This is a genomic window from Agathobaculum hominis (genome assembly GCF_014288055.1).
GTDB lineage: Bacteria > Bacillota > Clostridia > Oscillospirales > Butyricicoccaceae > Agathobaculum > Agathobaculum hominis.
Genome location: NZ_JACOPK010000004.1, coordinates 57,225 through 114,895 on the forward strand (window position 1 = coordinate 57,225; position 57,671 = coordinate 114,895).

Sequence of the window (57,671 nt, forward strand, 5' to 3'; positions counted from 1 at the left end):
ACAGGAGTCCTTTCCGTTCTTGATCTTGCCCGAACAGACCCATTTGCTGTTGACACTGCCTTTCCGGTCTTTGGCATCGCGTCGGTAGTAGGCCGCGCCGCAGTGCGTGCAGTACAGCTTGCCTGTCAGCAGATTGTCGTGATTGCAAAGGTTCTGCCGCCGCTTGACATCCCTGCTGCGGCGGGTGAGGACAGCGTTTGCTGCGTCCCACAGCTCCTCAGATACGATGGCAGGTACGATTTCCCCGCTCTCATCCTTGAACATCACCCACTCCTCAGGAGGGAGAAACTTCTGCTTTTTTGTGAACATATCCACGATGCGGACCTTGTTGCCGACATAATAGCCCTTGTACTTCGGGTTGGAAATCATGCCGGACATGGTCGTGTGGGCGATTTTTCTGCCGTTATGGTTGCGGTAGCCTTTTTCCCAGAACATGTTTTCGATCTGCTTCATGCTGTAATGGTCAGTAGCGTACAGCTCGAACAGCTCGCGCACCATGGGAGCCTCGTTTTCGTCAATGACAAGGCGCCTGCTGTCCTTTCGATAGCCAAAAATGCGGCTGTTGCCGAGGACAACATTGTTTTTTATCGCCTGCTGGTGGCCGAACCTGACGCGGCTCGACAGCTTGCGCAGCTCGTCCTGCGCGATGCCGGACATGATGGTGAGGCGCAGCTCGGAGTCCTCGTCGAACGTGTTGATGTTGTCGTTCTGGAAGAAAACGCCGACGCCTGCGGAAAGCAGCTCGCGCGTGTAGCGGATGCTGTCGAGTGTATTGCGGGCGAAACGGGTGATCTCCTTGGTGAGGATGAGGTCAAATTTGTCGTCCTTCGCGTCCTGCACCATGCGCTGAAAGTTGTCGCGCTTGCGCGTGGTCATGCCGGAAAGACCCTCGTCAATGTAGCCGTCGATGAACGTCCATGCCGGGTTGCGGGTGATATAGTCGCGATAGTAGCCAATCTGGTTGTCGAGCGAGTTGAGCTGCTCGTCGCTGTCGGTCGAAACGCGCGCGTAAAACGTTACGCGCAAGGGAATATCGCTGAGCCGCGTTGAGCGCAGCTTTTGCCGTATCGTAAAGATGTCCATAAGCTACACCTCAAAAGTTCATTGTATCATGATCAGTATATCATGACAAATACGCAAATACAAGAGAAATGGATCGAGAAAGCACAGATCTTCATATCACCAAAAGAGCTTGACGATGAATTGCTCCGGGAATACAATGAAATTGAGACTGTCGGGAAACTTCGTTTTTCCGACAATCTGTGTTCTGCGCGGCAGCGTCGTGAAAATGGACTTTCTCGACAGGCTGGAAATTATATTATCAGGACTGGGTTTATGAAATAACGATGAAATGGGGCAGTGCTATGGAATATTATGCAAAATCCCCCAATGCGCAGGGAAATCAGCCAACGGTCAAAGAGCATTTGCAGAGAGTTGCAGAATTTGCCCAAATGTATGGAGAGCCGCTGAAATTAGGCGAGGTTACAAAAATGATAGGGCAGCTGCATGATTTCGGAAAATACACGCAGGCATTTCAGGATGTGCTGAAAGGAATCCGAACGGGCGTTGACCATGCTATGGGAGGTGCGTGTTTCGCAGAAGCCTGCTACAAGGGAAGACCCAGCAGCCATCCGATAGCGGAGGCAATCAATGGCCATCACGATGGCCTGGTCGCGTATGATGAAATAAAGGGAGAACTTTATGCTGTTGCAGATCCGAAGAAGACAGTCCACGGAAATGCGGGGAAAGCCCCGGCGATTGCTGCTAAAGAGCAACTGCTGACAGCGAATACAGCTTTCAGGAAAGACTTCCCTGATTTCAAGCCGCCAAAGTTGCCGAAACCGCCTGAAGGCGAACTGGAGTCTATGCTGTATACCCGCATGCTTTTCTCCTGCCTGGTGGATGCAGATTATACGGCGTCGCATTGGACAATGACAGCGCATATCTTTCGCATGCGGAGAATAACTGTTTTGACCCGCGGACTTTACTGAAAAGGCTGAATGACTATCGTGATGGTATTAAGCGGTATTCTAATGCCGATAAGACGTTAAACATATATCGAGACCGGGTTTTCGAGAAATGCGGGGAAATGGGCGACGGGCCGGAAGGACTCTATACTTTGACAGCGCCCACAGGTACGGGAAAAACGCTGGCATTGCTGCATTTTGCGCTCCGTCATTGTTTGAGGAATGGAAAACAGCGCATCATCATTGTACTGCCGTTTTTAACGCTGGCCGAGCAGAATGCTGAAATCTATGAAAACATTGTATCTGACGTTTTGATTGATCACAGCCAGAGCGATTTGCCGGATGAGGCTCGCGAACTGGCCGCCAGATGGAGTGCGCCGGTTATCATTACCACATCGGTTCGATTTTTCGAAGCGCTGTTTTCTGATCGTCCTGCTGACTGCCGTAAACTTCATCATATCGCAGACAGCGTCGTTGTATTCGATGAAGCGCAGAGCCTTCCGGTTAATCTGACTACATCCACGCTCCGCGCGGTAAACGAGCTGTGCAGTCGGTATCATACGACAATGGTGTTTTCTACAGCAACACAGCCGGATTTTGCTGCACGAAAAGATTTGGACTGGACACCGCGTGAGATTATACCGGAGAACAAGAAAATGTTCGCTGCACTGCGGCGGACGGAGATCGAATGGAGGCTTGACAGAAAAACACCGCTGGAGACAGTCGCGGAGGAAATGTCTCCGCTGGACAGCGTATGTACTATTGTCAACCTGCGTCGTCATGCGAGACAGATTGCAGATGCACTATATCAATCCTGCCCGGAGAATACAGTGTTCTTTCTGACTACGGATTTATGTCCGGCGCATCGAAGCAGACAGATTGAAATCATACGTCAACGGCTGCATGAAGGCAAACCCTGTCGTGTGGTAGCGACGCAGTGCATTGAAGCGGGAGTGGATCTGGACTTCAAAACGGTATATCGCGCTCTGGCGCCTTTGGATGCCATCATTCAGGCGGCCGGACGGTGCAACCGCAACGGACGTGACCAGATGGGACGAGTCATCGTATTTTGTCCTGAGGATAGCCGCAGGCTATACCCAGATGACTGGTATAACAATGCTGCCATTACCGTGCAGGAAATGTCGCCGCCTTTTTCTATTCATGATCCGGATAATATTCGGGAGTATTATCAGCGGCTGTTCGATGGGAGTTCAGACAAGAAAACATTGACAGAGGCGATTGATGCCCGGTCTTTTGCGCAAACAGCGGCACAGTATAAGCTGATTGACAATGCCGGTGTGCAGATTATTGTCCCCTATGCGGAGAAACGCGAATTGTATAAGAGTATATCGAAGCAGCTGCGCGAACAGGGAGCAGATGCCGGAATTCTGAAGGAAGCAGCATCTATTACTTTGACCTGCTTTGACAAAAATCTGGATATCTATGCGGAAGAAATTCCGGTTGCCCGCAGAAACAGAGTTCGGTTCGATGGGCAGACGGCGGGCAGCCGCGTGTACCTGTTCCGTCCGCAATATGAAGAATATTATTCTGCGGAGATGGGACTTCATTTGCCGCAGGGAGAAGAATTTGACGGCATATGGTAAGGATAGCACGTTGAGTGTACGTTTTATTGTACACTTAACGTGCTATTATTTTTACAGATAGAATAGATGGGAGAGCCTGAAAAATATAGATGACATAATTTGACTGCTCTGCCCGTCAAACGATGCGGAGTACGCAAATCATGGAGGTGAATTGTGCTTGAAAGAAATTGTTATCGAGGTGTGGGGAGACTTTGCATGTTTTACCATGCCATATGCAAAAGTTGAAAGATTAACCTATCCATTTCCGACTCCGTCTGCCGCAAGAGGAATTCTTTCAGCGATTTATTCAAAGCCGAAAGAGTTTTGCTGGCAGATCAATCGTATTGAAGTGCTGAACCCCATCCGTTATATCAGTTTTAAGCGTAATGAAGTGAAATGTACCGTCAGCACAAAGCCGATTTTCACCGAGGAGGAGCGGACGCAGCGGCAAACTACTGCGCTGCAGGATGTGCGCTATCGAATTGCGGCATCTATCATTCCTCGGCCGGCCTTTGCAGGGTGTGAAAAACAACTGTATGCGCAGGCTCTGCGCCGTATTCGCGGCGGAAAATGCTTTTTTCAGCCCTCGCTGGGACTGAGAGAGTTTACCTGCTATTTCGAGGAGAGTGATGGAATCCGGCCTCCCGTCCAGCAGTCTATCGATGTGGGCTTGATGGTTTACGATCTTTTCACACCGGAAGACATAGAAGTCACAAAAAAGACCAAAATCCCAATGTCGTTGTTTCATGCAGTTATGGAGAACGGCGTTATTTCCGTTCCGCCGTATGACAGTCCGGCGGTTTTGAAGGGGGATGCAGCCCATGCTGAAAGCACTGTATGACTATGGTGTGCGTCAAAATCTGACGCAGCCGCCAGGCTTTTCGGGCAAGACGGTTAAGGCTTATATTTCACTTTCTGAAGACGATGATCATGTCAGCATCTATCTGGGAGATAAGGAATCGGTACTGTGTCCGGATATTGGAAGCCTTGCGCAGGGCAGAGATAAATGTAATATTCTTGTTGAGAAACGTTCGATTGTTGTGCCTGATGCAGCAACAGAGGATGGCAAACTGCCAGCCAAGAGTCGGTTTTTTCTGGAAACACTCCGCAGTGCATCGGAGGCAGAGCCGCGGCTGAAGGTCTGTGTACGTGCGCTGGAAACGCCTGAAACGATGGAAAAAATCCGCGAAGAACTCGACAGAATGAAAATCAAGCCGGGAGATACGGTATCCTTTCGGGTCAACGGTCAGTCGGTATTGCAGTCCGAAAAGGTTCGAGATTGGTGGAAATCCTTTCGGAAACAGTTTTCTAAGGAATGTGAAAAACCTTCTGCACTGTGCCTGATTACCGGTGAGCGTGCACAGGCAATGACTACGACGACACCGGTTCAAGGACTTTTCGTCGTTGGCGGACATCCAAGGGGAGATTCGCTGATCTGCTTCGATAAGCCGGCGTTCTGCTCGTATAATCAGAAACAGGCGGCCAACGCTCCTGTCTCTGAGGAGGCTTTCAGCGTAGTGAAAGCTGCGCTGGATGAACTGTTGAAAGATGCTCCTGTTCTTGCGGGTATGAAATTCGTTCACTGGTTTGACCGTGAAATCCCAAAGGATAAGGATTTATTCAACCTCCTCGACGATTTAGGGGATGATACAGCAGAAGACGATCCCGAAGATGAGCCGGAAGAAGAGACGAAAGTCAACGAGCGGGCAGAACGCAAAAGGGCTGATCAGGCGCCTGAAAGTGTTAGATCCGGCGATGCTGTTCCTGATCTGGATGATGTATCGTACCATATTCTCATGCTGTCGGGCGTCAATAGTCGTATTATGATCCGCAGATATGACCGGGGCAATTACGCCGATCTTCGCCGAAACATCAATCAGTGGTATGCGGATCTGTCGTTGACCAATTACAGCGGCACTGGGAATATCAAGCAGGTAAAGCTGGCAGCCCGGCTGATTCATCTGCTCAAATTTCTAAAGTCTGACAGCCGACCCTTAGAGCGAATGCCGAAGGAACTGTCAGGAATTACACCAACGATTATTCAAGCCATTCTAACGGGTGGCGTTCTTCCGGATGCTGTTGCGTCGAAAGCACTGACCTACATTCGGTCAAAGCTGCTGGCAGGTGATGATGAGAGCGCGCAGACAACCCGCAATATACAAAGTACCATGCCTGACAGCCTTGCCTGTCAATGGCTGAAGGTCTGGCTGCTTCGAAAAAATCGAATGAATCATCAGGAGGTATCAATCGTGGAAGAATACAATCTGAATCTTTCCAACCCGGCTTATCACTGCGGCGGATTGATGGCTGTTTATGCGGCAATACAGAGAACAGCGATGCCTGACGTCAATACTGGTATTGTGGAGCGCTACTATGCCTCGGCAATCCAGATGCCGGCACTGGCCATCGGTCAGCTCAGCAGGCATTCCAATTACCATCTGGAGAAAATGGAGAATAAGTGGCTGGCTGACAGGTACAGGGAGAATCTGCAGGAAGTATCTGTCGCGCTGGGCAGGCATATACCTGCAACGCTGAATCTGGAACAGCAGTCTTATTTTGCGCTGGGTTATTACCAGATGGGAGCAAAGCTCAATAAAGAGAGAAAGGAAGCAGTTGCCGCATCGAAGGAAAGAACAGCAGTGGCGGAACAGTAAAAGGAGGATGTATCATGGCAATTCAGAACAGATATGAGTTTATGTACTATGTAGCGTGCACAAATTCCAACCCGAACGGTGATCCGGACATGGGCAATATGCCTCGCATCGATCCGCAGACTATGCAGGGCTTTATCACAGACGGCGCGACTAAGCGTCGTATTCGCAATTACGTTGAACTGGCGCACAAAGACGAGCCGGGGATGAATATCATCATTCAGCAGGCAACCAACATTAACCGCCATATTGCAGAGGCAAAACGAGCTGCCGGCGTAGATGACTGCGCAAAGGCAAAAGACGCGGTTTATGCCGGACGGAAAAAAGCATGCGAACTTTTCTATGATGTCCGCACGTTCGGTGCAGTAATGTCCACAGGCCCTAATGCAGGGCAGGTCCGCGGTCCTGTACAGATTACCTATGGAAAAAGCCTGGATGCTGTGCTGCCGCTGGATATTTCGATTACTCGTATGGCAGTTGCAGACAAGGTGAAAGATGGGGCGACCGTAGAGGAATATATTGCGTGGGAAGAGGCACAGCCTGAGGATAAGCTTCGCACCATGGGACGCAGACAGATGATTCCCTTTGGCCTGTATGAAGTTCGCGGATTTATCAGCGCCAACCTTGCTGAAGAAACTGGATTTGACGAGGAGGACTTGAACGTCCTTTTTGAGGCGATCATGAATATGTATGAGCACGACCGTTCCGCCAGCAAGGGCGAAATGGAAGTTGTCTCTCCGCTGATTATTTTCAAGCACGTCGGTACGGATTCTGACCCGGTTCAGAGAGTTCGTCAGGCTAAGCTGGGCTGCGCACCTGCACACAGGCTGTTTGATCTGGTCAAGGTTTCGAAAAAGGATACCGTTGCTTATCCGCGCAGCTATCGGGATTATGATGCTGCAGTCCGACTGGACAAAGTGCCGCAGGGGGTACAGATCGGATTCAAGTCGGATGCTTTTTCTCCTGTAATCTGGGATGAGCTGCCTGAAGATGAGGACTGGTTCTGCCATGGATGATGACTGGGGGCCGATTCCTCTTTCACGGCTTTCACATGCCGGATTTTGCCTGAGGCGAGCGGCGCTGCTGACAAATGAGCAGATCTGGAAAGAAAGTGCAGATACGGCAAAAGGGCGTGCTGAGCATGAACGGGTGCATGCGCAACGGATAGAGCGCCGGGGAGAGACTGCAAAACTGTATGAGTTTCCTGTATTTTCGCATACATTAGGCGTTGCAGGAAAATGCGATTGCATCGAGGCGCAGACAGATGCTCGGGGCTGCCGCATTCCTGCACTGGATTTCCCTGCGCGTCTATATCCTGTTGAATATAAACATGGAGAGATTCGGGCAGAACGGGAGTATGAGATACAGCTTTGCGCACAGGCAATGTGTCTGGAAGAAATGTTTCAGACCAGTATTCCGGAGGGGGCGATTTACTATATCACATCTCACCGGCGCTATTCAGTTCCATTTACCGAAGAATTACGAAATCTTGTAAAAGAGACAATTCATAAAATTGAATTATTCCGCCGCAGCTTTTCAATTCCACCGGCGGAGAAAGAAGCAAAGTGCAGGGCATGCTCTCTTCGAGAGCATTGCCGGCCCGGTATGCAGCGGTCAGCTTCAAATTACTGTCACGAGCTTCGCAGAGAGGCAATGGAGAGAGATGTGAAATGAAAAAACTGCTTGAAACACTGTATATCACGACCCCGGAAAGCTATCTGTTTGAACGGAACGGAAATATCTGCGTGGCAATAGGCGGCACTGAAAAGGCATCAGTTCCAATTTCACAGGTGGATTCCGTGGTTCTCTTCGGGAAGAACACAATGTCGACTGCACTGCTGTCGTTTTGTGCGCAGCATGATGTGACAATCAGCTTTCTCAGTGAAAACGGTTTCTTTCAGGGGCGTATGTGCGGCCCAGTCAGCGGTAATGTATTACTGCGAAAACGTCAATACGAAAGTTTGGCAGATACAGATTTTGCGAGAACTTTTGCTGCCGATTTGCTGTTTTGTAAGATTCGAAACAGTAAGTCTGTGCTGATGCGATATGCTCGCGCGGCCTCCGATGAAACGGTTAAACAAGGTATTTTAGCTTCGGCATCTGATCTGACTGAAATAGCGAAAAAGCTGGATTGCTGTACGGATATTGATTCGATGCGAGGAATAGAGGGCGCAGCTGCATCAATCTATTTTTCTCATTTTGATGATTTACTATCAAGTCCGAAGGGATATCGGTTTGAGGTAAGAAGCCGGCGGCCTCCGCTGAATGAGGTCAATGCGGTGTTGTCATTTGTTTACACGCTGCTGTCACATGATATTCGTTCTTCGATGGAAACCATAGGGCTTGATCCGGCTGCGGGATATCTGCATACGCTGCGTCCGGGACGCTCCTCATTTGCGCTGGATATTATGGAGGAACTGCGCGCTCCTTTATGCGATCGAATGGTTATTTCGATGTTTAATAAAGATCAGTTCCGCACACAGGATTTTATTACTGATTTTGGCGCTGTGTATCTTAGCGAGAAAGGGCGGAGAAAGGTCATCGAGCAGTGGCGCGCCAGAAAGCGTGAGACGATCCAGCACCCGTTTCTGAAGGAAAAGATTTCAATCGGTTTGATACCTTATACACAGTCGATGCTGTTTGCTCGTGTGCTGCGCGGAGACCTGGATCGATATCCGCCTTTTATGTGGAGGTAGCAGAATATGATGCTGGTCGTGACCTACGATGTAGATACAACGAATGCTTCCGGACAAAAACGACTGAGAAAGGTTGCTAAAATCTGTGAACGCTATGGAATGCGAGTTCAAAATTCTGTATTTGAAGTGCTTTTCGACGCAGCTCAACTGGTAGTTTTGAAGCATGAGCTGGAAAAAATTATAGATACAGAACAGGATTCGGTTAGATTTTACCGACTGGGCAACTCCTACGAACGAAGGATTGAGACAATGGGGAAAAGGCCGCGTGTAGAGGCAGGAGGAGCACTTATTTTCTAACGCCAACCCTTCCCGTACACATTTTTCCGGGAGGTTCGTGCAGACCCAACAAAGTAATCTTTAAAGTTTTCAAATGAATGCTGGAGTATACAGAAAGTGTTAATTTGAAAAATGTGAATTTTCAGCAATTTATCATATAAATCAACTTATGGTTTTGTGAAAAATTGCTGTCGCCCCTCGTGTAGGGGCGCGAGTAGAAATTGGGGGGGCAAGCAGAGCGCAGCCCCTCCCCGAGTCGCCCCTCGTGTAGGGGCGCGAGTAGAAATAAAAGATTGACCATCGAGCGGCCGCAAATAATTCCGGTCGCCCCTCGTGTAGGGGCGCGAGTAGAAATGTTTTCTGCCGCTTGCGCATCGGCAAAGAAAAGGCCGTCGCCCCTCGTGTAGGGGCGCGAGTAGAAATTATGGCGGAACGGGTGGGCAAGGCTTAAAAGGCGGAGTCGCCCCTCGCGTAGGGGCGCGAGTAGAAATTCGTTGGCGGACTCTACGAGGCCCTCGATCGGCAGGTCGCCCCTCGTGTAGGGGCGCGAGTAGAAATAGAAAGACCAAGCCGAAACTGGAAACGCCGTTTAGTCGCCCCTCGTGTAGGGGCGTGAGTAGAAATTATATAGTAAAAGGGGGCGAGAGTATGGAAAAGCGTCGCCCCTCGTGTAGGGGCGCGAGTAGAAATAGGCCGAGGTGATCCCGGATCCGCCGGACGGGCATGTCGCCCCTCGTGTAGGGGCGCGAGTAGAAATAAGCCTCGTCTCGGCACGGAGACCGAACAGCGCCGTCGCCCCTCGTGTAGGGGCGCGAGTAGAAATCGGTATCGTAGAAGATATCGCCAGTGTCCGTACAGAGTCGCCCCTCGCGTAGGGGCGGGAGTAGAAATACATAAAGGGCGGCCTTGGCGGCCGCCCTTGTTGCGCCCTTCTCACACAGAGAATGCGGCTGATATAATCGCAGTATAATGGGCGTAAAGACTTGAGAAAGATCACATCCATACAAAACAGCGATTTCAAGCATCAAAAAATGGAAGACCGGGCGGCGTGAACATATTTTCTACAATCTCGGCAGCCTGCTCATGGAGTTTGAGGCGGGCGAGTCCATCATTGCCCCGGAAATGTACGAGGCGTATGGCTATGGTGCGGACAGCCGTCCATCCGATCTGCATTCCAATCGTGCTAAGGACAAAAACGGCAACTTCATCGGTTTTAGCGCAGAGCGCCGCTTTTCGGAGAACTGCCTGCTCCAGATCGACAGGAATGAGGATGGCAGCGTAGCGTATGGTCTTATTCCGATCGATTTGACCATCGAAGTGGCTGAGCAGATTGCAGAGCATATGACGGCCTACAGCGCGCCGTATGGCACGAAGCTGACTTACGATAAGGAAAGCGGTCTCATCCGCATCGCTTAACAGCACGATGCTGTATAAGAACAAAAATGCTGAACAGATAAAGCAAAAGAGGGTATCCAAATGGATACCCTCTGATTTTTGTGCAAATTCGAAATGCGGGCTTGTCTGCTGCGCGCCTTGCGACACTGTTTTCATGCCTTTAGGCTGGGAATCACGCGCAATACACAAGATAAAGAAAATAGATGATCAATGCAAGTCCGCCGCCGATCACGAATACCCCGCCGATAATAGTGAACAGCGTATCCCAGGAGTCTCCTGACGTATATGAATGCCGAGGGTTTATTCTGTGGGACGAATGGCTTGCGGGGGATTTGTGCATTTCATCAAAGGCCTGCTTGTAGTGCACATATCCGTCGATGCCTTTACCGTAAAATCCGTAATCATCCTTTTTCATTGCCGTCGCCTCCCGCGTAAAATGTGTCGTTCGGGAATCTGCTCTGTCATTATTTTATCAGATTTTGACTGACGATACAATGCCGATTTGGTGGAAAAATGAATTTCAACCGTGGAGATACAGCTTTTTAGAACGCAAAGGGAGGGTTGCCGGAAAAATCAGAAATCGCGCCGTGCGCATCCTCCAGATAGAACACCTCCAAGATCGGGTTGGAGGCCTCGCCGTACTGACCCCTGACGATGGGATTCTGAATGCACATTTCCTTGGCAGCCATGTTGTTCTCGAACACTGCCTTGCCGTGCAGACGGATCCATGCGTACTCCGGGCTGGAAACCGAAATTTCGATCTCCGGATTTTCCTGCATATCCTTGTAAACGTCCTTCTGGTTATTGGTGCAGAACCACAGCCTGCCGTCCAGCTCGCCAGCGAACATAAACGGGCGGCACTTTGCCTTGCCGTCACGGCCGACGGTTGCCAGATACTGTACCGGGTTTGCATTCAGAAATTCTACGACTTTGTTCATGATAAGTTTCTCCTTGATAATCTGACTTGCGTTTGCTTGTCTTTGGCATTATAATAGCGCTGTAGAGAGAATTAGTAAAGTAAGCACAATAATGTGCGGTAGTTACTAAAAAGAAACTAATAGGAGACTGTCATGGAAGATAGAGAAATCAAAATGCTGCCGGCCTGCCCGGTGGAGACTACGCTGACGCTCATCAGCGATAAGTGGAAGGTACTCATTCTGCGAGACCTGATGACGGGAACGAAGCGGTTCGGAGAACTAAAAAAGTCGATTGGCCACGTTTCACAGAAGGTACTGACAACGCAGCTCCGTCAGATGGAGGCGAGCGGATTGCTCAGTCGAAAGGTCTACGCAGAGGTTCCACCGCGCGTGGAATATACGCTGACAGAACTGGGATGCAGTCTGAAGCCTGTCATGGATGCCATGTGGGAGTGGGGAGCAGGGTATCAGAAACGAAAGAAGGCGGAAGGTCTGGTGCTGACAGACTACTGAACATCGCATCGCTAAATAAGAACATCACATCAGAGGCAATATCGGGATAGCTGAGGAGACTTCTGCCGCGTGAGAAGAACCGGTTACCATGGATATAAGACCCGCTCGTTTCGGATTGAGACGAGCGGGTCTTGTGCATAAAAATTCACCTGCGTGGAAAACTGAAATGAAAGCACCTGGGAATATATATTATATCAGAAAGCCCAGAAAGGAGAGTTTTCATGCAGGGTACAGAGCGAACGAAAAAACGGACGGCAGAAATGATCTGGCTTCAGTACTTCAACGAGAAGCTGTTTGAGCAGAAGAAGATCGATGAGACTGCCAGAAACAAACTCCGGCTGGCGATCATGGCCGACGGACGAAAGACATAGCAGAGTGCTTCGGCACTCAGTTTTTTTGTGCGCTGACAGGGGGCCTTGCAAATAAAGCAAGCATGTCGAGAAGCTGCGGAAAACGGTATCTTCCGGCATTCCGGACACCCGAGCTACCCGTGCTGTGATGGTGGACTCGTTATTTACGCTGCCTTTACCTGCAATCATCCTTTGTTCGATGGGTATATATTATTCGACGCTCTTTTTCTTTCTCCCCCTCTGGATGTGTTCGTCAAAATCCACAAGTATTCGTTCCGCTTCTATTGTTTTCTACAAAGTTAATTCTCCAGGGCAGATTTCTCTTGTCTTTCGTTAAGTTAGGATATATTATCAGGATATAGTCATATTTCTATTCGTTTCCTGCACAAATGGTTCTAAAATCATAAATATAAGAAAGAGGAGGCCTTCCTTATGAGAAAACTCCGGCATTTTATTGCACTCGTCTTGACCGCGTCTTTACTATGTCCTGTTCTCATTCCGATAAAGGTCTCCGCTTATCATGATACACAGGGGCACTGGGCCTCGAACGCGATTGAACGCTGGACGAAATACGGCGTTGTACAGGGCGATGGAACCTCTTTTCGTCCGGATGCATGGATTTCCAGTGGAGAAATTGCAGCCATTCTTTCCAGAGCCCTGGATTTTAATACATTCAGCACAGAAAACGATGCATTCTGGTACGATCCGTACATCAGGAAATGTCTATCCGAGCGCATTTCAATTCCTCAAGATCGAACTTGTATTTCACGGCAGGATGCAATGATTGCGCTGTCGCAGGCTCTGAGTGTTACTGAATCCGATCGGTCGGCGCTTTCTTTATATTCAGATGCCGATCGAGTAAGCGATGACGCTGTTGCATATGTTGCCGGACTGATCTCCGCTGGTATCGTGAACGGAATTACCCCCACTCTTATTGCGCCGGAGAAATCCGTCACCCGTGCCGAACTGCTTACGATGCTCGACCGGGCCATTATCCAGGTCATCTCATCACCCGGAACTTATGAGCTTGCCGATCAAGACGGGATCATACTGATTTCGTCCGGAGATGTGATCGTATCAGGCAAAACGCAGGCAGCGATCCTCGTTACAAGCGGCGCAGACGGCGGAGTGATTACTTTTCAAGATGCGTCCGTCACCGGACGCTTTACCGTGCGTGCTAATAACGCCCTGATTGTTAACGATAACTCCGAGCTTCCGGAAATTGGATTTTTCGGATGGGGCAGCCAGTTGGAAGTGCTGCCGGTTGAAATCCCGCCCGTCCTGCCTGCTGTTTCCGGGAAATCAAAATACGAACCCGTATATAAGGCATTGAATGTCTCAGAGACGCGAGACATAGACGGCGGTGTTTACAGCTATGTTACGATCGAAAGCGGCCTCGGCGACGGAGAGGTCACGCTCAGAAATATTACCATCAATGATGATCTTCTTATTCAGGGAGGCGGATCAAATTCGATCCATCTCGTAAACTGTACAGTGAAGGGCAAGGTGCGGATGGAGAAAAGCGGCGGCGAGCCGCCCCGCCTCTGCTTATCCAACACGCCGATTTCCATGATTACAACCGCAAATCCTGCTATTATCGAAGCCGCAGATGCTGATTCCGTAATACAGAAGGTACAATCGCGCAGCGATCTCACGATACAGGGGGCAGCAACCGTGATCGGAAGTCTGACGATTGCCGACACAGATCAGGAAGCCTCCCTTCATCTCAGCGCCGGCCATGTCAAGCAGCTGCAAACGCATTCGTCAGTGCAGATCATCAACGAAAATACGGTAATAGACAGCCTTTATGCCGGCGGCAGATTGACGCTCGAAAAGGGTGATTTTCCGAGCGTCTGTGTACCCGCAGGGACTCAGGCAGAGGTGATTCTGGACGAAGGCCGGATCGGTCGTATTGAAATAAACGGAAATGCGAAGCTGCACGGAGAGTATGACACAGTTACTGCACGCGGCAGCCTTTATTTGCAGGAGGGGAGCGTCAAGAAGCTCTATACGCCTGCTGGCAGCGGAAATGCTGTCGCAGTAACGGTTGCACCGAATACATGGATCTCCGAAGCAGAAATCAATCGGCTGACTGCATTCGATGTGAGCGGCTCGGTTGCACATGTTTCGGCATATTCTGATGTAACCTTAATGCGTGGCCGACTGCCGAAGGTGGAAATTTTCTCTAAAACATCTGATGATATTCACCTGACGATTGTCGACGATACAGAAATCGAGCAGACAGTTCTCAATACTTCCAATAAAATCATTCTTCATGGGGAGGGGAACACGGTCTTTGTTGCGGCAGATCAGACAGTTCTCCCCCGGATTGAGCAGAAAGACGTTTTGCCCGCAAAGCATATCCATATTTACTCCAATCAAATAACGACACAGCCCGCAACCTGTACGCAGGCCGGTGCGCTGAGCGTAAAGTGCATCCAATGCGGTTACGTTTTATTAAGTGAAATCGCAGCTACGGGTCATCGCTGGGATAACGGCTGTATCATTGATCCTCCAGCAGTTAAGCATGAAGGCGTAAAGCAGTTTACCTGTCTGAACTGCGCGCAGACCCGAACGGAATCGATTCCGGAGCTTTCTCCCGATGAAAGCGAGGAGAAACCCGTTTTTTCGATCAGCAACATTCATTTTTCAAACGAAAACGGCGCTTTGTTTCTCGCCTGGGATGCAGCCTATGGCGGCTCCGGCTCTGCCGGCGCTTATTTCTCCGTGGAGATGAAACAGGAAGACGGAAGCTGGAAAACGATCAACTCCTTGCTGTACTCCCGCCGATGTTCACTTCTCTGGACCAGCGCGGATCGCGCACATTATACCGCTGCTCGAATTAAAATGTACGTTAATCGTCAGCTGATCACCGAAGCAGAACAGGAGATTTCGTTTGATATCAATACAGCTCCGATGAATGATATCGGCGTTTGCTTCAGGCAATATCAAGGTACCGTCCGAGCAACCGTTCGGAATGCGGTGAGCGGACGAACCTGTCGTCTGGATATCATGACCAATCCAATAGAACAGCACACCTTTGTACCCGATGCTGATGGCAACGCCTATGTCGACCTGAACTGCGATCTCGATGCACTCAGGGAGGCGCAGTATCAGCTGTTGAGCTTTGTTTCGTCTGCAAGCACGAACAGAGCTGCTCTGACCATTGAGAGAACGGCATGGAGCAACTGTACGGATGCTTTTCCAGAAAATCATGAGTTTTCGTATGTTGTTGATGAAAACCATATGCTGATACTTCAGACCGATATCGATAATATCGATGAATGTGTTCTGATGCTCAACAGCGCAGAAGCCGCAGACGATCTCAGAATCGAACTGAAAGACGGCTTAGCCTTGACGGAACGGCTGCTCTCTCAGCCAAATGCGTATTACACATCCGCTGCGCTGCTGCGACCAGCAGACGATAAGGAAACTGTTCTTGCGCACAGCAATCAGATTTTGAATGTGTCCAGTTCTTTGCCGCCAATCGAGATAACAGGTGCGGAACACTTGGAATCCGGAAGGCTGTCTATCCACATCAGCAGTAATCCTGATGCAGAATCCTGTTACTTTTTGCTCACGAATGATCAATATCTGCCTCTCGAGGCCGAACAGGATCAGCTGACGTGCAGGACTGACCTCGACCTTGACGGTCAGAGAATTGAAGTAATCCGTACACAGGTTTTGAAATCTGGTGATATGTTCACGCTCTACTGTTCGGCGCGCGATGATGGATTTAACTTCCCGGAAAAGGAGACAGAACCAGACATCAAGGATCCGGAAAAAGAACCGGGCAAGGATAACCCTCGTCCGACAGATGAATCCGCCGATATTTTCATCGAGCAGATTCAAAGAGGCGGCGAAGTCCGTTTGACCGCTCCGGTTACAATAACAGACAATAGCAATAATATCGAACTCGAAAAGGATGTAACCCTTGATTTGAACGGACAGACACTCGATTTGTCAGCAATCTCCCTGTGTGTCCCGGAGGGCGTTTCGTTGACGGTAAAGGACAGCGAGGGGAGCGGCGAAATTCAAAGCTCCGTCTCTATTATTTATAATCAAGGCGGCACCATACGCATCGAAGGCGGTGCTCTGTCCATATCTGACAGTGCTAGCAGCAGTTGCGCATTGTACCAGCAAAGCGGAGAGATGACCATAACCGGCGGCACATTTACCGGCACTGCTGAGTCAGCTGCACTTGCCGCAATGGGCGGAACGATCTGTATCGAAGACGGTATATTTGAAGGTCCCGTCGCAATACGCGCTTTTTCAAAGGCAAAGATCACCATGACCGGCGGAGAACTTCGCGGATCGGTTGTTCAGAAAGGATCTTCCGAGATTATCATCGGTGAAAATGTGCGCCAGACTGCATAGCTGCGAAAAAATACAAGCCACGGGTATTCACCTGTGGCTTGTATTTTTCGCACTGTCATATGCTGACGCCGTTGATAATTTTGAAAGCATGTGCACGATTTCCGGTCAGGCAATCGGTAAGATTATGGCAGCTCATGCGCTGTAATGCCTCGATCGACCGCAAGCACGCGCATCCCGAATCCCCGCGCTCTCCGGGCAACTGCGCGGCCGATTTTACCGAATCCGAACAATCCAAGCGTACTGCCATTTAACCCCATCGGTTTGGAGGCCATATAATACTTCCAGCAGTGCTCACTGTCAACGGTACGGATGTAGGGTTTAAGCCTGCGGTCCAGCGCAAGCATGAGCGCCATAGTATGGTCAGCGACCTCCTGTGTGCAGTATTCTCCGATTGCGCATACCGGGATGTCGCGTCGGCGGGTCTCCTCCAGATCGACGAAGTTATAGCCGGTTGCGTTAATGGAAATCGCCTTGAGGGCGGGCATGTGATCGAGCGCTGTCTTGTCCAGAGGAATAAATGCAGTGAGCAGGCCATCCGCATCCTGCATTTCACGGTAAAATGCCTCAGGATCGGTATAGGGATGTGTAACAATGGCTGCATCCGGAATAACCTCGCGCAGAAAGGTGTATTCCTTTTCCAGTTCCCGACCCAATACATCCGGATAATCTGCGATAACGATTTTCATTTTATGCCTCGTCTGCAATCTGATCAAATACCTTGCCGAGAACCGAAAGGGCCGTGTCGATTTCCTCCTTCGAAACAGTCAGCGGCGCAATGAAGCGAACAACGTTTTTGTCGCAGCCGCAGGAGAGAAGATACAGGTCATGTTCAAGCGCAAGCGAGACAATTCGTGCAGTCATTTCGCGGTTCGGAGAGCCGTCCGGATAAACCATTTCCATGCCGATCATCAGGCCAAGACCGCGCACATCACCGATCACAGGGTACTTTGCCTGCAGCTTTTTCAGTTCGCCGATGAAATACTCGCCCATGCGGCGGCCATTTTCGATCGCGCCGCCCTCGAGCACGTCAATCGTAGCAAGCGCAGCGGCACAGGAAACCGGGTTTGCGCCAAACGTGCCGCCGTGCGCGCCGGCAGTCCATTTGTCCATGATCTCCGCCTTTCCGACGACCGCCGACAGCGGCAGACCATTAGCAATGCCCTTGGCGCAGGACATAATATCCGGCTTGACGCCGTGCGTCTGCCATGCGAACATATTGCCGGTACGCCCGAATCCGGTCTGGACCTCGTCAAAAATCAACATGATGCCGTATTTGTCACAGATTTCACGCACGTACTGTACCCATTCGCGCGGCGGTACAACGTAGCCGCCCTCGCCCTGTACCGGCTCCATCAAAATCGCCGCAACCGAATACGGGTCGACCAGACGCTTGAAAATATCATCAAACTGAGTGAAGTACTGCTTCGGGCATTTGCCGTCTTCCATCTTGTACGGAGTGCCGAACAGCTTGGGGTATTCGGCAAAATAAATGGAGGGGACAAGACCTTCGTAATGCTTGCGGTACGCAGAATTGGAGGCTGTGAGAGAGGTGCACATCATCGTGCGCCCATGGAAGGAACCCTTGAATGCAATGATTGCCGGACGCTCGGTTGCATACTTGGCCAGCTTGACCGCGCCCTCGACGGCTTCTGCACCGGAGTTGGAGAAGTAAACCTTGTAGCCGCCGCCCATCAGACCGACAATGCGCTCCGCAAGAGCAGTCTCCTTCTCATAGTGGAACAGATTGTGGCAGCAGTGCACCATCTTATCAAGCTGCTCGTGCGCCGCCTTGACAACAGTCGGATAATTATGGCCGAGGTTGTTTACTGCGATGCCGCTGCCAAAATCCAGAATTTTGCGGCCGTCATCCGTATACAGGTAGCTGCCGGAGGCATGATCGATACCGAACGGCATCTTGTGCAGCGCAAAGGGCGGCATAACAGCAGCAGAACGTTCATATAGATCAGACATGATAATTTCCTCCTCAATCAAAGTAGTAATGTATGGTTTTCACAATAAAATCCGGAAGTTTGCCAAAGGAATACGGCATATAAATACGCTCGGTCCACTTATGGCAGTCCTTGCCCCACACGCCGTAGTTTACAGCAGGAATATTGAGCGCCTTCGCCGTTTCGAGCGGCACCGGGTAGAGCTTTTCGTAGCCTGGGAAGCAGTTCTTCAGCATGGCGACCGAGTCATCATCATCGTCAATCTTCAGATAGCTCGAGTCGGTAAGGCTCGGGAAAAACTGCTGAAGTTTCATAACCTCGCCGCTCTCCGCAGAGAATGCAGATGCGATTTTTTCCAGATCGCTGATTACCCGGGCCTCGTCGGCATTTTCCTTCTTCAGCGTGTTATGCGGGCAGAACGGCGTTGCAAAGAACACAACGACTGTCGGCGTTTTAATTCCGCACAGATCAGAAAGTGCCTGTACGATACGAAGCGAGGTGATGCGCATATCGTCGCCGGCAGAAATGGAAGCATCGGTAACGCTGTCGATATAAGCATCCAGATCACCGTCACAGGTTTCCTTTGCGCGCAGGTACAGTTCACGATAGTCAATGACCTGCGTTTTCTCGATCAGAGAGGAGTAGCGATTGCCGGAGATTTCACAGTAGGTGCGGTAACGTTCATCCGCCGCCTGCATCACGTTGTTCAGTGCGGTACGCGCTGTATCCTTGAGCTGAGCCATAATCTCGGTCAGCTGACGATTGTGAACAAAGTAGTTAAAATAAACAGCAGCTGTGTGCGGTGTCTGTACATTATATCGCGGCTTGAGATCCTGCATTTTAAGCACGGTAGGCGGCAGAGTATATTCTCCGTTATAGCCGTCGCAGAAATCCGGATTGCGATCGATGATGCGTGTCAGTTCAGCAGCGGTCAGGTCAGGGGAGAAGCCCTCAAAGCACTGAGCGACATGTGTCTCGCGCCCAATAATGTAAAACATCGGGAGTAGCTTGCCGACTGCGCCGGTATAGACATAACGAGTTGTATCGCCTGCGTACATCGGGCAGATGAAGTCATTATTGATCGCCAGCCTGAATGTCAGATTGTGCTGTTCCTGCAATTTACGCAGCAGGGGAAGTTCCTCGATGATGCCTCGGTGCAGCGTCTCTTCGACCGGATTAAACGACAGCAGCAGATTGCCGTGTAATTTCTCCGCCTGTTCCGCGAGATGCTTCGCCAGCACGAGAAATACAGCATCGCCGCCCTTCATGTCACAGGCACCGCGTCCAAACAGATAATCGCCGCTCTCCAGATCACGCCGCGCATCCTCGGGCAGCTCCGCATCACGAAACACCTCTGCAAGCTTGTCACAATCGAACGCATACGGCTTGTACCTGCCGAAATCATCCACATCCACTGTGTCAATGTGACCGTGCAGCATGATCGTGTCCCGCTCAGTCCCGTCGCCGCCCTTGAGCAGCGCCATAACGTTGCGGCGGTGCATCGGGTCCTCCTTCAAATCCTGTGTGATAACCAGCTCTGGATGTGCCTTGAAATAAGGAATGTCGCGCAGATATGCTTCAATCGCATCTGCAATATCTCGTTCACCGGATGTCGCATTCATGCTGGGAATGGATACCAGCTTTTTGGTCAGCGTTTTGATCTCATCAAACAGATCCATTGATTTCATCATCCTTCCAATGTGTACGGTATACAATACTGCTTTGAAGAAAGGCTTCCCGCGAGGGGAAGCCCTCCTTCAAGCATGTCATCAGCCTGCATTCTGATCCGCTGCAATAGAGCTGTATTCATCAATCCACTGATCGATCAGGCCGGCATCCTGGCACTCCTTGATGGTTTCGTTGATGAGCTCAAGGAAGTCCTCGTTGCCCTTCGGGACTGCAATAGCGGTATCCTTGTAGCGAACGTCCTCAGGAAACTCCGCGTCACACAGAACCAGATCCGGATTTGCGATAAGGTACGGCTGTGCAACAGTAGACTCGATAACAACGCCGTCTGCCTTATTGGTGGTCAGCTCGAGAACGGCGAGCGGGATTTTTTCCATCGAAGTTACGCTGACACCCGGCATGGACCCTTGCGCAATCTTTTCCTGCGTAGTGTTCTTCTGTACGGCAATGGTCTTGCCGTTGAAGGAGTCAATGTCCTTATAGCTGTCGGCATCCGCCTTGCGAACCATGATGCGCTGCTCGGCCTTCAGATAAACATCGGAGAAGTCCATATTCTGCTTGCGTTCCTCAGTGGGGGACATGCCTGCGAGCATAATATCAACCTGATCGGCAGCAACCGCTGCAAGGTTTGCGGTAAAGGTGGTATCCTCGACCTTCTTCTTCACCTCGACACCGAGCTTGTCGCTTAGCTTCTCGATGATCTTGTCGCCGAGCGCCATATCAACGCCGATTACATCCTGATTTGCGCTCGAAATATCAACGAACTCATACGGCATATAGCCGGAAGCCGTCGCAATTACCATTTCGCCGGACTCCTTGATATGGGTCAGTACCGGGCCAAGATCGGAAGCATCAGCCGATGCAGAGGCTGCCTGCGTATCTGCGGAAGTATCGGCTGCGGCGCTATCCTTGCTGCCGCAGGCCGTCAGGACAGAGGCCATGCTTGCAGCAGCCAGCAGCAGGGAAAGCGTGCGTTTTACGGTGGTTTTCATATGAGTGTCCTCCTTTTGAATGTGAAACGGCTGAGAGTACGTTTCTATCATTAAATATAATGATAACAAATTGAATTGATTTACCGATCCGCTTTTTTGAAGTGTTTTTCCATTGCATGTACGCCGCGTCCAACGGTAAACGTCATCACAAAGTACAGGAATGCAATTACAATAAGCGGAGTGAATACACGGCCGGTCGAACTGATGGTATTAAAGGTAAACATCAGCTCTGCAACACCAATGACCATGGCCTGCGAGGATGCTTTGATAAGGTTTGCAAATTCGTTGCCGAAGTTCGGGAGAATGTTCTTTACTGCCTGCGGCACAACGATCATCATCATCGAACGAACCGGGCTGAAACCAATCGAGCGCGCGGCCTCCATCTGTCCGGGATCGACCGACTCAATGCCGGAACGGATGATCTCGCAGATATAACCGCCGGAATTGATCGTCAGTGCAATAATGCCGTACATAACACGATTGCCTGCGCTGCCGAGAAAGGCCGGAACCGGAGGCTCAATGCCGATCATCGGCAGGCCGTAATACACGAGCATGATCTGTACCAGAACCGGCGTACCTCGCACAAATTCGATCCATATATTTGCGATCCAGCGAAGCGGTGCGATCCTGCTCATGCGAAGGAAGCACAGGCCGCCGCCAACCAGAATACTCAGCACGCCTGCAATCGCCGAGAGAATCAGCGTATTGCGCAGACCGCCGATAAACAATGCGGAGTATCTCGACAGGAAACCGGTCATATCCGCAAGCCAAGCGTTAAAATCCATATTTATTTCCCCTCCTCACAGCGCCTGTTTTTTTGAGTACCGGACACTGTATACAACAGAAACTGCGAAATTACTTTAATACCTTGCCAAGAAAATTCACCAGGCGCTCGCTCTGCGGATGCTCGAACAGCATTTCCGGCGTTCCGGATTCCTGAATAACACCGTCTGCCATGAATACGACCTTGCTCGCGACCTCGCGTGCAAAGCCCATCTCATGCGTAACGATAATCATCGTCATGCCATCCTTTGCAAGATCCTTCATGACCTCAAGCACCTCGCCGACCATTTCAGGATCGAGCGCCGAAGTCGGCTCGTCGAAAAGAATGACATCCGGCTCCATTGCAAGCGTGCGTGCAATCGCGATGCGCTGCTTCTGACCGCCGGAAAGCTGACTGGGGTAGGCATCGCGTTTATCGGACAGGCCCACCTGCTTGAGGAGTTTTTCCGCAAGTGCATTCGCCTCAGCGGTCGGCATCTTGCGCAGTTTGCGCGGTCCGAGCGTGATGTTTTCGAGCACGGTCAGATGGGGAAACAGATTGAAATGCTGAAAGACCATGCCGATACGCTGCCGTACCTTATTGATGTCAACCGGACCGCGAGCAATGCTGTGACCTTCGAACTGAATATCGCCGCCCTGGATGGTTTCAAGCTGATTGATGCAGCGCAGGAGCGTGCTCTTGCCCGAGCCGGAAGGCCCGATCAGCACGGTAACCGAACCTTGCTTGATATAAAGATCGATGCCCTTTAAGACCTCAAGCGACTTAAAACGCTTGCGAAGATCAATCACCGCAATCAGCGGATCGATCTCAGCATTAAAAGCCCGTCCGGTGATGCCGTAACTCGATTCTCGCTTATTCGAAGAACGGTTTGCCGTTTTCATGTTTGTCCCTCCTCTGGAATGCCCGGTAAAAAGAAAACGACAAGAACGTTTTCCATCCGGACGTCCTTGTCGTTGTTTGATGGGCTTATTATAGCGCTCACTCCGTCATCTGTCAACAGGGCAAATGCAATTTCGGCTTTATTACCGTTCTGCTCGAAGGATACATGGCATCCTCTTGTGATATGTGAACAAAATCGGCGCGTAACGCTTAAAAAAGCATCGGAGAGGGCGAAAATATTTCAATAAATGGGGGAAAACATCATTCAAAAGAAAAGGTTGACAATTCCATGGCGTACGAGTTACGCTGTATACAGTATACTAATTCTTGTGAAAGAGGGAACTTATATGATGTATCGCACGGAGGCGGCAGGCTGTCTTATATCTGCCGAAAACTGCTGATGGAGGCCGCGGTATTAACGCTGCATCAGGTCATACTGATGATGCTCCTGATCGCTGTCGGAATAGCTTGTGCGCGTCTCAAATGGTTTTCAGATGAAGTTGCGCAGGCGCTCAGCAGATTTCTTTTGTGGTTCGTAACACCGGCGCTTCTGATCGATGCATTCAGCCGGGACTATAATGCGGCCGAAGCGCACAATCTTCTGCTGTCCGGTCTGCTCGGCATTGTATTCCATCTGCTGGCGGCAGGTATTGCGAAGCTCGCCATTCGCTGCGGCGACAAGGGGAAATGTGCCGTTGCGCGCATGAGTGCGATGTACTCGAACTGCGGCTTCATGGCGTTTCCGCTCATTTCTGCGGTGTTTGGAGAAATCGGCGTTTTTTACGGCAGTGCATTTGTCGGTATGTTCAATCTATCCCTCTGGACACAGGGGCGTGCTCTTCTGCTTGGTCGAAAGGGAATAACCATGCGGGGCGCACTGTGCAATGCCGGCGTTCTCGGCACGATCGCAGGCTGCGTGCTGTATTTCTGCCGCTTTCCGCTATGCTATTTCGCGGTCCTCTACATACTGCATGTCTCGCGATGGGGGAGCGCGGGTGGCTCCATTGGGACTGTTGTCATGCTCTGTGCATCCTGCCCGTCCGCTGCGAGCAGCGTGCTCATGACCGCATCTCTGGGTATGGACTCGGTCTACGGCTCACGTATTATTTTCATGACAAGCATTTTATCTGTTTTTACGATCCCAATGCTTGCGCTTCTAACCAGTTTAATCTTACTGTAATTGACAAAATGCTTGCAGAAATGTATACTGTGTGCATAGACAAACTACGGCAGGTGAAACAGCATGGCACTGAAAAACTTAAAAAAGGATCCATCTCTGACGGATAAGGCGTACAGCGCAATTAAAAGCGCGATTATGAGTAATGAATTAACTCCCGGCACCGTTCTGGCGGAGGAAAACCTCGCCTCACAGCTCGGCATCAGCCGCACACCGCTCCGTGCAGCGCTGCAGCGTCTGCAGCATGAGGAGATCGTGATGCAGAACGGAAAAAACATGGTCGTAGCCGAGGTAACGGAACGGGATGTACGCGATATCTCTGTCGTGCGCATACAGCTGGAGCCGCTTGCCATCCACCTGCTGGCGCAGAACGGCGGCATTACAGCCAAACACCTCGACCGCCTGTATCTTTGCGGCGAAAAGCAGCTGAATGCCTTGCGGAGCGGAGACAGTGAGGCTTTTCTCGATCAGGATGCGCTGTTTCACGTCTCTCTCGCACAGCTGACCGGAAACAGCTTTCTCACAGATCTGGTAATCAAAAGCAACGAAACCATCCGGCGCTTTCATACGCTTTCCGGTTCGCTGTCGTTCCATGCAGAGGAAGCTGTGCAGGAGCATACCGTCGTGCTCGATTATCTGCGCGACGGTCGCTTTGACCTCGCAGAGCAGGCGCTTCGTTCGCATCTTGAGCAGGTGCAGCAGCGCATGTTTGCGAAATAACGTAATTGATCAGGCAATTTGATTTTTTCAGTTGCAGTCTGCGCAAAAATGCGGTATACTGTAATCATTAGAAAACAATAAAAATGATAGGAATACGGTAAGCGCCGTACTTCCATATCTCTCAAACAACAGGAGGTTTATCTCATGGCTATTACGAAAAAGACCACGATCGGCGAGGTTCTCAACCTCAACATCGAGACCGCAAAGTTCTTCATGGAAATCGGCATGCACTGTCTGGGCTGCCCGGCATCTCAGGGCGAAAGCATTGAAGAGGCTTGCATGGTACACGGTACGAATGCAGACGAGCTGGTTGCCAAACTCAACGCCTTCATTGGTGAGTAAGAGGAAAGACACGAGTCGGCGGTGTATTCTGCCGGCTCTCTTTTTTTAGGTTATGGAAAGTATGATTTTAACACCGCGCCTTGCCTGTATTGCAGCACTCGTGCCGCAGGGCGCGCAGCTTGCCGATGTTGGAACTGATCACGGCAAGCTCCCGATCACCCTGCTGATAGAAGGGCGTATCGCGCATGCGATCGGTTCAGATCTGCGCGAAGGCCCTCTCGATCATGCGGCGCGAAACGCCGAGGAGCATGGCGTCATCCTGCCGCTGCGGCTCGCTGCCGGTCTGGATGGTATTTCTCCCGAAGAATGTGACACGGTAACGATCGCGGGCATGGGTGGTCAGACGATTGCTGAGATATTGCAGAATGCTCCATGGACGGCCGACGGAGATCACCTGCTGCTGCTTCAGCCAATGACCATGATATATGAGCTTCGCCAATGGCTGTGGGCGCATGGCTATGCAATCGAGCGGGAAACACTGTGCAGAGAGGATCGGCGGCATTATGTCATCCTGTCTGTACGCGGCGGCGCGAAAGAATGCCTGTATCCGCGTGAAAAATGCGCAGTTTCTCCCGCGCTGCTCGCCGCGCCGGATGCCGGAGCTTATCTGCGCCATCTGATCGAGCGGGAAACTCGCGCATTAAACGGAATGGAGCGGAGCGAAAACACAGATATCGCGAAGCTTCGCAGTCAGCAGGCGCTTGTCCGCGAGCTGACCGCTGCACTGGAGGGATTGAAATGATAACTGTATCTGATGTACTTGATTTTCTGGAGGGCTTTGCACCTCCGGAGCTTGCTGAAAGCTGGGATAATGTAGGTCTGCTGTGCGGCGACCGGAGATCCGAAGTCACGAGTGTGCTCTGCGCACTCGACGCAACCGAGACTGTCGTACAGGAGGCGATCGACCGCGGTGCACAGCTTGTCGTTGCGCATCATCCGGCGATCTTCACATCGGTCAGTCGTGTTACGAGCGATGACGCGACCGGCCGAATCCTGCGCCTCGCCATCCGCCATGATATTTCGATCATCTGCATGCATACGAACGCGGACTGCGCGTTCGGCGGCGTGAACGACGCCTTGGCCTCCGCACTTTTCCTGACAAATGTCGTGAACATGGAAGCAGGGGAGAACGGTATGCTCGGCCGAACAGGCGATCTGCCGCGTGAAATGCAGCCGCATGAATTTGCGCTCTACGTTAAGGAATGCCTGCGCGCCGGCGGTGTCCGCTTCTGTGACGCGGGAAAACCGATTCACCGCGTAGCAGTCGGCGGCGGCGCCTGCGGCAAGATGATGGACAGTGCGATCGCAAAGGGGGCCGACGCTTTTGTAATTGGTGACTGCTCGTATGATCTGATGCAGCGTGCACAGTCACTCGGTCTGACGCTCGTTGACGCCGGACACTTTCCGACGGAAAATCCGGTTGCGGCAGTGTTCGCCGACAAAATCAGCGAAGCCTTTCCTCAGCTGACTTCTGTCGTTTCCGAACGTCATGCTGACTGTATTCAATTTGTTTAAGGAAGATAAAAATGCCATTAGACGCAATCTGCCTCGGAGCAGTAACCAACGAACTCAATACCGTACTGACCGGCTGTCGTATAGAGAAAGTATATCAGCCCGATCGCGATGAAATCGTTATTCAGACACGCGGACAAGGCGGTGCGCGCCGTCTTTTAGTCTCTATTGCAGCCGGAACGCCGCGTGTGCACTTTATCGAGACCGCACGTGAAAATCCTGCCGTTCCGCCGATGTTCTGCATGTTGCTGCGCAAGCATGTGCAGGGAGCAAAAATCGCCGCAGTAACGCAGCCTGCGGTCGAACGAATGCTGAGCATCGAGCTCGATACAACAGATGAAATGGGTGTTGCCTGCAAAAAACATCTGATCTGTGAATTGATGGGCAAGCATTCCAACGTTGTTCTATGCGGCGAGGATAATCGTATTATCGACGCAATGCGCCGCGTGGACGGTGACCTGTCCGGAAAGCGACAGGTGCTGCCCGGCCTGTTTTACCGTATGCCGCCCGCACAGGACAAGCACGATCCATTTGCCGTTTCCGGTGTTGGACTTGCGGCCGCTGCCGCACAGGCGGATGGTGAGCAGACGCTCGACCGCTTTCTGCTGAATACGCTGCTCGGATTTTCTCCGCTGCTCTGCCGCGAGCTTGCCTTCCGTGCAACAGGCGATACTGCAAAACCGCTCGGCACGCTGAGTGACGAAGAGAGAAATCGCCTTGCAAAGGTATATGATGATTTTCTCGCCTATATTGAGGAAAAAAGATGGAAGCCGTTTCTTCTGACAAAAAGCGAGGACAGCGCTGTCTTTGATTTCACATTTCTGCCGGTCACACAGTATGAAGGCCTCATGAATGTGACGCAGTATGAGAGCTTTTCGTCTCTCCTCGCTGCATTTTTTGAGAAAAAGGGAAGGGTAGAGCGCATGACGCGCCGCTCGTCCGATCTTCACAAGGCGGTAGTCAATGCGCGCGACCGGCTCGCCCGTAAGCTTTCCGCACAGAAGAAAGAGCTAGCCGGCGCCCATGACCGTGAAAAATACAAACGTACGGGTGAACTGATTACAGCAAACCTTTATCAGCTCGAAAAAGGCATGAACAAGGCAAAGGTTATCGACTATTACAATAAAGACTGTCCGGAAGTAGAAATATCTCTTGATGTTCGGCTGACGCCTCAGCAGAACGCGCAGAAATATTTCAAACTCTATACCAAGTCCAAAACTGCGGAAGAGGTATTGACCGAACAGATCAGACAGGGAAGTATCGAGCTTGATTATCTTGAAAGCGTACTCGTTCAGCTGGGTGAGGCAGAAACCGAACGTGATCTGGCGCAGCTTCGCGAGGAACTGACGCTGTCCGGTGTTCTTTCTGCGAAACAAACACGAAATAAAAAAGGCCGGCAAAAGCCGGTACAGGCAAAGCCGTTCCATTATCGGACAACCGATGGTTTTGATATTTTCGCAGGTAAAAATAACCTTCAAAACGATCTTCTTACCCTTAAAATTGCGTTCAAGAGTGATATCTGGTTCCACACGCAAAAGATACACGGGTCTCATGTCATACTTGTAACAGACGGCAGGGAACCGACGGAGCAGGCTATGACGGAAGCAGCTATGATTGCAGCTTACCATTCCAAGGCTCGTTTGTCCTCTATGGTACCAGTCGATTATACGCAGGTTCGCCAGGTTAAAAAGCCGGCAGGTGCGAAACCAGGCATGGTAATTTATCATGTTTACCAAACTGCTTATGTAACGCCCGACGAAACCGTAATCGAGAAACTCAGAATTGAATAATATCAGCTGATACTGCCGTCCTGCCATCAGAAACAGATATGTGACCGGATTGGGGTTGTATTTGCGGCTGGCACGGCCTGTTCAGAGCCAGCCGCATCATTTATCAAGGATTGCTGTTACGCCATGTCTTGCGATTATACTTAATTAAAATTCTTATATATTTCTGTTGACATTTACTCAATACTATGGTATTATAATTAAGTCGCTGATACATGTTAGATGACAACAATAATATATGGAAGGTTTCCCGAGTGGCCAAAGGGAACAGACTGTAAATCTGTCGTCTATGACTTCGGTGGTTCGAATCCACCACCTTCCACCATAAAAGCACTTCGTTTGAAGTGCTTTTTTCTTTGCCGAAACAAACCCAATTCACCGCTTACACTAGATAAGAGCGTAACGAAACTGAAGTACCCCCCAAAAAAAGTTATACCGAAATTTAATGTAGAAATTGTTCAGGCTGTTAAAAGGGCTTGTTGTCTGTGAATTGCAGGCGGCAGGCCCTTTTGCTTTACTTTGATTCTTCGGTTATTGCAGCAGTCCGGATACTCAATGATGCTGGATAAGCAGATACGATCTCTGATTGAATATAATGTGAAGCATATCAAGATGAACAACGGCTTTTTCTTCTTCCTGCCTACGTCCTTTCTGGCCGTTGAAAAGTGGTATGGGCAGCGCATGAAGCTGGGCAGCCAGGTGATCTGGTACCACAAGCGCATAGCCGCCCTTTACGACTCGTACGCGCTGTTTGATACGATGACGGACAGCAGCGCCGGACAGGGGGAACCGCGAAGCGGTGGGACCCGTCCCGGCGTTGCGCCTCCGTCTTCGTGCGAGAACGCGCAAACGGCCGTAGACGGCGCGTAACGCTCACAAGGATGAAAGGCAAGAGCCGATACGGCGGATTGCCTACAAACCGCACAGCACGTTCTACGGCGGCGTAACGGCAGGCGTGCGGGCAGGGGATAGCGCCGGGCACGTTTGATATACGCGCTCTAATGACAGAAAGGGGAACGTTAAATGTTAACACTATGGGACATCTTGGAGCAGTTGTGCAATGGCGGCTTCCTGGTGGAGTCTTTCCGGCCGGATGCAGCTTCGTGCGTTGGCCTGTATCGTATATTTGAGGGTTAAATCTGCTGCTGTTGACAGAATTGTCCATGTCTGGAACGGCGGTTCTGATGCTCTCTGTTCGGTTCAGAAATTCTGGATTGGTCATAGTCCTTCGGTGTGTTCGCAGAACTACACATTGCAGGCGAGTACCGGCGATACGTTCTTTATGGGTGTTGGCGTTTATGGCAAGGCTCCTTCTGCTTACTGGGAAACTGTGAAGCTTGAATTTAATCCGGCGAAGGTAGGGAGGTGTCCCTGGTTTTCGGCTCTGTACAATGAGTTGATAGCTGCTGCAAAGTATGTGGACTTTAAGCGGTTCGATGTTGCGATTGATTTGCCTGTTGCTCGATCGCGGCTGCGGCTTGTGAAAGATCAGCGGAAATATGGATTGCTGGAATATAGTGCGGAAAATAAAACCGAGTATCTGGGCGTTCGATCATCCCACGGAAACTGTAAGCTGTACAACAAAGCGCTTGAACAGAAACGGTATTTGGATTTGACACGTTTGGAAATTACCGTTGACTACTCTATGAGTTCTTGGCCGGATTTTCAACGTATATTCCCGGATTGCTGGGAAATCGGTTCGGGCTTGCCGCCCGATGATTTGCAAGGTACTGATCTTGTTTTGTACTTAGCTTGTAATGAGCATCCTGAGTATGTAAAAATGTTGGGTCGAAAAATGCGTAAAAAAATTGAGCAGTTGCTTGCGACAACTGCCCAAAACGTTCAACCTGATGAACTATCTTACAAGGATATTTTAGCACAGATTTTGTACTATGGCAAGGATATAAAACCGGAAATGTGGGCAGATTTTCACGAAATTGATGCAGAAATTCCGGAAGAATGGACAAAAAAGAAAACGAAAATGTTCGATGAAATAAAATCCTGCGGACAGTTCCAGATTTAGCGTGAACTTGAACAAAATTGTTATTTTGCATACATTAGCGCCGCATATGGTCTATGCAGACGTTGGAGCGCAGCGAGGGCAGCGTACCGGCTGCGCCCGCCCGCGAAAACGTCTGCATAGGTAATTATACAAAATAAAAGTTTTGTATAATTAGGGGCAGCTATTCGCTAATATTCGTATCCAGCCACTCGATCGCGGCAGCAACGGCATGGGAATTATTATCTCGCACAACAACATCTGCAAGACTTTTTGTACTATTTGCTGCATTTTCTGGTACAAATGAAACACCGGCAACCTGAAGCATCGGATCGTCATTCGAACTGTCACCGATAGCTAATACATTTTTATGCTTAATCCCAAGCATATCAGCGATTTTCAAAAGAGATGATCCTTTGTTAACATTCGCAGCAGTAATCTCCCAAAAATTCGGTGTACTTGCCGCGATGCAGAACTCATTTTCATAACGCGACAGGAATTTTCGAACGTCAGCCATGATCAGCTCCGGGCCGGTCAAATTGATCTTACACCAGCCCGAAGTATCTGGCAGTTCGCAATCAGACACCATATCGTATTTGAGATTGAGAACGCGCATATGATGTTCGGTTTCTGCACTCATTCGGCGTACATGAATTTTTTCTCCTTCAAATATTTCGCAGCCCAATTGTGAAAATTTTGACAAAGCGGTATCCATCAGCTCCACCGTTTTGTGAGGCATTCCGGCACACCACATTATATTTTGGCTGGAATCCATAATCAGTGAGCCATTCAAATGAGTGTATGGTGCATTAAACGGCAACAGTGTGCGATATATATCTATCGCTCGTGGCGCGCGCCCTGTTGCGAGCGAAAAACTGCCTCCATTTTTGACAAAATACCATATTGCCTCTTGGTTTTTCGCAGATATCTGTTTTCTGCTGTCCAGCAGTGTCCCGTCCATATCGCAGCCGAGCAGCAGCCCATCAAATTTTTTCATTGCATTCTCTCCAGCTTTTGCAGAATTTCCACAAAGTAATCAGGCAGCGCTGCTGAAAACGTCATCCGCTCCCCTGTTTTCGGGTGTGTTAGCGTTAGCTCTGCGGCGTGCAGACATTGTCCCCCAATATCGGAAAACCTGTCTTTTTTCAATCCGTACACAGGATCACCGATAATCGGATGTCCGATCGAGGCCATATGCACGCGAATTTGATGTGTACGCCCGGTTTCAAGCTGAAATGCCATATGCGTATAGCCACGGTATCGTTTCAGCACAGTATAATGTGTGATTGCTTCTCTTCCGCCCTCAACAATGGCCATGCGCTTGCGATCGGTTTTATGTCGTGCGATCGGCTTGTCAACCGTTCCGCTGTCCTCGCGAGGGCTTCCAACTACGATCGCTTCATAGCCGCGATACGCAGTATGTGCCGCAATCTGTGCGGCAAGACTATGATGAGCGCTGTCGTTTTTGGCAACGACAAGCAGTCCGCTGGTGTCTTTGTCGATGCGATGAACAATGCCGGGACGATGCTCGCCGTTAATGCCGGAAAGGCTTTCACCGCAGTGAAACATAAGCGCATTCACAAGCGTGCCGGACCAGTTTCCGACTGCCGGATGCACGACCATGCCGCGCGGTTTATTCACCACAACGATGTCCTCATCCTCATAGACGATATCCAGCGGAATATCTTCGGCTGCAAGGTCAACCTCACGCAGCTCCGGCATAATGACAGTAAGAACCTCTCCGCCAGCGAGCTTGTAATTCTTTTTGACAGATTTTCCATCAGCATTTACCGCCTGCTCCGAGAGCAGATTTTGTACAGCAGAACGTGTCAGGCCGTCTATATGCTCGGACAGCCAGCTGTCAATACGCTTGCCTGCGTCCTCATGCGGTACGGTTAGCTTCATCTCATTCATTGTCGTTCACCGCTTCGTTTTTATCATTCGGCTTATCCTTATGTTGAAACATAAAATAAATAACAAACAATACGCCGCCGACGCAGATAAAGATATCCGCAACGTTAAACACGGGGAAATGAATAAGACGAAAATCAAACATGTCAACTACAAAGCCTCTTGCAACGCGGTCAACGGCATTGCCGACCGCGCCTGCTGCAATCAGAACAAGGGACCAGCTGCCCAGCGCTGTCTGCATCAGTTTTTTCGAAAGTGCGTAACAGATTGCAAGCGTAATAACCGCTGCGAGTGCAACAAAAATCCAACGTGAATCAAATTTCGCAAACATGCTGAACGCTGCTCCGCGGTTTTCGATATAGGTCAGATGAAAAACGTTCTCGATGAGCGGAATAGTATGCTGCGGCTGAAGCACAGTAAACGCCCAGTGCTTTACCACTTGATCAACCACGATCATGACAAGAATTGCCGCAATATATAAAGGCATGAAAAACTCTCCTATCAGCTAAAAAGGAGGGAACAGAAAGACCTGTTCCCCCCCTTCCCTTTTATTTATTGTTTCAGCCGACGACCTTAGCGCAGCGTGCGCACAGAGCCGGATGAGCAGCATCCGAACCGACGGACTTCGCCTGCTTCCAGCAGCGCAGGCACTTCTCGCCTGCTGCGCGGACGACAGAAATCGTCAGGCCCGGCAGTTCCTCACTTGCGAGGCCTTCGCCTTCGCCTGCAACAACATCCATTTCAGAAACGATGCACAGGTCAGCCAGATCCTGGCCGCAGCCGTTCATGAATGCAGCAGTATCAGCATCCGTATAAACGGTTACATGAGCCTCAAGCGGCTTGCCGATCGTCTTGGCGTTGCGAGCACCTTCCAGCGCCTTGTTCACATCATCGCGGAACGCGATCAGCTTATTCCACTTTTCCGTCTCCGCCTCATCAAATGCAAACGCATCATCAGCCTGCGGCATCTCATTATATGCAACGTTGCGTACATCGTCCTCTGTTGCATGCGGCATAGCCTGCCAGATCTCATCTGCGGTGAAGCAGAGGATCGGAGAGAGCATGCGAACCAGAGCGCTCAGGATACGATAGATCGTGGTCTGAGCAGCACGGCGGCTTGCACCTGCCGTCTCGTCGCAGTACAGACGGTCCTTGATAACGTCGAGATAGAAGTTCGACATATCAACGACGCAGAAGTTGTGAATTGCGTGGAAAACGGTGTGGAACTCGTAGCTGTCGTAACCCTCGCGTACCTTTGCGGTCAGTTCATTCAGCTTCATCAGCGCCCACTTGTCCAGATCGGTCAGGTCAGCATAAGCGACTGCATCGGTCTTGGGATCGAAATCAGCGAGGTTGCCCAGAATATAGCGGGCCGTGTTGCGGATCTTCAGATAGTTCTGAGAGAGATGCTTGAGCATATCCTTGGAGATACGCATATCCTGACGGTAGTCCGAAGAGGCGACCCACAGGCGCATAACATCAGCGCCGTACTGCTTGAGAATGTCCTCCGGGGCAATGCCGTTGCCGAGCGACTTGGACATCTTCTGGCGCTCCTCATCAACGATCATGCCATGCGTAATGACCGTCTTATACGGCGCCTTGCCCTGCGTTGCGATAGAGGTCAGCATAGAGGACTGGAACCAGCCGCGATACTGGTCATTGCCTTCCAGATATACGTCGACCGGAGTCTTTTGACCCTCGCGATTTTCAATGACAGCGCGCCAGGACGAACCGGAGTCGAACCATACGTCCATGGTATCGGTTTCCTTGTCGAAATCGGCGCAGCCGCACTCGCACTTGATGCCTTCCGGCAGGATCTCAGCAGCGGACATATCGAACCATGCGTTGGAACCCTTCTCGCGGAACAGGTCAGCAACTGCCTTGATGGTCTGCTCGTTAACAAGCGGCTTTCCGCACTTCTTGCAGGTAAAAATCGGAATCGGAACACCCCAGACACGCTGGCGGGAAATGCACCAGTCCGAACGTTCGCGGATCATGGAAGTCATTCGTTCCTGACCCCAGCCCGGGATCCATTTGATATCCTCGCAGGCATTGACAGCATCGTCCTTGAGAGCGTCAACCGAGCAGAACCACTGCTCCGTGGTACGGAAGATAATCGGGTTCTTGCAGCGCCAGCAGTGCGGATAGCTGTGAACGATATCCTCGGTTGCGAGGAGTGCGCCGCAGTCATTGAGATCCTTGAGAATAACCTCATTGGAGTCCTCTACGAACATGCCCTCATACTTGCCCGCTTCAGCCGTATGACGGCCCTTGCCGTCAACCGGAACAATGATCGGAATTTTATACTTCTGGCAAACGATAAAGTCATCGGCACCAAAGCCCGGAGCGGTATGAACACAGCCGGTACCGGCATCGAGCGTTACATGCTCACCGACGATAACGAGCGACTCGCGGTCATACAGCGGATGCTTTGTCTTGATCATTTCCAGATCAGAGCCAAGGCAGGTTGCGAGAACTTCCCACTCGGAGATGCCTGCGGTCTTCATGACGGACGCGACAAGCTCCTTCGCCATGACATAAATCTCGCCGGACGGAACCTTAACGAAATCATATTCAAAGAACGGATTAAGGGAAATTGCCAGGTTGCCCGGGATCGTCCATGTCGTGGTCGTCCAGATGACGAAGTAAACGTTGTCCTTGCTGCCAAGCAGCTTGGTGATCACGCCCTTGTCATCGGTTACTGCGAACTTGACGAAAATGGACTTGCACGGAATATCCTTATACTCGATCTCGGCCTCAGCCAGAGCAGTCTCATCATGCGGGCACCAGTAAACCGGCTTCTGACCCTTGTAGATGTAGCCCTTCTTTGCCATTTCGCCAAAGATCTCGATCTGAGCCGCCTCGTAATCGTGAGTCAGGGTCAGATACGGACGATCCCAGTCACCGATAACGCCCAGACGCTTGAACTGCTCGCGCTGCGTGTTAACGTGATCGTGTGCAAACTCTTCGCACTTGGAGCGGAACTCAGCAACGGAAACCTTGCTGCGGTCCATGCCGTATGCCTTGATTGCCTGACGTTCGATCGGCAGACCGTGCGTATCCCAGCCCGGAATATACGGCGCCTGATAACCCATCATATTACGCGAACGCAGAATAAAATCCTTGAGGATCTTATTGAGCGCGTGACCCATATGCAGGTTTCCGTTTGCATACGGAGGGCCGTCATGCAGAACGAAAAGCGGCTTGCCTTCGTTCTTCTTCATCAGTTCGTGATACAGATCTGCATGCTCCCAGTTTTCCAGGAAACCCGGCTCGCGCTTGGGAAGACCCGCACGCATCGGGAAATCTGTTTTTGGCAGATTGATTGTATTATTATAATCCTGCTGCATTGGCAGTATTCATTCCTTTCAGTTTTGACTTGCAGCGGCTGTTGCAGCCGCTCTTATTTCGTTTTTTTCGGATCGTAGTCTGCGCCAAACTTCAGCTCACCGAAATCAAACTTGCGAGTGGAGTCCTCAGCCGGAGCATCCGCTTTGTCAGCAGCTGCATTCTTTTCATCGGCCGCAGGCTTTGCGATTTTTGTGGTCTTGTCATCGACCTTCGTCTTCTCCTGAGTCTGTGCAGGCTGCACCAGCTTCTCTGCCTTTGCAAGCTCGACAAGGGCCTTAGCCTGAGCCTGATATGCCGCCGAAACACGCGCAACAAACTCGACCGTGCTCTTGCGGGCAGCCTCAAGCTTGCGTGCCTCGAGCTCGATTTCGCTTCTGGTATCCTGTACCTTGCTCTCGGTTTCGGTCTTTGCGGCGGCAACGATGTCTTCGGCTTCCTTCTTTGCCTTGTCGATCGTATCCTGTGCGATCGACTGAGCAGACATCAGGGTGCGGCGCATTCCGTCCTCAACACCGCGGTACTCCTCAATCTTGTCAACCAGAACCTTCATCTTTGCTTTCAGAGAAGCGTTTTCCTTCTGCATGGCAGCGAACTCCTCTGCGACGCGCTCGAGAAAGGTATCGACCGATTTCATATCGTATCCGCCGAAAACAGCCTTTTCAAAGCCGATCTCTTGAATTTCCTGCACCGTCATAGTCTTTCCTCCGTAAAAATGTTTGTTTTGCCCGATGCACGGGAAAATGGCCGGGCATTGCCCGACCACCCGCATGTTTCTTTTTGCAGGCATCACAGCATATAAACAACCTGTTCCAGAACAATGATCGTGAAAAATGCCAGCATGAACGGGATGTCAAACGGACATCTCCGGAAGGCATCAATCTGGCTCACAAGACTCCGAAACGGCTGAATCAGCGGTTCGGTAAGCATACAAAGAAACTCATACAGTCTGGAGCCGCCGGCCTGAGAGAACCAGCTGAGTATCGCTCTGGCAAAGAGCAGAAACTCAAGAATGCGCAGCAGATTGCCGACAATATATGAAGCTATCATGTTCACAGCAGCAGCCCTTAGAAATACATACCGCTGCTCTCAAGCTCATCGATCAGATCGCCCATAATGTCTACATTGTAGGGCGTGATGATATATGTGCTGTTTGCAACCTTTTTGATCTTGCCTTCATTCGCATATGCAACACCGCTCAGAAAATCCACCAGACGACGCGCGATATCCTTGTTTGTCTGCTCCAGATTGAGGACCACCGTGCGCTTGTCCTTCAGATGATCTGCAATTTCAGCCGCCTGTTCAAAGCGATCAGGCTTGACAAGAACCACTGCAAGCTTGCTGGTCGTGTTGATGCTGACGACCTTGTTATCCCGCAGGCTCTCATGGCGCGGCTGCGAAACAGTGTTCTCCACAGTGGCACTGCTATACGAGTGATCGTACGAACGGTTTTCGTACGATGAAGGCACACTATTTATTGCAGGTTCTTCGCTGCGCGGCTGCCGGGACATATCCTCTTCGTAATCGTCCTCAGCATCCCCGCCCTTGACCCAATCAAGAAAGCTTTTGATCGAACCCATGTAAGTTCCTCCTTATATTTTAAGGCGAAACGATCTGATAAGGCCGTGCGCCAAAGATCGCCGTGCCGATGCGAACCATGTTTGCACCGCACGCAATCGCCGTTTCAAAATCATTTGTCATTCCCATCGACAAATAATCCATATCTACATTATCGTATTTTTTTGTCAAAATGTCAACAAATACTTGTCGCATTTCATTGAAATAGCGCAAGTTTTTCGTTTCTGCATCGGCTACCGGCGGAATTGCCATCAATCCGCGTATATGAAGCGACGGTTTTGCACGCAAAGTGTCGATTGCATCCAGCAGTTCATCCGGGTCAATGCCGCTCTTTGCCTGCTCTCTGCCAATGTTGACCTCGAGCAGAATATCCTGTCGGATGCCATGCTTTGCGGCCTCTTTTGCGATCGCTTCGCCAAGATGAACCGAACCGACCGACTGGATCAGAGAGACCTTGCCGACCAGAAACTTCACCTTATTGGTCTGGAGCGTGCCGATAAACTGCAGATCCGCTCCTTCATAAGCGTTCTGTTCATACTTTTCAAGCAGCTCCTGCACACGGTTTTCACCGCACACCTCGATGCCTGCGCGAATCGCTTCCTGGACACGCTCCGCATTATTCATCTTGCTCGCGGCAACCAGTATGATGTCTTCCGGCTTTTTTCCTGCTTTTTCCGCTGCACGCGCTACCCGTTCCTTTACCTGAGCGATGCGTTCATGCAGCTCATTTCTTTCCTGTTCTGTCATGTTTTCACCACCGTATTATCCTTTAGATCTGTTCCTCGGACAATGACCTGATCCTGCTCGACCAGCATATCCGAATCGGTTGCACTCTGCTCGACGATATAGCTGTCATCGGTCTCATACAGCTTGTTGATCACCTTGAATTTGCGTACCGAGCCGCTGAGAATGAACACACCCGTGTCCTTATGCTTCTCACCATTGCTGTCCGTCCATTCCTCCACGCGCAGTGCGCTCTTGGGAACGCTCAGGCCGGTGTACGATGCAATGATGATTTCGACCGGCTGCTGACGCATGGAAACCATCCCGCTGTTGAAATCAGTGCCTTCCAACACGAGCAAAGCTGTATCATCATCATGCTCCCAGTTAACCGCATACACGGTTACCGGGCTCGTGAGAGATGCCTGAGTAAAATTGACCTTAAGCTCCTGACCGATCTGCAGCCGTTCCGCCTGTTCCGCCGGAATTTCGCAGGCCAGATACCAGCTGAAGCCCTGCACCATCTTGCCGAGCGTTGAGCTGCTGTGACGTGTTTCGGGTGCCTTGGATGTCAGCTCACGAAAGCGCGCAACCGTCAGACCCGAAAGCGATGCCGGCTTGAGCGTATCTTCAAAGCCATCTACGATCTCGGAAAAATATCCGGAGCAGGGCGCCTTCAATTCAGCGGTTCGACCGGACAGACTCTGCTGCAGGCTGTCGCGCTGCGCGCTCAGAGAATCCCGCTCCGCACGGATAGAGGCGGAGTCCAGCTGATCCGCAGCGCGGCGCAGAGAAAGCGTTCGCAGGGATGCAGACGAAGAGGTAAGCACGCTGCCCGAGCCTTCCTTGGTCTCGGCGGCAAGGTTTTGAATGGCCAGCGTAATCTGCTGATCAATCTTCGCTGTGTCCGAACTGTCGTTTGCGGTCTGAAGCGCAGTATCGAGCTGACTGATCCGGTCATCGAGCGGATCCAGCTGACGGCTGAGCTCCAGTGCTTCATCATCGCCGTACACAACCGCAAGCGGCGCATTTTTCTGCACACGCTCACCGCTGTATACGATATGCTTGACTGACTCACCGCCGCCCTTGATCGTGATTTCATCGCGAACGAACCATCCGTCCGCAGTGAAGCTGTCATTCACCGTGACGCGCATAGCCGGTGTCGTTTCCGGCGCTGCCGAAAAAATACCGAAAAAGCTGCGTCCGATATACAGCAGCACGACTGCAGCAATCATCATAAAAACCAGATGGCTGCGGTCACGTTTCTGCTGCCGTGCCGGTTTTGTTTTCTGTTTTTGTTCCATGAATTGCCTCGTAAGTAATCAACTGTCCGCACGCTCCTCCCTCGCTCCGTACAGCTCCACCGGATGCTGCGGAATGATCGTGGAAATTGCATGCTTGTAGATCATCTGCTGTTTCCCTTCGCTTTCCAGAATAACGACAAAGTTATCAAATCCACGGATAATTCCCCGCATTTGAAAGCCGTTCATCAGAAAAAACGTTGTATTCTGACTCTGCTGACGCAGAGCAGCAAGCATTCTGTCCTGCAGATTGATTTCGTTTCGCACAATAATACCTCCGTTGCTGTTGCAGTTTATGGTATCATTGTACACCGTGTTTTTGCAGATATTCTGTCGAATGCTGCAGGACATCTGCAAACTCTTCACTCTTATTATAATATATCCAGTGGATGCTGTCATCCCTTTTCAGCCAGGTAAGCTGCCTTTTTGCATAATTTCTGCTTCGGCGTTTTAACAGCTCGATACAGCTTTCGAGGGTTTCGCTGCCCTCCAGATAGCCAAGGAGCTCCTTGTAGCCGATCGCCTGCGCCGCCGTTCCCGCAAGAAGTCCATTTTCCCAAAGATATCTGGTCTCATCGATCAGCCCGTCACGAATCATGTCGTCAACCCGGCTGTCGATTCGATGATAAAGCGTCTGCCGGTCTTTCGGACACAGCCCGAGCTTGATTGCCTGGTATTTCGGCTCCGGACGCTTGTGCAGGCGGTTCATTTCTCCGATTGTCATACCCGTCTGCTCGTATACCTCGAGCGCACGGATAACACGCTTCAGATTATTCGGATGCAGCCGTTCTGCGCTTTCCGGATCGACCTCTGCAAGGCAGGCGTGCACTGCTTCGTTCCCCTGTTCACGAGCCATGATTTCGTATTTTTTTCGAACAGAGAGATCGGTCTCGTCGCCCGAAAAGGTGCTGCACTCGATCAGCGCATCCATATAAAGCCCCGTGCCGCCGACGACGACGGGTATCATGTTCCGCGAAAGAATATCCTGCGCAGCCGCATCTGCGAGTTCGACATACCGGGCTACCGAAAATGCCTCTCCCGGTTCGCACACATCAAATAGATGGTGTCGGATGCCCTGCCTTTCTTCAATGGTCGGCTTGGCCGTTCCGATGTCCATATATCTGTACAGCTGCATGGAATCAGCCGAAATGATCTCGGTATGCAGTTTTTTCGCAAGTGCAACAGAAAGTGCGGTTTTGCCGCTTGCGGTCGGTCCGCAGATGCAGACCAATCGATTATCCATGAAGTCAGCTCCTTGCCTACTGGTTAACACGTTTGAACATTTTATCCAGTTCATATTTTGTCAGACGAACAGTCGTCGGTCTGCCATGCGGGCAGGATCGCACGTTATCGTCCGAAAGCACACGGTCACACAGATTTTGCAGCTCCAGCATCGTTGTTGCTCTGCCTGCCTTGATCGCTGCTTTGCATGCGACCGTATGAATGAGGTCATCCAGACGGTCCGGCACTGTTGTGCGGCTGTTCATTGCTTTCTCGGCCAGCTCACTGATAACGCTCTGGACGTCGCCGCTGTCCAGATACGCCGGTACGCTGCGTACAGCAAAGCTGTTCTCACCAAACGGGTCGATAGAAAATCCAGCTTTGCGAATATCCTCCAGCTGCGTCTGGACTGCTGCCGCCTCCTCGCCGGTCAGTTCGACCACGACCGGCGTCAAAAGCTGCTGCTGCGGCATTTCTGTCTCAGCGCGGAGCTTATTGAACAGAATTCGCTCGTGAGCCGCATGCTTGTCGATGAGCAGCAGACCGTCTTCATCCTCTGCTATGATGTAGGTGCGGAAGCACTCGCCGATGACGCGCGCACCGTGATCGATCGGCTCATATACCGGCTCCTCCGCCGCAGTTTTCTGCGGATTCGTCTGCGACTGCGGAATATTGACCAGATTATCCTCGGATGCCGTATCGCTTGCAAGTTCCGCTGCTTCTTCATCCGTCTGTGGCCGTTCGGCAGGGAGAACTGCAATATCAGCCTCCGGTTCGACCTTTTCCTGCGTATTCTTCAGCTCACTTGGAAGCTGTACACGGCCGACCGCGCGTGCCGGATCGGGTTTAAAGTTCCCGAGCGGCGGTGCAGACATATAGACCGGACGTACAGTACGCGGCGGTACGGATACCAGAAAATCCTCCAGCTCCGCATCCTCACCTTTCGAGACCGGCTGTGTCTGAAGTGGCTGCGCAAACGAGCGTGCAGCCGGTGCCGGTTCGGAACGCGGCACAGCAAAGCGCTGCTGTTCCTGCGTGAGATTGTCCTCGCGGGGCGTATGCTTTTCCTTGTGCTCAAGCTGCGGCGTATTATCGTTCGCTGCAAGTGCGTTCTTACAGGCAATGTAGACCGCCTCGAACACCGGTTTTTCCTGTGAAAACTTGACTTCCGTCTTTGCCGGATGCACATTGACATCAACTGCCGACAGCGGAAGCTCCAGAAAAATTGCGCCGGACGGGTATTTTCCCGTAATGATGGCATTTCGATATGCCTCTTCAAGCGCCGCCTGCATGAGCCGGCTTTTGACATAGCGTCCGTTGACGAAAAAATGCTGCATGGAACGATTGGCACGTCCTGCGTGCGGCTTTACAATATAGCCGTGGACAGTCAGTCCATTATGCTCGTTTTCCGGAACCTCGATCATATTTGCCGTCATTTCTTTTCCGAACACCGCAAATACCGGCGTAATCAGCTTCCCCTTGCCGTCTGTTGAAAAGACCTGCTTTCCGTCGCGGATCAGGGTGAATGCAATTTCAGGGTGCGACAGTGCAGCGTGCTGAACAACGCCAAGTACATATCCGGCTTCTGTAAAATCTTTTTTCAAGAACTTCATGCGTGCCGGGGTATTATAGAAGAGATCTCGAACAACAATCGTCGTACCCTCCGGGCAGCCGGCCTCTTCGTTTACCTGTATCTCTCCGGCTTCCAGATGCAGATGAACGCCTGCGATTGCTTCCCTCTGGCGCGTAAACAGATCGATCCGTGTGACGGACGAGATCGCTGCAAGAGCTTCACCGCGAAAACCAAGCGTGCCGATCGCAGCAAGATCCTCTTCGCTTCTGAGCTTGCTGGTCGCGTGACGGCGGAATGCGACAGGTGCATCCTCCGGCGCCATGCCGCAGCCATTGTCTGCGATACGGAGATAGGTAATGCCGCCGTTTTCAATTTCTACTGTAATGCGGTTTGAGCCGGCGTCGATCGCATTCTCGACCAGCTCCTTTGCAACCGAAGCCGGGCGCTCCACTACCTCGCCTGCCGCAATCAGATCGGCAAGGTGCGAGGATAGCTCTTTAATAATTGCCATTATAATTTCCTTTCCGGAAAAATTTCAAATGCGGTCAAAGCAATACCGCTTCATGTAACAGGCGCGATTTGCGAACAGATTCTGTGTGCTGGCGAGAAGTGTTTTTACAGTTATGGTTGATGCCTTACTGTGAAATCACAGCAAGGTCAGGATGCAAAACCTCCGCAAAGCACCGCAGTATTCATTCTGCGGAATCGCCTTAAGAGCCGCGCTCCTGCTCTGCAAGCCGTTTCAGTTCATACAGAGCGTTCAGCGCTTCGATCGGTGTCATAACATCCATCTGAAGACAGCACAGGCGTGCAACAACGCCGGTGGCGATCATGTGTCCAAAGGACATCTGATCATCTTCTTCCTCTTGCTCTTCAATCGGATGGATTTCAATCTGCGGCATGGTGGACTCAAGTTCCTTAAGCACCGCCTTGGCGCGTCTGATCACTGCGTTCGGTACGCCTGCGAGCTTGGCAACCTCAATGCCATAGCTGTCATCGGCGCCGCCACGCACAATGCGGCGGAGAAAGGTGATATCATCTCCGCGTTTTTTAACCGCAATATTGTAGTTTTTCACTCCATCAATCAGGTCTTCCAGCGCTGTCAGCTCATGATAATGCGTTGCAAACAGAGTTCGCGCACCGATACGCCGCTTATTCGCAATGTACTCCACGACAGCACGCGCAATGCTCATGCCGTCATAGGTAGAGGTGCCGCGGCCGATTTCGTCGAGGATAATCAGACTGGATTTCGTTGCCTGATTCAGAATATCCGCGACCTCGCTCATCTCCACCATAAAGGTGGACTGACCGCTTGCCAGATCATCCGATGCACCGACACGGGTGAACACCCGGTCCACAACGCCGATATGCGCCGATGAAGCCGGCACGAACGAGCCGATCTGCGCCATAATCGCAATCAGTGCGACCTGACGCATATAGGTCGATTTACCGGCCATATTCGGTCCCGTGATAATCGCGATGCGGTTATCACCTTCATCGAGCAATGTGTCATTCGGGATGAACATGCTGTCCTTGAGCATTTTTTCGACAACCGGATGACGGCCGTCATGTATCTCGATCTTATCCGAAAAATCAACGATCGGGCAGATATAGTTCTGGTCGCAGGCGACATCAGCAAGCGAGCAGAGCACATCGATCTGTGCTACCGCCTGCGCCGAGCGCTGCACGCGATGCACCTCAGCTGCAACACGGTCGCGCACCTGAATAAACACATCATATTCCAGTCCGGACAGGCGTTCCTGTGCACCGAGCACTGTGCTTTCGAGCTGCTTGAGCTCATCGGTGATGTATCGTTCACAGTTTGCGAGCGTCTGCTTGCGAATGTAATTTTCAGGGACAGCGTCCGAGTTGGAACGGGAAACCTCGATATAGTAGCCGAACACACGATTATAACCGATTTTCAGCTTGGAAATACCGGTTTTTTCACGTTCCTGCTGCTCGATAGCCGCAATTTTCCCCTTGCCGCCGCTCGCGAGGTCACGAAGCGTATCAATCTCTTCGTTATAGCCGCTGCGGATCAGACCGCCGTCTCGAAGAAGGACCGGCGGCTCCTCGACGATAGCCGCTTCAATCAGCTCACGCACATCCTCAAGCAGGTCAATATTTCCGGTTAACTCTCTGAGCAGAGACTGTTCAAATGCAGATGCGTGTGCATGAATTTCCGGCAGACAGGAGATAGCTGACGCCAGCGCACGCAGATCACGGCAGTTCGCTGTGCCGTAAACGATGCGTCCAATCAGACGCTCCATATCAAAAACCTTGCGAAGCGCATCGGTCAGTGCCGTGCGGTTGATCACATCGTCGCACAGCGCGCTGACGGCCTGCTGACGCCGCGTAATATGAAGCGGATTATAAAGCGGTTTTTCGATCCACTGCCGGATCAGCCGGGAACCCATTGCGGTATGCGTCTGATCAAGAACCCACAAAAGCGTACCCTTTTTCTCCTTGGTGCGCATGGTCTCGCACAGCTCGAGATTGCGTCTCGCGTTCAGATCCAGCTCCATATACTGCCCCTGCTGATACAGCCTCAGATCATTGAGGCCTGCAAGGCTCGCAGGCTGCGTTTTTTCAAGATAATCGAGCAGGCCGCCAAGGGTGCGGGTCGCGAACGGCATAACCCGGAGACCTGCCGCATCAAAATCCTCTATATGGAAGTATTTGCGGATACGCTCTCCCGCTGCTTCCGCGTCGAAGCATTCCTCTTCCATCGGTTCCACAAGCGCTTCTTCCAGCCGCTCAGCGACAAAGGAGCGAAACTCCTCATACGAAATCGCGAAGCCGCCTGCGAGAATCTCACGAGGTGAAAAACGAGCCAGCTCGTTATACACGTCGACCCATTCCTCTGTGTCGGTTGCGTAGACAACGCCTGTTGAAATATCTGCAAAGCACATGCCCATGTCCTCATGGGTGGCATAGATACAGGCAAGGAAATTATTGCGGCTCTCATCGAGCATAGATGCGTCAACAACCGTGCCGGGGGTGACGCGGCGAATAATATCGCGTTTTACCAGGCCTTTTGCCTTCTTCGGATCTTCCAGCTGCTCGCAGATCGCAATTTTATAACCTTTTTGCACCAGCTTTGCGATATAGCCTTCTGCACTGTGATACGGCACGCCGCACATGGGAGCGCGCTCCGCCTGACCGCAGTCACGGCCGGTCAGCGTCAAATCAAGCTCGCGTGAGACAAGCTTTGCATCATCAAAAAACAGCTCGTAAAAGTCGCCCAGACGGTAAAACAGCAGATAATCCTTGTTTTTATTCTTGATTTCAAAATACTGCTGCATCATGGGCGTGAGTTCAGCCATATTTGCCTCCTGTCTAACGAAAGGTGGATTATGATTTTTTTACTGCGAACAGGCATCTCAGCGAGGTCTTTTCAATCTCCGCCTGAATGAATTCGCCGATTTGGATATTTTCACCGCGCACGCATACCAGAAGATTGCCCTCCGTCCGGGCGGTATACGGATAGTCCGGCCCCTTGGCCGCTCCGTCTACCAGCAGACGCAGCGTTTTTCCCTGATACGCCGCCTGCTTCTCGGCAACGATATCGTCCTGCGTCTTGAGCAGACGCTCAAAGCGGCGCTGCTTGTCCTGCGGCGAGGCATTGTCTTCATAGGATGCTGCGGGCGTGCCCGTGCGAGGCGAATACAGGAATGTGAACAGCAGGTCGAAGCGTGTATCCTGCACCAGACGCAGGGTCTGCTCGAAATCCTCGTCAGTTTCGCCCGGAAAACCGACAATAATATCACTCGAAAGCGTAATATCCGGCATTTTTTCGCGTGCATCAGCGATCAGGGATTTGTAGTGCTCCGCCGTATAGCGGCGGTTCATGCGGCGGAGAATTTCATCACTGCCAGACTGAAACGGCAGATGAAGCTGCTTTGCAACTTTGTCGCACTCAGCCATTGCAGAAAACAGCTTCGGAGAAGCATCCTTCGGATGGCTTGTCATAAAACGCAGCCAGAAGTCTCCGGGCACAGCATTCAATCTGCGAAGCAGATCGGAAAAATCAACATCAATGCCGAGATCCTTGCCGTAGGAGTTGACGTTCTGTCCGAGAAGGGTAATCTCTCTGTAGCCCGCAGCAACCAGTTCGCGCAGCTCTTTTTCAATCTCCTCCGGGTATCGCGAACGCTCTCTGCCGCGGACATAAGGCACGATACAGTAGGTACAGAAATTGTTGCAGCCATACATGATAGAGAGCCAGGCCTTTGCACCTTTCGCGCGAAGTACAGGCAGTCCCTCCGCAATATCATCCTCGCCGCCGATATCAAACACGCGCTTTCTGTCCGTCAATACGCGATAAAGCAGCGATGGAAAGCGCCACAGCGCATGCGTACCGAATAGCAGATTGACTTGCGGATAGCTCTTTTTGATCTTTTCGACATTCTTTTCCTGCTGCGCCATGCAGCCGCACAGCGCGATGACGACATCCGGCCGCTTCTTCTTGAGATGGCTCAGCGCGCCGATGTTGCCGAAGGCACGATCCTCCGCATGCTCTCGCACTGCACAGGTGTTGAACAGGATGAAATCCGCCTCTTCCGTGCTGTCTGTCATTTCATATCCCATTTCATGCAGCATGCCGCGAATGCGCTCGGTATCCGCTTCATTCTGCTGGCAGCCAAAGGTATGCGTATAGGCTTTGGGGCATTTGACGCCATTCAGGCGGGCGACAGCGTCAATATAAGTGAACTGCGTTTGCAGCTGCTGCTCGGAAACATTCTTTTGTGTGGACAATTCTATGCCTCCTCTCATCGGAACGGAGTACCGTCAGCAGTAAACACATTCATACGATGGTACTCACTGAAGGGTATCTCGTACTGCGGCAGATACTGACGGATGGCTCGAGTCAGATATTCAGGCGACATGTTGTTATTGCCTGCGGCGGTCGTAACAACGGCTGTTACTTCGTGTTCACCCTCGGCAACAGCAAGATCACGCATCAGCTCCCGCATATTAACCGTCTTTTCGCCGCGCTTGGAGCGCTTGACGATCTCGACGACCGGACGCCGGAACAGATCGCGTACCGCATCGGCAAAGCCATTCGGCACATCCGCTTCAAAGCCCCAGGTGATGCGGTACTGAGACCACTCGATCGAGCCGACCTTCATGCCTCCGTCCGACTGCGGATAGATCTCGATCGCGCGGAGACCTTCCGGAAATACGTCGTTGAGCGCTTCCACTGCATTTTCAGGCACCGCATCCGAGGTGATATTGAAATCAAGAAATTCACATTCACCGGAATAACCGGTCGAAAGCGGAAGCGCAACGGAAACATAGGCGTGCTGATTGAAGCCTTCGGTAAACCACAGAGGCATCTGACAGCGCGCCATCGAGCGCTGCATGGCGTGCATCAGATCCAGGTGAGAGATATACTTTGCTCTCCCCTCTTTGGCAAATTTCATTCGAGCCTTAAACACGGCATTTGCCTCCCTTCAGCAGCGCGCTTGCACCACAGCCAGCACACTGATGCATGCAGTCGGGCGTGATAACCGCTTCGCGCGAGCGCTCCCATTCACGCTTCAGGTGCTCCTTGCGCGTACCGCAGCCAATGTGATCCCACGGGAATACCTCATCCATCGGGCGCTGGCGGGACGCATAAAACTCCGGATCAAGTCCGCAGTCACGGAACGCCTGTATCCACTTTTCAAAATCGAAGCACTGATCCCAGCCATCCATTTTACAGCCGCGCTGCCATGCGAGCAGAATAGCCCTGCCCTGACGGCGGTCGCCTCGTGCGATAACGCCTTCGAGCACCGAGGTCTCGGCATCGTGCCAGTTATAGGTGACGTTCTTGGTCTTCATAACCACCTTGAGATGCGCCTGCTTCTCACGGAAGGTTTCCAGTGTGTCCTGCGCATCCCACTGAAACGGCGTCTGCGGCTTGGGAACGAAGCACGAAGCCGAAGCTGTGATACGAACGCCGCGCGCACGATTGGGGGTATTCTCGCGCCAGCAGTAGGCGACCTTTTTGCAGATGTCGGAAATACCGTCCAGATCCTCATAGGTTTCCGTCGGCAGACCCATCATGAAATAGAGCTTGACATTGTTCCATCCGCCCTGAAATGCAATTTCGCAGGCATGCAGAACATCTTCTTCGCGGATGTTCTTATTGATAACGTCGCGCAGGCGCTGTGTGCCCGCCTCGCAGGCAAAGGTCAAACCGCTCTTGCGCGTCTTCTGCACGCGCTCCATCAGCTCAGCGGAAAAACTGTCTGCGCGGAGAGACGGCAGCGACAGGCTGATATGGCGCGGCTCGCAGTAATCGAGCATGCACTCTGTCAGGCCGGACAGTTCGCCGTAATCGCTTGTAGACAGCGAGGAGAGAGAAATCTCCTCGTAACCGGAATTTTTCAGCACCGCTTCCGCCTGCTTCAGAAGAACCTCCTTCGATTTGGTACGGAGCGGACGGTAGGTATGACCCGCCTGACAGAAACGACAGCCGCGCGGACAGCCGCGGAACAGCTCGATCATAGCGCGGTCAAAGACAATATCGGTCGAAGGAACGACAAACGACTCCGGATAATACATGGTATCCAGATCCTTGACGATGCGCTTCTGCACCATCGCCGGAGCACCGTGCGTGGGTGTTACGCTTTCGATCGTTCCGTCCTCATGGTATTTGACTTCATACAGCGAGGGGACGTACATGCCCTCGATCTGTGCCGCCGCAATCAGGAAATCCTGCTTGGACCAGCCTTCACGCTTCGCCTTGCGATACAGGTCGGTAAACTCGAGCATAATCTCCTCGCCGTCGCCGATCATGAACAGATCGACAAAATCTGCGAGCGGCTCCGGGTTATACGCGCAGGGTCCGCCGCAGGCAACGATATGCCGGAGGTCAGTGCGTTCCTTTGCAAGCACAGGGATACCGCCGAGATCCAGCATATTTAAAATGTTAGAAAACGACAGCTCATACTGAAGCGTAAACGCAATAATATCGAAGTCCGTGAGCGGATCACCGCTTTCCAGACCGTAAAGCGGAATGCCGGCAGCACGCATTTCGGCCTCCATATCGATCCACGGCGCGCATACACGCTCACACCAGATCCCCTTTTGATCATTGAGCAGTCCGTACAGAATACGCGAGCCAAGGTGCGACATCGCAACCTCGTAAGTGTCCGGAAAGCAGAAAGCGAACCGCAGATCTACATTCTTTTTGTCCTTCATCACCGATCCCCATTCGCCGCCGACGTATCGCGCCGGCTTCTGCACCCGGGTCAGGATGGCTTCCATCTGTTTATGCAAGCTGTTATCCTCCAAAATGAGTATAGTTTAGTGGTGTCATATGAAATGTACTGAAAACAGCATCCGCCATTCAGGCGGTAGATATAGACATTATATCACATTTTACGCAAAAAGACCATACCATCCTGCAAAAAGAAGTAAGCTGCTTCATTTTACAGAAAGATATGGTCTTTGCTGTTATTTTGTATTCAGGATTCGAGCCGAATTGAATACCGTCAGTACCGAGAGGATGATGTCTACTGCAACAACATGCCACATCTGCACAAAGCCGAAAAGTGCAAGCAGAGCGAGCAGTATTTTCGCAATGACAACGATCATCATATTCTGTACCGCTGTACTGTGCGTTCTGCGGCTGATACGGACAGCATCAGCAAGGCGAGTCAAATCATGCGTCATAACCAGCACATTGGCACACTTCGCTGTATCGCGTGAACCGGCAGTGCCCATCGCGATACCGACATCCGCAGTCTTCAGCTCATCCAGATCATGAATGCCATCGCCAACGTAGGCTTCCGCGCCGTCCGTCGGGATCGTGCGCATCAGGAAATCCATTTTAGCGGCTTTTTCTTCCGGCTGGAGACCGAAGTGAATGGTATCAATGCCTGCTGCATCAGCAACCTGCTGTGCGGACAGCTCGCTGTCGCCGGTCAGGAGGACCGTGCGTGTAATGCCCTGTGCTTTCAGTTCGCGAACAGCATCTGCCGCCTCATCGCGGACCGTGTCCTCCATCTGGATCGCACCGGCATAGTCTCCTTCATATGCCACATAGACGATTGTGCCTCGCAGTTCAGGAACACCCTTAACGCCGCGGGAGATCATCAGCTTGCGATTGCCGACGAGAATCGTTCGGTTATGGATGCGGGCACGAACGCCTCGGCCCGGGAATTCTTCGAATTCCATGACCTTCTGCATCTGTCCCTTGTACGCATCTACCAGCGCGCGGGCTACCGGATGTGCTGAAAGCTGTTCAGCGGCGGCAGCAAGTGCAATGCAGCTCTGCTCGTCAAACTCCTGCGTCGGGAATACCTTTTTAATATGAAGATCGCCCTTTGTCAGGGTACCGGTTTTGTTGAACACGGCCATGCGCATCTCTGCGGTTTTCTCGATTGCTTCACTGCCCTTGGCATGTACGCCTTTTCGAGCCAGTCTGCTGCTGCCGCACCAGAATACAAGCGGAACGGAAACAGCGAGCGCTGCCGGACAGCTTACTGCAAGGAGCGTCAGTGCGCGATATACCCAGCTCTGAAGCGGGGCTGTCGAGTTGAGCAGCGGCGGTACGATCGCAAGCAGTACAGCCAGGATAAACATGAAGGGAATGAAGCGCGATACCATGAGCAGCATACTGCGTTCCAGTGCTGCCTTATGTTCACTGCTGTCTTCCTGCACGCGCATAATACGGCTTATTGCGCTGTCATCGAAGCGAACCATAGTCCGCATAAGCAGAAGCGAGCCGGTATACAGGCTGCCCGCCAGCACATGCGAATCCTTGCTGACGGCTGCGAGTTCGCTGTCGCCCGTGATAATGCTCTCGTCAACAGTGCCCTCGCCGCGGATCACGACGCCGTCAAGCGGTACACGCTCTCCCGAACGAACAAGAACAAACTCACCAATTCGGACTTCTGCCGGACTGATCATGCGCTCTTCGCCTTTCATATTGACGACAGCCGCTTTTTCCGGTATGCAGCTTGCCTGCTGCGGCATTTCGCTGTTCGCGCCGGCGAGAATAAAATCACTTGCAATCTTTCCGACACCGTGAAGAACCAGCACAATCGCGGCCTCCGGACGGTGACGCAGCAGAAACGCGCCGAGCGATACCACAAGCATGAGCGGATATTCACTGAAAAACCGCCCGTGCGACAGCTCCTGTATTGCGTTTCCGGCAACGGGGACCGCTGCTAGCAGATACGCCAGAAGATAAAGGATAAAAGCGATATGATCATCGCTCCCGAACAGCGCTCCGGCAATCACAAGTGCTGCCGATGCAATCAGCCGAATCAATGTGAACTGCATATCCATCATGGACATCGCCTGATATCGGCCTTCGCCGCCGCTCGACGCTCCTCTTTTGGCATTTTCCCGCCGCAGACGGGTCTGCTCCCTTCGTCGCATTTTGGCCCGATACTGCGCTCGTTCCATGAACGACATACCTTCCGTCTCGCTCTCGCTTTGATGCAGCATCGCAAGGGCAGCAGACAGAGGCTGCATATTTTCGGCCTCAGATGCCGTTTCTTCTTCCGGATCATCCTTAAACCGTTTCTTCTCCTTGTTTTTTCTGGGCTTTTTCTCTATTTTCCAGAGATGTTTGAGCTTATCAACCGCCTTATCAACGCCGCTTTCTTCCTCATCCGGCGCCTCTGCTCCGGGCGGTGACTCTGGTTCAGCCGATGCGTTTTCAGCATCTTCTGTACCTTCCTGCTCGCTGCCCTCATCCTCAGCCTGTGATCCGGGGTCATCCTTCGAATTTCGCGGCGATTTTTCCTGCTGGGGCGGTTCTTTTTCCGCAGTCTGCTTTCCTGCAGCAGCCTCCGGCGGCACTTCTTCGTCTTTCGTTTCCGACGGTTTTTCCTCTGATGCTTTCTCCGAAGGCACAGTCTCATGCTCAGCCTTGCTCTCCGGCGAAGAAACCTGTGTTTTTTCCTTCTCTTCGGATTGCTCAGACTCTTGTTCTGCCTGATCGAGAGATACCGAATCCTTATCTGTCTCAGTTACTGCTTCGGCCTTGTCGGGTTCTATTCCGGGAGACGTTTCCGTTTCCTGCGGCTCGGCATGCTCCTGTTCTTCTGTATCAGATGTCCTCTCCGGCATATTTTCTGTCCTGACATCCTCGCTTTGCGTCCCGGATGCTTCGGCGGTGTTTATGCCGAATTCCTGCAGGATGCTTTCTACAGTCGGAAAATCGTCGGTTTTCGCGCTGATCTGATCGAGCAGTTCTTCAGCAGATGTCTGATCTGTCCCCTCACTCTTCAGCAGCGGCTCCTTTTCCGGCGACCCCATCTGTGGGGTTGTATTTTCGCTCATCTTCTATCCCTCCTGCACATGTGCGATACCTTGCGCCAGTATCGTCTGGATATGGTCATCACACAAGGCATAGTATACGGTCTTTCCGTTTTTTCTGCTCTTTACAAGACGGGCCTGTTTTAAAAAACGCAGCTGATGGGAAATTGCCGACTGGCTCATGCCGAGCAGTGTCGCGATATCGCAGACGCAAAGTTCCGCCGATACCAGCGCTGTCAGAATACGCAGGCGTGTTTTATCGGAAAACGCCTTGAAAAAATCAGACGCTGCGGTCGTGATATCATCATCCGGCATCTGCCTGCGCGCAGTTTCTACCGCATCCATATGAACAATGTGTTCTTCGCAGCAATCCATATCCGCGCGCTTATGTCTGACAGCCAACAAAATCCCTCCCGTGATACATGAGTATCCATTCAATTATACTATCATCCAATCGCTATTCTGTCAAGAATTCTGATGAAAACGAGCGAAAAAAAGATGATAAGCTCACAGCAGTGCAACATCTTTATTCAGCATGCAGTACGCAAGACGATAAGTCTCTGCAAAATCTGTAAAACTCTGTTTTCTTTTTGCGGTTTCCGGCAGGTACGCCACATTTTTCAACTTATATCGCTATTATTTTTGCGCAACATACTATCAGCAAGCCACAACACACAAATCGTAAAGGAGAGATCAAAGTTATGACTAACACGAAAAACGGTTCCAATCAGGGCATGGTACCTGAAGCACGCGCCGCAATGGATCAGTTTAAGATGGAGGCTGCAAGCGAGGTCGGCGTCAACCTCAAGCAGGGTTATAACGGCGATCTGACCAGCCGTCAGGCGGGTTCGATCGGCGGTCAGATGGTTAAGAAGATGTGTCCCGTACATACTTCGAGCTTCGAGCGGAACTGCCGGACTGCGGTCGGGCATTGTGTAAGGATTCTTTACACCGCAGAATGGACGTAAGGGCCTGCGTCAGCGACTCAGCCTCCCTTTTCAGCGGCTCGTTCAGGGTTTTCTCCATGGTGCCGCGGACTAACTCCCTGATCGGTGTTCGATTTGTTATTGCAATTTACAAGTAAAAGAAAAAGCGCCAGCAATGAGAAAATCATTGCTGGCGCTTTTTATCGTGTCGTTTATTGCTCTTTCAGCGTTACAATATTACTGCTCGCGCATTTTTGCAAAGCACTCGCTGCAATAAACCGGACGGTCAGACTTCGGCTCAAACGGAACGCGAGCCTCGCCGCCACAGGAAGCACAGGTTGCGGTAAAGAACTCACGCGGACCGCGAGCAGCGTTCTTGCGTGCGTCGCGGCAGCTCTTGCAGCGCTGCGGCTCGTTCTGGAAACCACGCTCTGCGTAGAATTCCTGCTCGCCGGCAGTGAATACAAATTCCTTACCACATTCCTTGCATACTAAAGTCTTGTCTTCGTACATGTTCCTTTTACCTCTCTTTGATTGCGTTCGCTGGGGAACTTGGATTATATTGCGAACAGGCTGAGGCCTGTAATCGCCTAACAGGGATTGATCTTAGCCGATTTTCGCTTGATGCGCTGGATGGCGTTTTCCACCGATTTGACGGGCTTTCCGAGCGTTTCCGCCATCTCCTCATAGGAGAGACCGTCCAGAAATAATGTCAAAACGTTTGCCTCAAATTCAGACAAGAGCGAGTAGAGCTGCCTAGTGCGCTCTTCCCTCTCCTCATTGCCAATCACCAGCGATTCTGGATCACCTATCGGTGCCGTTACCCGTGTGTGCGATTCCGCAAGGTCTTCAAACAGAGGTCGATCTAATGACATGGACTGATTCAGCGGCCGATGCTTAAGAGCTGATGCAGAGCGTGTTGCGGAATATATTTTCCGCTGAATACACAGTCTGGCGAATACGCTGAATGGAACGCCTTTGGTGCTGTCAAATTCCCGTATCGCTTTCATCAGTCCGAGCATCCCCTCCTGGATCACATCTTCTGCGTCTGCTCCAGCAAGAAAAAAGGGGCGTGCGCAGGTCTTGACCAGACGGGTATACCTTTTGACCAGATCCTCCGCCGCAGAGCCGTTCGACTGCTGCGCCAGACGGCACAAAGTCTCGTCGGACATTTCCGGGGAGAGGAGTGTTGATTCATTATTTCTCATGTCGATAAATATTATATGCGCTTTAACTGGAAATGTCAAGAAAATATCGACAAATCTACTATTTTCACTTAAAACGACTGGTATGGTTTGTGCAAAAACAACAATAAAATTGGCTTATTCAACTGTAACCGACTTGGCGAGGTTACGCGGCTTATCCACATCGCAGTTACGCTCAACTGCAACATAGTATGCAAAAAGCTGCATTGGGATGATCGAAAGCGAAGCAGAAAATTCGTACAGGCACTTGGGCAGGCGGATAATATGCTGGCAGACAGATTCGTCACCGGTGAAGTCATCCGTTGTTACCAGGACGACAGAGGCGCCGCGTGCAACGACCTCACGGATATTGGAGACCGTCTTTTCAAACAGTGCGGGCTGGGTTGCCAGAGCAACAACGAGAGTGCCATCCTCGATCAAAGAAATCGTGCCATGCTTCAGTTCGCCCGCCGCATATGCCTCAGAGTGGATATAGGAAATTTCCTTCAGCTTAAGGGATGCCTCGAGAGCTGCGGCATAGTCCAGACCGCGGCCGAGGAAAAAGACACTGGGACGGTTTGCATACAGCGTAGCGATGCGCTGCATATCCGGCTGGCATTTGAGCGCTTCGGTGATGCATTCCGGCAGCCGCTGAAGCTCAGCACAGAGCGCACGCTCGTCGCCGATCGAGATCAGACCGCGCACGCGCGCAATCTTTACGGAAATCAGATACAGCGCGGCAAGCTGCGCGGAGTAAGCCTTGGTCGTTGCAACAGCGATCTCCGGGCCGGCCCAGGTGTACAGGACACCATCAGCTTCGCGTGCGATCGTAGAGGAGACCACATTTACAATCGCGATGGTGAATGCACCGGCCTGCTTCGCCAGACGCATTGCAGCAAGCGTATCAGCTGTCTCACCGGACTGACTGATTACGATGCACATATCCTTTTTGCCGATGATCGGGTTTTCATAGCGGAATTCGCTTGCGACCTCGGCCGAGCAGCGGATACGGCACATTGCCTCGATGACGCGCTTGCCGACCATGCCTGCATGCAGCGCAGAGCCACAGCCGATGATGTGGATGTTTTCAATGTCGCGCAGACGCTCATCGGTCAGTCCGTTGTCTTCGAAACAAACGGCATTGTTCTTGATACGGGGGGTCACGGTATCCGTAACAGCCTTAGGCTGTTCCATGATCTCCTTGAGCATGAAGTGCTGATAGCCGCCCTTTTCTGCTGCGGACATATCCCAGTTGACGGTCTGAACTTCCTTTTCGACTTTGTCGCCGAATTCGTTCATGACAATGACTTCATCCGGACGTACGATCGCTACTTCATTGTCGTCAAGAATGATGAACTTCCGGGTACGGCTGATAATAGCGGTGATATCAGATGCGATCATGTTTTCGCCTTCACCGATACCGATGACGAGCGGATTGCCGCGGCGCGCTGCGACGATTTCCTGTGTATTATCCATAGATACAACGCCGAGTGCGTAAGAGCCGCGCAGACGCTGCACGGCAGCCAGAACGGTTTTTGCAAGATCCTCCTGCTTGCCGGTGTGCAGATAGTCGACAAGATGCGCAACGGTTTCGGTGTCGGTCTCGGACTTGAACTCATAACCATGCGCTTCAAGGCGTTCGCGCAGTTCCTTGTAGTTTTCAATGATGCCGTTGTGAACGACTGCAACCTTGCCCTTGCCGCCGAGATGCGGATGAGAGTTGCGGTCGGACGGTTCGCCGTGAGTCGCCCAGCGGGTGTGGCCGATGCCGCAGGTGCATTTCATATCGCAGCCAACCTCACGGATCTTCTCTTCGAGGTTAGCGATGCGGCCGCGGGTCTTTACGACGCGCAGGCCTTCCTTGGTGAATGCGGCGATACCGGCAGAGTCATAGCCGCGGTATTCCAGACTGTACAGACCCTTGATCAGAATGGGGAGCGCATTTTCGCGTCCCGTAAAACCAACAATTCCACACATAATCAGTTTACTCCTCCAAAACGGAATATATTTATCAAACAGTTAAAATCAAAAAGAAAAATTTGCATACCCGGATTTGGGCATAAAAATAGTGCGTAATGCATAGCTGCTCTGTCCGCACAGTCACCTGTGTGCTTTAACAGCCTGCTGACGACCAACCCACCTGTGGCCGAAGGGCATCCGCCGAAATTTCGATTAACCCTTTCCTCGTCAACTGCGATACCGGCTGCATCGCAGTTCTGGCGCTTTAGCTTGTTGTGAACTTGTATGTCAAACTGGTCTCACCTCCCTGCTGGTATATTGCCGCGCGTCCGGCGGACGCACCGCAGCGTGGCTGTATTTGGCAGACGGAAAAATTCCGCCGCCTGTAACAAACGAGGTGGATGCGAAACCACATCCACCCCATTGGTTCTTATCTCTATTATACGACAGACTCAATCGTTTTGGCAACCCTTTTTGCCAAAGTATCTACCTGCGCGCTGTCTTTTCCCTCGACCATGACGCGGACAAGCGCCTCTGTGCCGGACGGACGGACGAGGATTCGGCCGTTGTCGCCAAGCTCGGCGGCAGCTGCTTCGATGTCAGCCTTGATCTCCGGCTTCTCCTGAAGCGTTGCCTTCTGGTCGTTCGGTACCTTGACGTTGATCATAACCTGCGGCCACGGAACGACTTCCGCTGCAATTTCCGAGCACTTTCGGCCGCTTTCCTTGAGGATGGACATGAACTGAAGCGCGGTCAGTTCACCGTCACCGGTGGAAGCATACTCCAGGAAAATTACATGACCGGACTGTTCGCCGCCCAGAATATATCCCTTCTTGAGCATCATTTCAAGAACATAACGGTCGCCGACATTCGAGCACTCGATCTTCATGCCGTTCTTTTCAGCATAAGCGTGCAGGCCCATGTTGGACAGGATGGTCGCAACAAAAGCGCCGCCGCGCAGCTTGCCCTGCTTTTTCATGTGTGCTGCGCATACCGCCATGATGCGGTCACCGTCCAGCTCTTCGCCGGTTTCATCGACGATCAGACAGCGGTCGGCATCACCGTCAAATGCGACACCGAGGTCGAAGCTGCCGCGGCGGACGCGCTCCTTGAGCTGTCCCAGATGGGTAGAGCC

The 57,671-nt window shown here is 51.6% G+C and carries 52 protein-coding genes, 1 tRNA gene and 1 CRISPR repeat array (2 of these 54 cut by a window edge); of the genes, 22 read left to right on the plus strand and 31 right to left on the minus strand.

The window, feature by feature from the left end:
* On the minus strand, positions 1-1,083 hold the 5' portion of the coding sequence (locus H8S02_RS05220; protein WP_186969623.1) for a recombinase family protein. Its footprint begins 597 nt before the window's first position; the window shows 1,083 of its 1,680 coding nt (coding positions 1-1,083); the start codon lies at positions 1,081-1,083; the stop codon falls past the left edge of the window.
* Between the two features lie 42 nt (positions 1,084-1,125).
* Here H8S02_RS05220 and H8S02_RS05225 point away from each other — a divergent pair, with 42 nt between their 5' ends.
* The 10 genes from H8S02_RS05225 (at position 1,126) to H8S02_RS05270 (ending at position 10,589) form a co-directional block, all read left to right on the plus strand.
* Positions 1,126-1,344: a hypothetical protein gene (locus tag H8S02_RS05225; RefSeq protein WP_186969624.1), complete on the plus strand. Its 219-nt coding sequence runs from the start codon at positions 1,126-1,128 to the stop codon at positions 1,342-1,344.
* Between the two features lie 20 nt (positions 1,345-1,364).
* Complete coding sequence (locus H8S02_RS05230) at positions 1,365-1,991, plus strand: CRISPR-associated endonuclease Cas3'' (RefSeq protein WP_186969625.1); 627 nt, start codon at positions 1,365-1,367, stop codon at positions 1,989-1,991.
* 98 nt (positions 1,992-2,089) lie between these two features.
* Complete coding sequence (gene cas3, locus H8S02_RS05235; RefSeq protein ID WP_186969626.1) at positions 2,090-3,571, plus strand: CRISPR-associated helicase Cas3'; 1,482 nt, start codon at positions 2,090-2,092, stop codon at positions 3,569-3,571.
* A 157-nt stretch (positions 3,572-3,728) separates the two neighbouring features.
* Positions 3,729-4,391, plus strand: coding sequence for a type I-C CRISPR-associated protein Cas5c (cas5c, locus tag H8S02_RS05240; RefSeq protein WP_207722072.1), 663 nt, complete (start codon positions 3,729-3,731; stop codon positions 4,389-4,391).
* Positions 4,372-6,204 carry a type I-C CRISPR-associated protein Cas8c/Csd1 gene (gene cas8c, locus H8S02_RS05245; RefSeq protein WP_186969628.1) on the plus strand — a complete coding sequence of 611 codons (1,833 nt, stop codon included), beginning with the start codon at positions 4,372-4,374 and terminating at the stop codon, positions 6,202-6,204. Before cas5c ends, cas8c begins: the two co-directional genes overlap by 20 nt.
* Positions 6,205-6,218: 14 nt before the next feature.
* A complete protein-coding gene (gene cas7c / locus H8S02_RS05250) occupies positions 6,219-7,217 on the plus strand; it encodes a type I-C CRISPR-associated protein Cas7/Csd2 (protein ID WP_186969629.1) in 999 nt (332 codons plus the stop codon).
* Positions 7,210-7,875 (plus strand): CRISPR-associated protein Cas4, encoded by a 666-nt coding sequence (cas4, locus tag H8S02_RS05255; RefSeq protein ID WP_186969630.1) that lies wholly within the window; start codon positions 7,210-7,212, stop codon positions 7,873-7,875. Before cas7c ends, cas4 begins: the two co-directional genes overlap by 8 nt.
* Positions 7,872-8,897: a type I-C CRISPR-associated endonuclease Cas1c gene (cas1c, locus tag H8S02_RS05260; RefSeq protein ID WP_186969631.1), complete on the plus strand. Its 1,026-nt coding sequence runs from the start codon at positions 7,872-7,874 to the stop codon at positions 8,895-8,897. The genes cas4 and cas1c overlap by 4 nt, the downstream gene beginning before the upstream one ends.
* Positions 8,898-8,903: 6 nt before the next feature.
* Complete coding sequence (gene cas2, locus H8S02_RS05265) at positions 8,904-9,194, plus strand: CRISPR-associated endonuclease Cas2 (RefSeq protein WP_186969632.1); 291 nt, start codon at positions 8,904-8,906, stop codon at positions 9,192-9,194.
* Between the two features lie 169 nt (positions 9,195-9,363).
* Positions 9,364-10,064: a CRISPR direct-repeat array (repeat unit 32 nt; unit sequence GTCGCCCCTCGTGTAGGGGCGCGAGTAGAAAT).
* 192 nt (positions 10,065-10,256) lie between these two features.
* Entirely contained in the window at positions 10,257-10,589 is a 333-nt protein-coding gene (locus tag H8S02_RS05270; RefSeq protein ID WP_186969633.1) for a hypothetical protein, read from the plus strand.
* 151 nt (positions 10,590-10,740) lie between these two features.
* On the opposite strand, the gene H8S02_RS05275 is transcribed toward H8S02_RS05270, so the two are convergent.
* The gene (locus H8S02_RS05275; protein ID WP_186969634.1) at positions 10,741-10,983 is read right to left on the minus strand and encodes a hypothetical protein; all 243 of its coding nucleotides are present in this window, start codon (positions 10,981-10,983) and stop codon (positions 10,741-10,743) included.
* Positions 10,984-11,110: 127 nt separating this feature from the next.
* Entirely contained in the window at positions 11,111-11,506 is a 396-nt protein-coding gene (locus H8S02_RS05280) for a pyridoxamine 5'-phosphate oxidase family protein (RefSeq protein ID WP_186969635.1), read from the minus strand.
* 132 nt (positions 11,507-11,638) lie between these two features.
* Here H8S02_RS05280 and H8S02_RS05285 point away from each other — a divergent pair, with 132 nt between their 5' ends.
* Both H8S02_RS05285 and H8S02_RS05290 read left to right on the plus strand, forming a co-directional pair.
* A complete protein-coding gene (locus H8S02_RS05285) occupies positions 11,639-11,998 on the plus strand; it encodes a winged helix-turn-helix transcriptional regulator (RefSeq protein ID WP_186969636.1) in 360 nt (119 codons plus the stop codon).
* A gap of 782 nt (positions 11,999-12,780) precedes the next feature.
* Entirely contained in the window at positions 12,781-16,725 is a 3,945-nt protein-coding gene (locus tag H8S02_RS05290) for an S-layer homology domain-containing protein (RefSeq protein WP_186969637.1), read from the plus strand.
* A gap of 122 nt (positions 16,726-16,847) precedes the next feature.
* Here H8S02_RS05290 and H8S02_RS12685 read toward each other — a convergent pair whose 3' ends face one another.
* The 6 genes from H8S02_RS12685 to H8S02_RS05320 form a co-directional block, all read right to left on the minus strand.
* Positions 16,848-17,411: an NAD(P)-dependent oxidoreductase gene (locus tag H8S02_RS12685; protein ID WP_186969638.1), complete on the minus strand. Its 564-nt coding sequence runs from the start codon at positions 17,409-17,411 to the stop codon at positions 16,848-16,850.
* 1 nt (position 17,412) lies between these two features.
* On the minus strand, positions 17,413-18,696 hold the full coding sequence (locus H8S02_RS05300; RefSeq protein WP_186969639.1) for an aspartate aminotransferase family protein: 1,284 nt from the start codon (positions 18,694-18,696) through the stop codon (positions 17,413-17,415).
* Positions 18,697-18,709: 13 nt separating this feature from the next.
* Complete coding sequence (locus tag H8S02_RS05305; protein ID WP_243166421.1) at positions 18,710-20,353, minus strand: M20/M25/M40 family metallo-hydrolase; 1,644 nt, start codon at positions 20,351-20,353, stop codon at positions 18,710-18,712.
* Between the two features lie 90 nt (positions 20,354-20,443).
* Positions 20,444-21,352 (minus strand): transporter substrate-binding domain-containing protein, encoded by a 909-nt coding sequence (locus tag H8S02_RS05310; RefSeq protein WP_186969640.1) that lies wholly within the window; start codon positions 21,350-21,352, stop codon positions 20,444-20,446.
* Positions 21,353-21,432: 80 nt separating this feature from the next.
* Positions 21,433-22,137 (minus strand): amino acid ABC transporter permease, encoded by a 705-nt coding sequence (locus H8S02_RS05315; RefSeq protein ID WP_243166422.1) that lies wholly within the window; start codon positions 22,135-22,137, stop codon positions 21,433-21,435.
* A 70-nt stretch (positions 22,138-22,207) separates the two neighbouring features.
* The gene (locus H8S02_RS05320; RefSeq protein ID WP_243166431.1) at positions 22,208-22,933 is read right to left on the minus strand and encodes an amino acid ABC transporter ATP-binding protein; all 726 of its coding nucleotides are present in this window, start codon (positions 22,931-22,933) and stop codon (positions 22,208-22,210) included.
* Positions 22,934-23,415: 482 nt separating this feature from the next.
* Here H8S02_RS05320 and H8S02_RS05325 point away from each other — a divergent pair, with 482 nt between their 5' ends.
* The 9 genes from H8S02_RS05325 (at position 23,416) to H8S02_RS05365 (ending at position 30,576) form a co-directional block, all read left to right on the plus strand.
* Complete coding sequence (locus H8S02_RS05325) at positions 23,416-24,195, plus strand: AEC family transporter (protein WP_186969642.1); 780 nt, start codon at positions 23,416-23,418, stop codon at positions 24,193-24,195.
* Between the two features lie 63 nt (positions 24,196-24,258).
* Entirely contained in the window at positions 24,259-24,912 is a 654-nt protein-coding gene (locus H8S02_RS05330; RefSeq protein ID WP_279287269.1) for a GntR family transcriptional regulator, read from the plus strand.
* 144 nt (positions 24,913-25,056) lie between these two features.
* On the plus strand, positions 25,057-25,254 hold the full coding sequence (locus tag H8S02_RS05335; RefSeq protein ID WP_118684642.1) for a DUF1858 domain-containing protein: 198 nt from the start codon (positions 25,057-25,059) through the stop codon (positions 25,252-25,254).
* Between the two features lie 52 nt (positions 25,255-25,306).
* A complete protein-coding gene (locus H8S02_RS05340) occupies positions 25,307-25,996 on the plus strand; it encodes a tRNA (adenine(22)-N(1))-methyltransferase (protein WP_186969644.1) in 690 nt (229 codons plus the stop codon).
* The gene (locus H8S02_RS05345) at positions 25,993-26,769 is read left to right on the plus strand and encodes a Nif3-like dinuclear metal center hexameric protein (RefSeq protein WP_186969645.1); all 777 of its coding nucleotides are present in this window, start codon (positions 25,993-25,995) and stop codon (positions 26,767-26,769) included. The genes H8S02_RS05340 and H8S02_RS05345 overlap by 4 nt, the downstream gene beginning before the upstream one ends.
* Positions 26,770-26,780: 11 nt before the next feature.
* Positions 26,781-28,556 carry an Rqc2 family fibronectin-binding protein gene (locus H8S02_RS05350; RefSeq protein ID WP_186969646.1) on the plus strand — a complete coding sequence of 592 codons (1,776 nt, stop codon included), beginning with the start codon at positions 26,781-26,783 and terminating at the stop codon, positions 28,554-28,556.
* A gap of 237 nt (positions 28,557-28,793) precedes the next feature.
* Positions 28,794-28,878 (plus strand) — tRNA-Tyr (locus H8S02_RS05355).
* Positions 28,879-29,108: 230 nt separating this feature from the next.
* On the plus strand, positions 29,109-29,423 hold the full coding sequence (locus H8S02_RS05360) for a hypothetical protein (RefSeq protein ID WP_186969647.1): 315 nt from the start codon (positions 29,109-29,111) through the stop codon (positions 29,421-29,423).
* Between the two features lie 190 nt (positions 29,424-29,613).
* Positions 29,614-30,576: a hypothetical protein gene (locus H8S02_RS05365; protein ID WP_186969648.1), complete on the plus strand. Its 963-nt coding sequence runs from the start codon at positions 29,614-29,616 to the stop codon at positions 30,574-30,576.
* Between the two features lie 160 nt (positions 30,577-30,736).
* Here H8S02_RS05365 and H8S02_RS05370 read toward each other — a convergent pair whose 3' ends face one another.
* From H8S02_RS05370 to H8S02_RS05455, 18 genes are all read right to left on the minus strand, one after another.
* On the minus strand, positions 30,737-31,549 hold the full coding sequence (locus tag H8S02_RS05370) for an HAD family hydrolase (protein ID WP_186969649.1): 813 nt from the start codon (positions 31,547-31,549) through the stop codon (positions 30,737-30,739).
* Positions 31,546-32,466, minus strand: coding sequence for an RluA family pseudouridine synthase (locus H8S02_RS05375; RefSeq protein ID WP_118722335.1), 921 nt, complete (start codon positions 32,464-32,466; stop codon positions 31,546-31,548). Before H8S02_RS05375 ends, H8S02_RS05370 begins: the two co-directional genes overlap by 4 nt.
* Positions 32,459-32,950, minus strand: a complete 492-nt coding sequence (gene lspA, locus H8S02_RS05380) for a signal peptidase II (protein ID WP_118722336.1) — start codon at positions 32,948-32,950, stop codon at positions 32,459-32,461. The genes H8S02_RS05375 and lspA overlap by 8 nt, the downstream gene beginning before the upstream one ends.
* Positions 32,951-33,023: 73 nt before the next feature.
* The gene (gene ileS / locus H8S02_RS05385) at positions 33,024-35,813 is read right to left on the minus strand and encodes an isoleucine--tRNA ligase (protein WP_186969650.1); all 2,790 of its coding nucleotides are present in this window, start codon (positions 35,811-35,813) and stop codon (positions 33,024-33,026) included.
* Between the two features lie 53 nt (positions 35,814-35,866).
* Entirely contained in the window at positions 35,867-36,508 is a 642-nt protein-coding gene (locus H8S02_RS05390; protein WP_186969651.1) for a DivIVA domain-containing protein, read from the minus strand.
* A gap of 92 nt (positions 36,509-36,600) precedes the next feature.
* Entirely contained in the window at positions 36,601-36,861 is a 261-nt protein-coding gene (locus H8S02_RS05395; RefSeq protein ID WP_186969652.1) for a YggT family protein, read from the minus strand.
* A gap of 17 nt (positions 36,862-36,878) precedes the next feature.
* A complete protein-coding gene (locus H8S02_RS05400; protein ID WP_243166423.1) occupies positions 36,879-37,391 on the minus strand; it encodes a cell division protein SepF in 513 nt (170 codons plus the stop codon).
* Positions 37,392-37,410: 19 nt separating this feature from the next.
* Positions 37,411-38,136 carry a YggS family pyridoxal phosphate-dependent enzyme gene (locus H8S02_RS05405; protein WP_186969653.1) on the minus strand — a complete coding sequence of 242 codons (726 nt, stop codon included), beginning with the start codon at positions 38,134-38,136 and terminating at the stop codon, positions 37,411-37,413.
* Positions 38,133-39,413, minus strand: a complete 1,281-nt coding sequence (locus H8S02_RS05410) for an HlyD family efflux transporter periplasmic adaptor subunit (RefSeq protein WP_253094156.1) — start codon at positions 39,411-39,413, stop codon at positions 38,133-38,135. The genes H8S02_RS05405 and H8S02_RS05410 overlap by 4 nt, the downstream gene beginning before the upstream one ends.
* Before the next feature lie 18 nt (positions 39,414-39,431).
* Positions 39,432-39,680: an RNA chaperone Hfq gene (hfq, locus tag H8S02_RS05415; protein ID WP_186969800.1), complete on the minus strand. Its 249-nt coding sequence runs from the start codon at positions 39,678-39,680 to the stop codon at positions 39,432-39,434.
* Positions 39,681-39,711: 31 nt separating this feature from the next.
* Complete coding sequence (miaA, locus tag H8S02_RS05420) at positions 39,712-40,707, minus strand: tRNA (adenosine(37)-N6)-dimethylallyltransferase MiaA (RefSeq protein WP_243166424.1); 996 nt, start codon at positions 40,705-40,707, stop codon at positions 39,712-39,714.
* Complete coding sequence (gene mutL, locus H8S02_RS05425; RefSeq protein ID WP_186969655.1) at positions 40,670-42,715, minus strand: DNA mismatch repair endonuclease MutL; 2,046 nt, start codon at positions 42,713-42,715, stop codon at positions 40,670-40,672. Before mutL ends, miaA begins: the two co-directional genes overlap by 38 nt.
* A 199-nt stretch (positions 42,716-42,914) precedes the next feature.
* Positions 42,915-45,530 carry a DNA mismatch repair protein MutS gene (gene mutS, locus H8S02_RS05430; protein ID WP_186969656.1) on the minus strand — a complete coding sequence of 872 codons (2,616 nt, stop codon included), beginning with the start codon at positions 45,528-45,530 and terminating at the stop codon, positions 42,915-42,917.
* A 28-nt stretch (positions 45,531-45,558) separates the two neighbouring features.
* Positions 45,559-46,980: a tRNA (N6-isopentenyl adenosine(37)-C2)-methylthiotransferase MiaB gene (miaB, locus tag H8S02_RS05435; RefSeq protein ID WP_186969657.1), complete on the minus strand. Its 1,422-nt coding sequence runs from the start codon at positions 46,978-46,980 to the stop codon at positions 45,559-45,561.
* Positions 46,977-47,630: a TIGR03936 family radical SAM-associated protein gene (locus H8S02_RS05440; protein WP_186969658.1), complete on the minus strand. Its 654-nt coding sequence runs from the start codon at positions 47,628-47,630 to the stop codon at positions 46,977-46,979. Before H8S02_RS05440 ends, miaB begins: the two co-directional genes overlap by 4 nt.
* Before the next feature lie 7 nt (positions 47,631-47,637).
* On the minus strand, positions 47,638-49,461 hold the full coding sequence (locus tag H8S02_RS05445) for a TIGR03960 family B12-binding radical SAM protein (protein ID WP_186969802.1): 1,824 nt from the start codon (positions 49,459-49,461) through the stop codon (positions 47,638-47,640).
* Positions 49,462-49,650: 189 nt separating this feature from the next.
* Entirely contained in the window at positions 49,651-52,491 is a 2,841-nt protein-coding gene (locus tag H8S02_RS05450; RefSeq protein ID WP_207722074.1) for a heavy metal translocating P-type ATPase, read from the minus strand.
* A gap of 3 nt (positions 52,492-52,494) precedes the next feature.
* A complete protein-coding gene (locus tag H8S02_RS05455) occupies positions 52,495-52,812 on the minus strand; it encodes an ArsR/SmtB family transcription factor (RefSeq protein WP_272884571.1) in 318 nt (105 codons plus the stop codon).
* A 356-nt stretch (positions 52,813-53,168) separates the two neighbouring features.
* Between H8S02_RS05455 and H8S02_RS05460 the strand changes: the two genes are divergently transcribed.
* Complete coding sequence (locus H8S02_RS05460) at positions 53,169-53,435, plus strand: alpha/beta-type small acid-soluble spore protein (RefSeq protein WP_186969660.1); 267 nt, start codon at positions 53,169-53,171, stop codon at positions 53,433-53,435.
* A gap of 195 nt (positions 53,436-53,630) precedes the next feature.
* On the opposite strand, the gene H8S02_RS05465 is transcribed toward H8S02_RS05460, so the two are convergent.
* From H8S02_RS05465 to glmM, 4 genes are all read right to left on the minus strand, one after another.
* Positions 53,631-53,906 (minus strand): zinc-ribbon domain containing protein, encoded by a 276-nt coding sequence (locus H8S02_RS05465; protein WP_118684684.1) that lies wholly within the window; start codon positions 53,904-53,906, stop codon positions 53,631-53,633.
* Between the two features lie 77 nt (positions 53,907-53,983).
* Positions 53,984-54,565, minus strand: coding sequence for a sigma-70 family RNA polymerase sigma factor (locus tag H8S02_RS05470; RefSeq protein WP_243166426.1), 582 nt, complete (start codon positions 54,563-54,565; stop codon positions 53,984-53,986).
* 150 nt (positions 54,566-54,715) lie between these two features.
* Positions 54,716-56,554 carry a glutamine--fructose-6-phosphate transaminase (isomerizing) gene (gene glmS, locus H8S02_RS05475; RefSeq protein ID WP_186969662.1) on the minus strand — a complete coding sequence of 613 codons (1,839 nt, stop codon included), beginning with the start codon at positions 56,552-56,554 and terminating at the stop codon, positions 54,716-54,718.
* A 421-nt stretch (positions 56,555-56,975) separates the two neighbouring features.
* On the minus strand, positions 56,976-57,671 hold the 3' portion of the coding sequence (gene glmM / locus H8S02_RS05480) for a phosphoglucosamine mutase (RefSeq protein WP_186969663.1). The gene runs 657 nt beyond the window's last position; the window shows 696 of its 1,353 coding nt (coding positions 658-1,353); its start codon lies off the right edge, out of view; it ends in the stop codon at positions 56,976-56,978.

Bases quoted from the DNA above. Each gene is read 5' to 3' on its own strand.
- H8S02_RS05335 (WP_118684642.1), top strand. From the start codon at position 25,057: ATGGCTATTACGAAAAAGACCACGATCGGCGAGGTTCTCAACCTCAAC.
- cas1c (WP_186969631.1), top strand. From the start codon at position 7,872: ATGAAAAAACTGCTTGAAACACTGTATATCACGACCCCGGAAAGCTAT.
- H8S02_RS05270 (WP_186969633.1), top strand. From the start codon at position 10,257: ATGGAGTTTGAGGCGGGCGAGTCCATCATTGCCCCGGAAATGTACGAG.
- H8S02_RS05345 (WP_186969645.1), top strand. From the start codon at position 25,993: ATGATAACTGTATCTGATGTACTTGATTTTCTGGAGGGCTTTGCACCT.
- H8S02_RS05470 (WP_243166426.1), bottom strand. From the start codon at position 54,565: ATGTCCGACGAGACTTTGTGCCGTCTGGCGCAGCAGTCGAACGGCTCT.
- H8S02_RS05370 (WP_186969649.1), bottom strand. From the start codon at position 31,549: ATGAAAAAATTTGATGGGCTGCTGCTCGGCTGCGATATGGACGGGACA.
- H8S02_RS05375 (WP_118722335.1), bottom strand. From the start codon at position 32,466: ATGAATGAGATGAAGCTAACCGTACCGCATGAGGACGCAGGCAAGCGT.
- H8S02_RS05275 (WP_186969634.1), bottom strand. From the start codon at position 10,983: ATGAAAAAGGATGATTACGGATTTTACGGTAAAGGCATCGACGGATAT.
- H8S02_RS12685 (WP_186969638.1), bottom strand. From the start codon at position 17,411: ATGAAAATCGTTATCGCAGATTATCCGGATGTATTGGGTCGGGAACTG.
- H8S02_RS05225 (WP_186969624.1), top strand. From the start codon at position 1,126: ATGACAAATACGCAAATACAAGAGAAATGGATCGAGAAAGCACAGATC.
- miaA (WP_243166424.1), bottom strand. From the start codon at position 40,707: ATGAACTGGATAAAATGTTCAAACGTGTTAACCAGTAGGCAAGGAGCT.
- H8S02_RS05460 (WP_186969660.1), top strand. From the start codon at position 53,169: ATGACTAACACGAAAAACGGTTCCAATCAGGGCATGGTACCTGAAGCA.
- cas2 (WP_186969632.1), top strand. From the start codon at position 8,904: ATGATGCTGGTCGTGACCTACGATGTAGATACAACGAATGCTTCCGGA.
- H8S02_RS05465 (WP_118684684.1), bottom strand. From the start codon at position 53,906: ATGTACGAAGACAAGACTTTAGTATGCAAGGAATGTGGTAAGGAATTT.
- H8S02_RS05390 (WP_186969651.1), bottom strand. From the start codon at position 36,508: ATGACGGTGCAGGAAATTCAAGAGATCGGCTTTGAAAAGGCTGTTTTC.
- H8S02_RS05405 (WP_186969653.1), bottom strand. From the start codon at position 38,136: ATGACAGAACAGGAAAGAAATGAGCTGCATGAACGCATCGCTCAGGTA.
- H8S02_RS05440 (WP_186969658.1), bottom strand. From the start codon at position 47,630: ATGAAATTTGCCAAAGAGGGGAGAGCAAAGTATATCTCTCACCTGGAT.
- H8S02_RS05445 (WP_186969802.1), bottom strand. From the start codon at position 49,461: ATGGAAGCCATCCTGACCCGGGTGCAGAAGCCGGCGCGATACGTCGGC.
- H8S02_RS05400 (WP_243166423.1), bottom strand. From the start codon at position 37,391: ATGGGTTCGATCAAAAGCTTTCTTGATTGGGTCAAGGGCGGGGATGCT.
- cas7c (WP_186969629.1), top strand. From the start codon at position 6,219: ATGGCAATTCAGAACAGATATGAGTTTATGTACTATGTAGCGTGCACA.
- mutL (WP_186969655.1), bottom strand. From the start codon at position 42,715: ATGGCAATTATTAAAGAGCTATCCTCGCACCTTGCCGATCTGATTGCG.
- H8S02_RS05325 (WP_186969642.1), top strand. From the start codon at position 23,416: ATGGAGGCCGCGGTATTAACGCTGCATCAGGTCATACTGATGATGCTC.
- H8S02_RS05410 (WP_253094156.1), bottom strand. From the start codon at position 39,413: ATGGAACAAAAACAGAAAACAAAACCGGCACGGCAGCAGAAACGTGAC.
- H8S02_RS05455 (WP_272884571.1), bottom strand. From the start codon at position 52,812: ATGGATGCGGTAGAAACTGCGCGCAGGCAGATGCCGGATGATGATATC.
- cas4 (WP_186969630.1), top strand. From the start codon at position 7,210: ATGGATGATGACTGGGGGCCGATTCCTCTTTCACGGCTTTCACATGCC.
- H8S02_RS05285 (WP_186969636.1), top strand. From the start codon at position 11,639: ATGGAAGATAGAGAAATCAAAATGCTGCCGGCCTGCCCGGTGGAGACT.
- glmS (WP_186969662.1), bottom strand. From the start codon at position 56,554: ATGTGTGGAATTGTTGGTTTTACGGGACGCGAAAATGCGCTCCCCATT.
- H8S02_RS05305 (WP_243166421.1), bottom strand. From the start codon at position 20,353: ATGGATCTGTTTGATGAGATCAAAACGCTGACCAAAAAGCTGGTATCC.
- H8S02_RS05315 (WP_243166422.1), bottom strand. From the start codon at position 22,137: ATGGATTTTAACGCTTGGCTTGCGGATATGACCGGTTTCCTGTCGAGA.
- H8S02_RS05280 (WP_186969635.1), bottom strand. From the start codon at position 11,506: ATGAACAAAGTCGTAGAATTTCTGAATGCAAACCCGGTACAGTATCTG.
- H8S02_RS05450 (WP_207722074.1), bottom strand. From the start codon at position 52,491: ATGAGCGAAAATACAACCCCACAGATGGGGTCGCCGGAAAAGGAGCCG.
- ileS (WP_186969650.1), bottom strand. From the start codon at position 35,813: ATGCAGCAGGATTATAATAATACAATCAATCTGCCAAAAACAGATTTC.
- H8S02_RS05350 (WP_186969646.1), top strand. From the start codon at position 26,781: ATGCCATTAGACGCAATCTGCCTCGGAGCAGTAACCAACGAACTCAAT.
- H8S02_RS05300 (WP_186969639.1), bottom strand. From the start codon at position 18,696: ATGTCTGATCTATATGAACGTTCTGCTGCTGTTATGCCGCCCTTTGCG.
- H8S02_RS05330 (WP_279287269.1), top strand. From the start codon at position 24,259: ATGGCACTGAAAAACTTAAAAAAGGATCCATCTCTGACGGATAAGGCG.
- cas8c (WP_186969628.1), top strand. From the start codon at position 4,372: ATGCTGAAAGCACTGTATGACTATGGTGTGCGTCAAAATCTGACGCAG.
- mutS (WP_186969656.1), bottom strand. From the start codon at position 45,530: ATGGCTGAACTCACGCCCATGATGCAGCAGTATTTTGAAATCAAGAAT.
- H8S02_RS05290 (WP_186969637.1), top strand. From the start codon at position 12,781: ATGAGAAAACTCCGGCATTTTATTGCACTCGTCTTGACCGCGTCTTTA.
- cas3 (WP_186969626.1), top strand. From the start codon at position 2,090: ATGGGCGACGGGCCGGAAGGACTCTATACTTTGACAGCGCCCACAGGT.
- H8S02_RS05230 (WP_186969625.1), top strand. From the start codon at position 1,365: ATGGAATATTATGCAAAATCCCCCAATGCGCAGGGAAATCAGCCAACG.
- H8S02_RS05340 (WP_186969644.1), top strand. From the start codon at position 25,307: ATGGAAAGTATGATTTTAACACCGCGCCTTGCCTGTATTGCAGCACTC.
- H8S02_RS05360 (WP_186969647.1), top strand. From the start codon at position 29,109: ATGATGCTGGATAAGCAGATACGATCTCTGATTGAATATAATGTGAAG.
- lspA (WP_118722336.1), bottom strand. From the start codon at position 32,950: ATGCCTTTATATATTGCGGCAATTCTTGTCATGATCGTGGTTGATCAA.
- miaB (WP_186969657.1), bottom strand. From the start codon at position 46,980: ATGAGAGGAGGCATAGAATTGTCCACACAAAAGAATGTTTCCGAGCAG.
- H8S02_RS05365 (WP_186969648.1), top strand. From the start codon at position 29,614: ATGGCGGCTTCCTGGTGGAGTCTTTCCGGCCGGATGCAGCTTCGTGCG.
- H8S02_RS05310 (WP_186969640.1), bottom strand. From the start codon at position 21,352: ATGAAAACCACCGTAAAACGCACGCTTTCCCTGCTGCTGGCTGCTGCA.
- H8S02_RS05395 (WP_186969652.1), bottom strand. From the start codon at position 36,861: ATGATAGCTTCATATATTGTCGGCAATCTGCTGCGCATTCTTGAGTTT.